The organism is Halonotius aquaticus (assembly GCF_003605575.1).
GTDB lineage: Archaea > Halobacteriota > Halobacteria > Halobacteriales > Haloferacaceae > Halonotius > Halonotius aquaticus.
This window is the reverse complement of the sequence record NZ_QKNY01000001.1, coordinates 111,747-152,376: the sequence shown is the minus strand read 5'-3', so window position 1 is coordinate 152,376 and position 40,630 is coordinate 111,747. Positions and strand designations below refer to the sequence as shown.

Below are 40,630 nucleotides of genomic sequence, written 5' to 3'. Positions count from 1 at the left end.
GGCGACCACCGATCCCGAACCGATCGAGGAGTAGCCTACTCGGTCAGCTTCCCAACTGTTTCGGCCTGTAACTCATCCCGAATCACGTGGCTGTCCTCGGCGTCGACAACGACCTCGATGATCTCACTGCCCTCGCGGTCGGCCGCAGCGGCGTAGGCCTCTCGGAACCCCTCACGGCTCTCGACACGTGAAAAGCCCAGCCCGTAGAGCTCGCCGGCGGGCTCGAAGTCCAGCCCATGCGGCGTTTTGAACTGCCGCGTAAACGGCGGCTCGAAGTTCTCGATCGGCAGCTTATGGAAGATGCCGCCGCCGTCGTTGTTGATGACCACGACCGTCGCGTCGACCTCGGCGCGCCCGACAGCCAACAGCCCATTCAGATCGTGATAGAACGCCAGATCGCCGATCACCAGCGTCACGTCGTCGGTCGTCCCGTGGGCCGCGCCAAGTGCTGTCGAGACGATCCCATCGATCCCCGACGCGCCGCGGTTGCCAAGCGCGGTGATCGATGTCGTCCCGACCGCGCCAAACCGATCGAGATCCCGCACTGGCATGCTGTTGGAGACGACGAGCGTCGCCGGATCGGGCAGCCCGGCGACCACGTCGGCGACGATCCCACCCTCGTAGAGGCGGTCGGCGGCGTCGGCAGCGACCGCCTGCTGGGCCGCCTCGGCGGTCTCCCAGCGATCCCGCCACTCGGCCGACCCCCCACCTCGAATCACCTGCGCAAGCTGCCCACAGAGCCGGTCGGGATTGGCCACCACGAGATCGCTCGCGGTGAACTCCGCCTCGCGCCACGCGCCCGCGGGATCGACGACCACCTGCCGCGCATCGACACCAGCGAGATACTTTCGCAGCGGTTTCGAGGTCGGCGACGCGCCCAGCCGCACCACGACCTCAGGATCGGGCCAGTCGTCGGTCACCGCCGTATTCACAAACCCATCGTAGCCGCCGATCACCGGTGCGACGCGGGTGTGGCCGCCAAACCGCAGCCCAGAGAGCGGATCAGCGAGAATCGGAAACCCACTCGCATGCGCAAACGCGGTCACGGCCTCGGGATCGAGCCCCGGCGGATCGGCCGGCCCAGCGACGAGCAGCCCACGATCGACCGACAGCGTCTCCGCAAGCTGTCGGAGATCACGGTCATCAAGCTGTGGCTCGCCGCTCGTTCGCCGCACGAACGGCGTCTCTTCGTCGCGGCCGAGTGCTGCCAACGGGTCGAGATCGGTTGGCACGTCGCCCTCGACCGGGGTCGGCTCCAGTGGCTTCCGAAACGGGGCGTTCAGATGCACCGGCCCAGCGGGCGTCCCCTCGGCCGTCCCGACAGCCCGACAGATATCGGTTCGCAGCGACCGCAGCGCGCGCTCCCGGGCGGCGGGCTCGGGGAGGTCTTTGTACCACCGGACAGCGTCACCGTAGAGCTTCTCCTGATCGACGGTCTGATTCGCCCCGGAGTCCCGCAGCTCCGGCGGTCGATCGGCCGTCAGCAACAGCAGCGGCACCCGTGCCTGATTCGCTTCGACAACGGCGGGATGGTAGTTGGCGGCGGCCGTCCCGGAGGTACAGATCAGCGGCGTCACCTCGCCCGTGCGGCGGGCCCGCCCCAAAGCGAAGTAGGCCGCCGACCGCTCGTCGAGCGCAGAAATCGTCGTCAACTCCTCGTGGTCGTCGACGGCGACCGTCAGCGGCGTCGAGCGGCTCCCCGGCGAGACACAGACCGTACGAACGCCGCTGCGGGCGAGTTCGGCGGCGATCGCCCGCCCCCACAGCGTGTTCCGGTTCGGTGCAGTCATGGCCGACATGTCGGGGTCGACGCTCATATGTCCGGCGTGTTCGAACGCTCACTCTGCCGGCTGCCCGCGGTCGTCGGCGGGCGTCGATGCAGCCGTATCGACGCCAACACCGCTGATCTCGAAGCGTGCCCCGCCGTCCGTGCTCTCAGTCGCGGTGATCGTCCAGCCGTGGGCGGCGACGATATCGCGAACGATCGCCAGCCCGTAGCCGGTGCCGTCGGCGTCATGGCTCACCCGTTCGTCGAAGATTGTCGCCTGTTTGTCGGCTGGGATGCCGACGCCGTCGTCGGCGACATAGAAGCCCCCATCGGTCGTCCCGACCCGGACGGTCACCCCCTCGCCGCCGTGCTCAACGGCGTTGCGAAACAGGTTCTCAAAGAGTCGCGACAACTGCTGTGAATCCGCACTGAGCGTGGCGTCGGTTGCCACGACCAACGACGCGTCACCGGTCGTCACCATCGCCCAGGCCTTGTGTGCTGCCGTGTCGAGAGCGACCGACTCACGGGCTGGCTGTTGGCCGCTTCGTGCCATGGCAAGAATGTCTTGAATCCGTGTTTCGGCGCGCTGGAGTGCGGTTTCGATCTCATCGAGCGCGTCAGCCGGGTCATCTGCCCGCCGAGCAATCTGGACGTAGCTTGTTGCCACCGTGATCGGCCCTTGGAGGTCGTGGCTGACGCGACTGGCAAATGCGTCCAGCCGGTCGGTTTTGGCCTGCAGCGCCTCGGCGGTGTCGGCCTGCTCGGTGATGTCGCTGAAATAGAGGATGCGACCGGTCGTGCCATACCCCTGTGGGACGGGTAGCTCCCGGTAATCAAACACCCGCTCGGTGTCACCAGTGGTCAGTTCGACCTGCGTTTCAGTACCATCAAACACCGGGCTGAGTGCCGGATTTACCTCGCTGAATGCCGACACGGTCATTCCGAGGTCGAGCCGAAAGGCCTCGGAAGCCGCCTCGTTGGCATCCGAGACGATCCCCTCGGAGTTGACGACGACAACCGGATCGGTCAACGCGTCGACGACCCGCCGCAACGAGTTCGGTGAGAGCCGAAACAGATCGAACCGCTTGATCGTCACCGCCACCACAAGCCCCATCAGCGACCAGCCGATCGGCGTCGGATCGAAATACGGCGGCACCAGTTCAAACACCTTCATCAGCCCGGGAACCAACGCTGCGGTGATCAACAGCAGGACAGTTCCGGCTTGCAGCCGCCGTATCGTCGTCGTCGCCCGAATCAACTCCCCGGCCGCCAAGCCAGCTGCCATCACCACCAACAGCGGGCTCCCGATCACATTGAGCGGCAGCCGAATCGAGCCGGGCTCGGCCGGCACGAGGATCTCACTCGTCTGATAGGGCGCGTCGACAGTATAGATCAGCTCCCCGGGATTGAACCACGAGAGCACGAACAGCAGCACAACCGGGATGAACAACACCAGATACCTCCGTGAGATCGGCTCCCGAAAGGTGAACTCGTAGGCAAACGCAAACGTCGCAATCGATGCCGACGGGACGGCGATGATGAACACGTTTGTGAGTGCCAACCGGAGAGCGGCGGCATCGACCAGCGCGATCAGCCCAAAGGACACTGACCACACCATGCCACACAACATGGCAAACCGAAACCAGCGGACGACGATCCCCTGTGGCTCGGTGCGAAGCCAGTAGACGATAAAACCCGGAATGATCCCGCCGGCCAGCATAATTCCCCCGGCGGTTGTGGGCGATAGTACTGCATCCATTCTCGTGTGGTTTCCATTTACTACCGATCGATGGCCGGTAAAAAGTATTGCGCGAACTAGAAATCAAATACAGTGTTTGTGACTGAATAGTCGATACCGACCTCGCAATATCCCTGCAGATACCGGTGTCGGTAGTACAATTCTACACATACCTTCGTATGACGGTATAGAATTGATAAGGTGTTATCCCGTTGATCGGATTGCGGACTGCAATGATCGGCGACCGGGCAACAGCAACCACGCGAGATGCCACGACTGACTGACACACAATGGGCACGCACATGACACAGCAGGCCGGCAGCGACACCTTGTCGACACCGGCGAAGATTCTGCTGATCGATGACGACGCACAATGGCTCTCACTCACGAGTGACTTGCTGGCGGAGACCGCATCCGACTTTGACGTCGTTACGGCGAGTAGCCTCGCGACGGGTCGCCAGCAGTTCACCGAGCGAGCCTTCGACTGTGTCGTCTGCGATTATCGGCTGGGCGATGGGACGGGCCTCGAACTCCTCACGGAGGTGCGAGACGCTCACCCTGAGCTGCCCTTTGTGCTCGTGACAAGCCGTGGCGATGAGTCCGTCGCTGCCGACGCGATCAGCCAGGGGGTGACCGACTACATCCCCAAGGAGCTGATCCGGTCGGATTTCGACGATCCCACCGAGTCGGTACTCAACACCCAACTTCGGCAGGTCATCCGGTCGTATCGCACCCAACACGCGTTACGACAGGAACGAGAGATCAAGACGGCCGCCCTCGAGCTGTTGACGACGATGTCGAACCAGCGGGAACTCTACCGCCGGTTCTGCGCGCTGTTGCAGGACAACTACGGCTACGGTGGCGTCTGGATCGGGACGGTCGGTGCAGGCGGTCGGATCGTCCCACGGGCGATCAGCGGCTGTGAGACCTACGTCCAGGCGCTAGATCTCTCCGGCGACGGCGGCGACCGGTTCGACCCGGCGATCCGCGCCTTGACCGACGACTCCGTCGCCGTTGCCACTGTCGACGACGAAACCGAGCCCTGGAGCGATGCATGGGCGGCAGCGACAACCGGCTTCGACTTCGAGGCCGGGATCGGCGTCCCCATCGGCGACGACCGTGTACAGTTCGGCGTGCTCGGTGCCTACACGGCCACCACTTCGATCGACGACGACCAGATCGATCTGCTCAGAGAGTTTGCTCGGCTGATCAGCTACACCATCCGCACCGACGAATGGACGGAGTCGCTGATCGCCGAGGAGCCGGTCACACTGGAGATCGAGATTGATGCCCCGACCGAACCGTTGCTCGCGTTTGCCAGCCACCTACCCGCTGACGCCGCGTTGACGATCCACTCGGTCGCCGAACACAAGGATGGAAAGCTGCTGTACACCGTCGAGATCACCGGCGCGGTGCCGGATGACTGTCAAGAGCACGTCACCGCCAGTGACTATCTCGAACTGTATGACACCACAGAAACGGCCGACGGCCATGAGTGTCGCTTTCTGGTCACCCCACCGACGCCGGAAAGCATCGCCCGTGACTACGGGATGCAGTTCGAGACGATCACAATCGACGATGAGCTCCGGACGATCACCGGCTATCTCTCGACGGACAGTGCCGTGCCGAACCTCCTTGCCGACCTCAGATCGACGTTCGAACACACAACCCTGACACGCGTAACCTCAGCTATGACACAACCCCGGGCAACCACTACGACGACCGCACAGCTACTTGACCCACTCACCACCCGCCAGCGAGAGATCCTCTCGCAGGCGTACTACGACGGCTACTTCGAGGAGCCACGGGCAATCAACGCGACAGAGCTTGCCGATCGCTTCGGCATCGCTCGCGCAACGTTCACCCAGCACCTTCGAACAGCCCAACGGAAGCTCTTTGGAACCATCTTCACCCAGGAGGGCCGCCGATGAGCGCGACTGTCAAACACCTCTCGGCGTTCCAACGCGACATCCTCTATGTCGTGTCGGATCTTGAGACCTCCTACGGCCTCGGCATCAAGGATGCCTTAGAGGAGTATTACGGCGAGGAAGTCAACACCGGACGGGTCTACCAGAACCTCAGCACGCTCGTCGAGAAGGGCTACCTCGAAAAATCCGCTATCGATAAGCGAACGAACTCCTACACACTGACCGAAACGGCCCTGCAGGCGATCGAGCACCGGCACAACTGGCAACAGACACGGGCCGACAGCCAACTGGTTGGGTGAGAAGCAACCACTGCGGGACAACCCCCGGCTCGATCGATGGGTGACGGTCGATCTGTGGCTTACCGCAGTTAGCTGTCGTCAGTCACGTTTTCTTCGTAGCCAGCCGCCGACGCCCATTTCGTTGCGGTCGGCACCGTCGCGGCGTCGGGCGTCTCGTGAGATGTTCGGTCGAGCAGCGTCTCGATGACGGTCACCGCCGCGGTGAGGCCATCCAGTTCGGTCTCATCGTACACGCCGGCATTGGCGCGACGAACAAAGGCTTCGAGGCTGTCCTGATCGACGCCCGGTGGCAGTTCAACAGCGTCGGTCGACGGCGTAGGTCTGTGGTCGGTCATCGGTAACATCCTCCGTGCGTGCCCGGCTCGGTACGTCACCTAGATAGTGTTTACTACGATATAAAAAATTAGTGTCAACTTCTATCTGGATAGAACGTGTACACAACCGTACTTTCAGCCGTACTGACGTATTGTCGACCCAGAAGCAATCAGGTGGCAAACACACGTCGAACCCGCCCACCGCGGCCGATGGCTCAAGCTTCCAGTTCGTCGAGAATCGGTCGGAACTTGAGTTCGACCTCATCCCATTCGGCATCAGGGTCGCTGTCGTCGACGATCCCGACACCCGCAAACAACGTCGCCCGCCGCCGAGTCGCCACCGCTGAGCGGAGCCCGACGGCGAAGGTGCCGTTGCCGGCGGCGTCAATCCAGCCGACCGGGGCGGCATACCAGCCCCGGTCGAAGGGCTCGGTTTCCCGGATCGTCTCAAGGGCGCGATCCGGCGGCAGCCCGCCGACGGCCGGCGTCGGATGCAACGCCTCGACGACATCGAGCACGTGGGTATCGTCGGCCAACTCGGCGGTGATCGGCGTATGGAGGTGTTGGACGGTTGCCAGCCGTTTGATCCCGCGTTCACCGACCGAAACCGACGCCGCAAACGGGGCCAGCTGCTCGCGGATGGTTTCGGCGACTAACTCGTGTTCGTGGACATTCTTCTCGTCGGTCAGCAGTTCGTCGGCAAGCCACTCATCCTCGGCCGGCGTCTCCCCGCGACCGGTTGTGCCCGCCAGTGCGCCGGTTTCGACGGTGCGACCCCGCAGGGAGACCAGCCGCTCGGGTGTCGCCCCGAAAAATGCCGCCGGCGGCTCGCTGTCGGGCTCAACGAGAAATCGTGTACAGTCAGGGTACTTGTCGCTCAGCCGATCGAGGATATCCGGGATCGCAAGGTCGTCGCCGAGATCGGCTTCGAGTGCCTGCGCAAGGACGACCTTCTGGAGCGTCCCGGCATCGATCCGCTCGACGGCGTTCCGGACAGCCGTCCGCCAGCCGGTCGGCGTTGTCGTTCGCCGGCGGTCGGTGATCCCCGGTCGTGGGGCGGCCGCTGCGGTCTCGGCACACGACATAAGTCGCTCGCGTTCGTCGTCGAGTTTCGCTTCGACGGCGGCTGGTGTCGCAGCTGGCCCGACAGCATTGACCGTCAGCCACGGGCCACTGTTAGTTTGTGTAACCTGCACGCGTGGGAAAACGAATCGAGCGTCCGGAAAGTCCGCCCACGGCGATTGGCGGCTGTCGCCGTCAACAGTATCGTCGGCAGCGTCGCCAGCAGTGTCATCGGCAACGTTGCCACCCCCGTCGCCGTGGAAGGCAAACCCACCGAATAGCCGTGGGCAGGCGGCTTCGGTGCCGGCGTGGACGTCACCGGTTTCAAACAGCCGCTCGGCAGCGGTGCGAATCTCCGTGAAGCGATCGGGGCCATCAGCGGTCAGCGTTGCCGCTGCGCCCCCGGCGACCACGCGCGCCTCATCGGCCGCGTTCCAGACTGTCCGGGGGGTCTCCATCGCGTCCACCAGCGTTCGAAACGACGGCACTGAGCCAGCAAGGGGAATCGACCGACTCACCAGCCTCGGCCGGTCGGCCGCACGCGGCGACTCCATACCACTGGGGAGGGGCCCGTCGCCCTTGAGGGTGACTATCCAGCCACCGTGTTTGGGGGTCATGCTGGCGGTGCCACCACCGGCCGGGACTCGGCGGCAGTTTTAAATGGGCACCCCCGCAACCACCGGGTGTTCAAATGCCGAAAGTCGAGATCAATATCCCGGAACACCTCGAAATGCAGATCACCCAGCTGATCGATGAAGGCGAGTTCATCAACCGCGAGGAAGCCATCGAGAACCTGCTGTCGACGGGGCTGAAAGCCTACAAAACCAGCGGCCCGATGGACGACGATGCCGATCTTGAGGACGACGGGATGATGGGCGATGACGGAATGATGGGCCACGACGACGAGTACGTCTTCTAACTGCCCCTAGGTCGACGCACCGTGTTCTGATCGCTCACTAGGTTCGGTTCCGTCCCACTACGTTCTTCAGCCGCACAGGCGCGTTTTCAGTACTCGCATCCTCCTCCCCACCACAGCAGCCCCTTCCCAACAACGCTTAAATCCGAACCGTCCATAGGCAGAGTATGCACAAAGACGAGCTGCTCGAATTACACGAGCAGATGGTGTTGATCATGGAGTACTTCCGGGAGCAGGAATCCGTCGACGGCACCCTGTTTGATCCCTACGACGAACTCGACGTCGAGCCGGATCACGTTCACAAATCGAAAAGCGAGCACAAACACGCGGTGTTTGTCCTTGGCAACGCCTTGGCGACAGCCATGAGCGAAGACGAGTTCTCGAATGCCGGCCGTGTCGGCAAGCGGATGAAGGAACTCGCCGACGACGCCGAGGGCAAGATCTGACGTGCGCCGACAGCCACAGCCGCGACCGACCCAACGATAACGCGGGATGACGGCCACACCGGTCTTCCTCGCCCTTGCTGGGCTTGACAACGCAGCGAGTGGCCCACTGCTGGGCCGCCTGCTGTTGGGTGTCGCGTTGGCTGTCGCGCTTGCCGGCCTTGCGGCGATGAGTCGGCCGACTGACTGGTATCGCCGTCTCACCGATCGCCTTCTGTTTGGGGTGCCGTGGGGCACGCTTGTGCTGATGGCTGTGTTGCTCGCGGTGTACGGTGGTCTGCAAGACGGGTTCGGTGCGGCCGACCCGATCGTGCTGCCGTTTCGGGCGTGGAGCTATCTTGACCCGGTGGGAATGGTGGTAGCCGGTCTTGCACACTCAAACACGAGTCATCTGATCGGCAATCTACTCGGCACGCTGCTGTTTGGCTCGGTGGCGGAAGCGCTCTGGGGGCATCACACCAACCGCCGAACCACAACCCGACTCCACGCGGCGTGGACACACCCCGTCATTCGCGCCCTGATCATCTTCCCGGCGGCGGGGGTGCTGTTGTCGATCCTCGGCGCGCTCGTCGCGTTGGGCCCGATCATCGGGTTTTCGATGATCGTCTTCGCCTTTGCGGGGTTCACGCTCGTCCAAGCACCGGTGCTCACCGTCCTGGCGAGTGTGAGTCAAGGCGTGCTGCGTCGGTTGCTTGATGCGATCCAAACACCCCAGCAGATCGCCGCCAGCGGGACGACGTACTCAACGCCGTGGTTCGCGTCGATCGCGATTCAGGGCCATGCAGTCGGCCTGCTTGTCGGCGTCCTGTTGGGACTTGGCTACCAACGGGTGACGCGCCGACAGCGGCCCTCCGCTGGGGTACTGTGGGCTGCTGTCCTGTTGTTTGCCGTTGAGCGATCCCTGTGGGCCGTCTACTGGTATCGCGGCAACAACAGCTACGTGCTCTATCGGGCGGTTGGTCTCGGGCTTGTCTTCGTGCTCGCAACGGTGGTCACCTACGCGGTCGTTGCCGACGATACCCCGCTCTTCCCTGCGGTGGCGGTCGACAACCCGACAACGTTTGTCACCGATCTCACGACGATTTCGAGCCGACAGGTCGGGTTGTTGCTGGTAGTGACTGCCAGTGCCATCCTTATCGCCCCTGCCGTCGCCACCAATGCGACGACAGCCGCCGACGGCGACCTGCCAGGCGAGCCGATCGAGGTGCGGGGGTATGAGCTCACCTACGGCGAGAACGTCACCAACGGCCAACTCAACGTTATCGACATCGAGGGGGCCGGCGAGTCGACCCGGCTCAACACCTCGGGGGTGATTGTCCGCAACACCGACCGCCACATCTGGTCGACAGCGGTCAGCAAATCCGAGTTGGCAAATCGGGGTGAGGCGGATATCCGCCTCGGCGGGCTCACCTGGGAAGAGACCGTCACCGCGAGCCGTACCGGCTGGCAGGCTGTCGGCGGCGACACCACCTATCGCGTGGCGCTCAGCCACGACAATCAGACCCGACCGCTGTACAACACTGGCGTCGTCGAGGCTGAGCCGATCGTTGCCGGTCAGCAGGTGTCACTTGATGCGACAGACACTGGTTTCCGCGTCGGCGTCGACGACGAACTCGCAGACCTCCCGGCACAGAACGAATCGGTACGGGTGGGTCGGCTTGAGCTACGCCGGCGAGCTGGTCGATTGATCGCTGTCAACAACCGCACCCAAACGGCGGTTCGGGTCGCCAACAAGGTCGGCTGATTCGAACCTCGTCTGCGGCACGTTCGCGCTGATTACGATGCTGAATCAGTTATTCCACTCGATCCGATAGACTTCGGTATCGATCTCGCTGCGCTCCTCGTCGTGATGCTCAAACTGTTTGTCGACCGCAAACGCCGCGCTGAACGCATGGGTCACCTCGCCACCGTTGTCGGCTGCAAAGGCCTCGATGAATTCCTTGCTGCCGGCGTTGTGCACTGAGTACGACACCGAGGCGACATCGGCGACTGTTGCGAGAAAGCCACGATCGGCACCCGCTTGGCCATCTTGGGCTCCAAACGGCGGGTTCATGACGACCGTGACGGGTTCGGGAATCGACAGTGGGAGCCGCGTCGCATCGGCCTGTAGCCAGTGGATCGGCGTTCGGGTGCCCACCCGGCGACGGTTCTCGATGGCCGTCGCCAGCGGCCCGCCATCGAGTTCGACGGCGATAACGCGAGCCGGCCCGCGGAGCGCCGCGCCAAGCGTGAACATGCCGGTTCCAGCCCCCAGATCGAGGACGGTGCGACCCTCGATGTCGTCGTGGAGATCGGCCAGATGGATGACGTGGGCGGCCAACGCCGGCGGTGTCGGATACTGCTCAAGGGCGGCCTGTGGATCCTCGAAGCCGGCGACGACGGCGAGTTGCCCTTCGAGTTCGCGCTTGGTCGCCATCACGACCACCTCGCTGTCGTGGCTCGCCGGTCGATGCTAGATCGTCGCCATCGACGACCGGCCCGTCTGTCGGTGTGCATAGTCGATGGTATTCGATACCGCGTGAAAAGTCTACGGCGCGCGGCGACATCGTCAGTAGGCGGCGACCCACTCGGAATCGGTGCCGCCGAGGACAGCCTCACAGCTCGGGCAGGTGATCAGACAGATGGTACGGCCGCGATGGCGTTTCTCGTCGTCGAGAATCTCGGTGAGCCACGCGCCGGATGGTTCCTCGCTGTGGTCGCACTCGGGGCAGGTCGGCATGTGAGTGGATTAGACGGAACGGTAATAATTCTATCTGTAGAATTAGATTCAACTCGAACTAGTCAGTATCATATTGCATTCCACAATGTATCTCGCTGATTAGTGGTACGAAGATGTAACAGTCGACAGCAACCAGGAACACAGCCGCCACTCAGCGGTTACTGTGTCGGTGCCGTGCTGCTGAGTCGCTCGCGGTCGTGTGGGGCCGCGAAGTCGAGATCCGGCCCGCGGGCGATGATCCCGTGTGGCGTCACGTCGGGGTGGGTTGTGTAGTAGTGTTCCTTGATGTGGTCGATATCAACTGTGTCGGCGACGCCGGGCTGCTGGTACACATCACGGAGATACGGCCAGAGGTTGTCGTACTGGTGGATGTACTGCACGTTACACATGAAGTGCGTATGGTAGACGTGATCGAAGCGAATCAGCGTCGTAAACATACAGATATCGGCCTCGGTGAGCTGGTCGCCGGCCAGGAATCGCTGGTCGGCCAGCAGCTCGTCGTAGTGATCGAGGGCGTCAAACAGCTCGTCGATGGCCGCGTCGTAGGGTTTCTGTTTGGTCGCAAAACCGGCCTTGTAGACGCCGTTGTTGATCGGCTCGTAGATGTCGGTGATGACCTCGTCGATTCGCTCGCGGTTTGCTTCCGGCGCGAGATCGATATCCCGCTCGGCGACGTCCTGGAATCCGGTCGTCAACATGCGGATAATCTCTCGGGATTCGTTGTTGACGATCGTTTCTTCCTTTGTGTCCCACAGCACCGGCACCGTCACACGGCAGGTCGCGTCGGGGTCGGCTTCGACGTAGAGTTCTCGAAGATAGTCACTGTCGTAGAGGGTGTCCTCGGTGCAACCCGCTTTTTCAGGACTGAACTGCCAGCCGTCGTCGCCGCGGTAGGGGTCGACGACCGACACATCGATCGCGTCTTCGAGCCCCATCAGCGCGCGAACGAGCAGCGTCCGGTGGGCCCACGGGCAGGCATACGAAACATAGAGGTGGTAGCGCCCGGCCTCGGCTTCGAACCGCTCGTCGGGTTCAGCATCGATGTGGTCGGGGACGTCGCTGCCGGCGATCCAGTCCCGGAACGGCGTCGTCTGTCGCTCGAAGGCCCCCTCCTCGTTGGTCGCCTGAAAAGTATCGGTTCGCCACTCGCCGTCGACAAGCATGTTCATGAGTAGTTGTACAACGAGGGCAACGGGCAAAAGCATTCGCGAGGGTGACATGAGTGTTACCGGCTCAACCACGGTGGTTTCGGGAGGTAGTCGGCAGCGGCCACGACCGCAACCGACTTGTACCACCAATAAATATCACTAAGTGGTATGTCCGAATCAACATTCAGCGGTTTCAGTAAGGCCGGCGAGGCTGAGGTAACGCGCGCAATCACCGAGGAGTTCAGCGACGAGTTCATGGATTTCACCGAAAGCGACGTGATCATCGTCGGCGGCGGCCCCTCCGGACTGATGGCCGCGAAGGAACTCGCCGAACAAGATGTGAAGGTGATGGTCGTCGAGAAGAACAACTATCTCGGCGGCGGCTTCTGGCTCGGCGGCTTCCTGATGAACACGCTGACCGTCCGCGAGCCCGCCGACGAGGTTCTCGACGAACTCGATGTCCCCCACCAAGAGAGCGAGGAAGTCGATGGGCTCCATACCGCGAAAGGCCCACACGCCTGTTCCTCACTGATCAAGGCCGCCTGTGACGCGGGCGCAAAAATCCAGAATATGACCGAGTTCACGGACATCGTCGTCCGCGAGAACCACCGCGTCGCCGGCATCGTCATGAACTGGACGCCGGTGCACGCCCTCCCCCGAGAGCTCACCTGCGTCGACCCGATCGCCGTCGAGAGCGACCTCGTCATCGACGCGACGGGCCACGAGGCCGTCGTCGTCTCCAAACTCGAAGAGCGGGGCGTCCTCGACGCGCCGGGGATCGAACACGCCAAAGAGAACAACACCGGCATGGATCAGTCGGAGGACGGCGAGTACGGCGCGCCCGGCCACGACTCCCCCGGCCACGACTCGATGTGGGTCACCGAAAGCGAGGATGTCGTCGTCGAAGAGACCGGCAAGGTTCACGACGGCGTGATCGCTACCGGCCTCGCCACGGCGACGACCCACGGCCTCCCGCGGATGGGGCCGACCTTCGGCGCGATGCTGCTGTCCGGCAAACGCGCCGCCTCGGTCGCGCTTGACGAACTCGGCAAGGACGGGGCCGCCGTCGACTTCTCGGCGTCGCCGACACCCGCCGACGACTAAGCCGCCAACACTCGCAGTTGTCGACGCTCGCAGTTCCGATCCTCACCGCAAAAAGTTCCCCTGACGTACACTCTCCTTTGCAGTTTTCTACGGTGACAGCCGACTACACCACGTCGCGGACAACACTTGCGACCGTCGGCGCGTCAGGGCCGAGCACGTAGGAGATCGGCTCGATCCCGTAGCTGCCGGTCTGATACAGTACGAATGTCTCCGTCAGGTCGGCGTCGGCGACGGCGTCGCCGATGGTCGCCGCTAACTCCTCGCTGGCCTCGGAATCAAACTCGACGGTGCTGTAGCCGGCCGCCTCGAAGTCCTCGATGAGGTCGGCGTCGTAGGCGATATTGAGACCGGCCGACACGTCAACCCCGTGGCTTCGAGTTGCCAACAATACCGAGGCGGCGTGCTCGCTGACGCCGAACTCTGGTTCCGCGGGCACGGTGGCACGGCCCTTGATGTCGAAGATGCGGCCCGGAACGCCCGCTACGTCGTCGACGGTTGTTGCTTCCGGCAGGCACTCAACGAGGTTTGAGCCGACGTTTGGGATCAGCGTTGCAAACCCACTCATGCTCGTCAGCGTGCGCAGCCCGCGGCGGACGGAGGAGCGTACCTGTTCAGTCTGTCGAATGCGGCTGTCCGGATCATGAACAGAGAAATCGATGTCGGCGTCCGCCAGTTCCGGCATGGCGTCCTCGTGCACCTCTGCCAACAGGTCGCCATCCTCAAGTTGGCGAATCAGCACCTCGATCTCGACAAGTGCCTGCACCCGGCTCATGTCGCCGGTCGCCAACCCGTCGGCGACGCGCTCGACCAGCTCGACGACGCGGTCGTCGGCCGCAATGGCCTCGTTGTGGGCAACCTCGCCGTGAGCGTATTTTGAGACAGCTGACTGGCTGATGCCCAGTCCGTCAGCGACCTCCCGTTGGGTGAGCCCGCGGTCACGGAGGGCTTCCGCCAGCAGCGACCGGATCGTCGGCAGGAACTCCTCGACGACCACCTCCTCGATGAATTTCATACTCGGTGTAGGATAGGGAACGGATATCAGTGTCGTGGTTTGTGGTTCATTCGGGATTCAAAGCTCGAATTCGGGGTCGTCCTGAATCTTTGAGGCCTTCGGCCCATCCTGATCTTGGTACTTCGAGCCGCGTTCGGCCCCATAGGGCCGCGTTGATTCGGATTTGAGTTCGGTGAAGACGAGTTGGGAGACGCGCATCCCCGGCGACAGCGCGACCGGCGCGGCCCCGAGATTCGAGAGTTCAAGCGTGATCTGCCCCCGGTACCCCGGATCCACGAAGCCTGCGGTTGCATGGACCACAACCGCAAGCCGACCCAGCGATGAGCGGCCTTCAACGGTGGCAACGAGGTCGGAGGGAATCTCGACGCGTTCTTTCGTTGTGCCAAGGACGAAATCACCCGGGTGAAGGATGAACTCCTCGCCCTCTTCGACGTAGGTTTCCCGGACGTACTCGTCGACCTCATCGGCGTGGTCGGGGTGGATACAAGGAATGTTGGTGCGCTGGAATTCAAGGAATTCCGAACCGAGCCGCATATCGATGCTCGCCGGTTGGACTTGGGTGTCGAGGTCGTCGATGGGGTCGACGACGAGGTCGCCCTCGCCTAAGCGTTCGAGGAGATCGGTATCCGAGAGGATCATGCCTCTCAGAGTGCGGGCAGTCGGCTAAAAACCAACGTAATCCGCCAGCAGGTATCGCTCGCGTCGCCGATCCACAGCCTCTTGCCGACGCCATCGCAACACGGGGTATGAAACAGGTCATCGCTGCTCGCACCGATCTCGGGATGGGACAGGGCAAACTCGCCGCCCAAGTTGCCCATGCGTCGCTGTCGGCCTACGAGGACACCGACCCGAAAACACGCAAAGCATGGAAAGGCGGCGGCCAAAAGAAGGTCGTCGTCAAGGTCGCCGGCGAGGACGCGCTGTTCGAGTTGGCCGAGGCAGCACGCGTCAAGGGGCTTCCAAACGCAATCATCCGTGATGCCGGCCATACACAACTCGACTCAGGAACCGCGACGACGGTCGCCGTCGGCCCCGGTGATGCCGAGCAGGTCGACGATATCACCGGCCATCTCTCGCTGTACTAACGGCAACGCCGAGCAGCGCGCAGCAACTGATTTTCGCTGTTGGGTCTGTTAGGTGGCAGGTGGTAGTTGGTGATTGTGTCGATGGAATCTGAAATATCAGTAAAAATCGGGATGTCAGCCCGGATGAAGACATATTAGTTCATTAAAGTTGGGTAAGGACTAAGTAATGATAAACTGTTCACAGTAATGGTGTTACCGAATGACACAGGTGATCTGGATCATCGTTGCAGCATTGGTAACGTTCACCGTGGGATATCTCGGCTACTCACGGTACCTGTCACAGTTCGTTGAACTGGACGAGGACGCGGAAACACCGGCACACAAGTATGAGGATGGACAGGAGTATGTCCCCTCAAAAAAGCCGGTGTTGCTTGGGCATCACTTCTCAAGTATCGCTGGGGGAGCTCCCATCGTTGGCCCGATTACGGCCGGCGCAGTGTGGGGCTGGGTACCCGCGCTGCTGTGGATTGCGATCGGGAACCCGTTGATGGGGGCCGTTCATGACTTCATTTCGCTGTCGGGATCGCTCCGCCACGAAGGGAAGTCGATCGGATACATTATCGGCGAATATGTCGGTGGCCGTGGCAAACAGATGTTGCTGTGGTTCGCCTTCCTGACGATCATCCTCGTGGTGGCGGTGTTTGCGCTCGTCGTTGGCATCGTGTTTAACGCGTATCCAGAGGTTTCGACAGCGTCCACCGTCTACATCGCGTTAGCACTCCTGTTTGGACTCTATCTGTACCAGTTTGATGGCCCATTTATCCCTGGCACCGTTGTCTTCGTTGCGGGTGTGTTTGCTGCCGTCCGGGTTGGGATAGAGTACCCGATCGCCCTGTTTGAGCCGACTGCCGAACGGACGGCAGAACTCAGTGTCATCGTCCTGTTGGGCGGTGCCGGTCAGTGGGTGCCTGGCGCGGCAGCACTCGGTGCCAACACGGCAGCATGGATCCCAGTTGTGATGGTGTACGCCGCCATTGCCAGCGCACTGCCGGTCTGGATGCTGCTCCAGCCCCGGGATTATCTCTCCTCATTCCTGCTGTACGCAGGTGTCGGCGGTGCGGTCATTGCGATCATCGTCGGGACGCTGCTGGGGACGGCAACCGAGCCGCTCGTGATCGACTCCTCGCTTGGGGCGTTCAACGGCTTCTGGGGCGTTGAAGGCGTGTTCTTACCGCTGTTCCCGCTGCTGTTTATCACGATCGCCTGTGGGACGATCAGCGGCTTCCACTCGCTGGTTTCCTCGGGGACGACAGCCAAGCAGCTGAACAAAGAGACCGACGCCCGACTGATCGGCTACGGCGGGATGCTCGGAGAGGGGCTGCTCGCATCGGTTGCTCTGTCAGCACTCGCCGTGTGGGGCTTCGCAGATCCCGCCGGCGGGATCGGTGCTGCACTCCCGAACTTCGCCTCCGGTGGTGGGATCATCCTCACGAGTCTCGGTATCCCTGAAACGGTTGGTGCCGTGTTTATGGCACTCGTCCTCGTTAGCTTCCTGTTGACCTCAACGGACACCGCGGTTCGACTCGGCCGCTACATGATGGAAGAGATTGTGGGGCTCCCAGCCGGTCAGACTGACACAGGGCTCAATCCGATGCAGGAAGACACTCTGCTCGACAAAATCGGCTCAATTGCCCGTGGCCGTTACACCAATCCGCTGGTACAAACCATTCCAGCCTACCTGCTCGTCGTGTCCGGCCAATGGGTGACGCTGTGGGCCCTGTTCGGTGGTGCCAACCAGCTGTTGGCCGCTCTCGCCTTGCTCACAGGAACCGTTTGGATCGCCAACTGGGATGCGACGAAGCAGCTCGCCACCACCGGTGTTCCGATGGCGTTGATGGTGACCATCACGGTGCTTGGACTGGCATGGTTGGTGTTCTACGAGAACCTGTACAGCAACCTCTATCTTCATTTCACCGGCGCGCTTGCAGAGCCACTTGCGGCAGAAGCACTTGCCTCCTCGGCGGTGCAAGCCATCCTCGGGCTGGTGTTGATTACCCTCGCGTTGTCGTTAGTGCGTATCGGCTACCAGAACATCCGCGAGGTTCGATCCGGAACCGACCGTGCCGCGATGAATCCGAGCGACGACTAGCTTCCTCTCCGCTATTTTTCGTGAAATGGCGTGATCCCTGGAGTCAGAGGTGTGGATTCGCGTCGGTCGCGGTGCTATCGCCAGAACCGCTTTGCAACCTGTGAGAGCAAGCCCTCATCCGAGTCCGGGACATGGTCCCAGAGCCGGAAGGCTGCCGCGGCATCGGCTGTCTGGCTGGCGACACAGTTCTCGGCATCAGGAGCCACAACAACGAGATTCACTTCGTAGTGACCGTAGTAGCCAAACTTCAGTAGTGTTCGATCGCGGAAGTCCGACACGTAGTCGGCGACTGCATCCGGGATGGTCTCAGCGACGACGACGAACGTGAGGTCGGTGCCGTAATGTTCCTCATTCGGTTCGATCCAGGCATCAGCAAGATCATGGCCCTCATCAACGAACGTCTGCAACGTCTCAACGGTTGGCCGATCGATCCGCTGGACAAACAGGTGCTCTTCGGTCTCATGATCGGCATAGCTCAATGCCGGATGGAAAAACTGCTTTTGGGTTTTGGCACGAAACTCTCCGTATAGTTGCCATTGCCGGCCGGCCGCCTGATAGTCCTTTTCGAGATCGTAGTTATATAACAGTCGCCCGGCAACCGACGAAAAATACTCGTCGTCCCACTCGGGGACGGCCTCACGGATCGCTGCTGGTACCTCCTCAGCCTCTCTGCTCACAGCTATGCACACAGCAAGTACATACAAAAACCCGGCGGGGAGATTTAAGTATCGTAAAGCCTACACCATCACTAATGAGTGATAAACAAACTGAAGCCTGTGGTCGGTGTTCGATGTCGACCGTTGTCGACGCCGTTGCCGACGACGAGTCGAACGCGGATCGAGACCCACTCACCGGTGATCAGATCGAGATCTCCGAGACCGCCCTCAGCCGGGTTGCTCCCGGGGCGCGGCTCGGACGGGTGACGACTCGGCTCAATGAACTCGCCCAACAGTTGACCTACAATCGGTAACGGGTGTTACCTACGCCATCGTCACCGCATAGGTGAGCGTGAATACAAGGATCGCTGCCGTTGCGACGTTGATGATCGAAAATGCCACCACGTCAAGAAACGAGAGACCGCCGATGAGCGTCCAGCCGAGCAGCGTCGACAACACAGCGTTCAGCCCAAGGAGCACACGCGGATCGCCATCGGATGTCGCGATCCCCTCGCCAAACCCACCGTCATCAGCACTCATATCACATCATTTTTCGTTTGACACTTAGTTTTTGATGCCGCCGCCCCTACAGGGGGTATGCACCTCTCTAATCGTGACGGCGTCGCCGTTGATCCGGTTCCATTTGTCGTCGTCTCCGGGCTTGCGGCCCTCATGTTGCTCTCGTTTGGGCCGTTGTACGGGCAGGCCCTTGGCGCCCCGTTGTCGGTCGCGCTATCAGCCTCGATCGGGCTGACCGCTGTGGCCGCCGCCGTCGCCTACTACCGACACATCTGGACGGCACAGCCGGCTGTTGACCGCGCGCTGTCGGTCGGGTTGCGCGCCGAACGACTCTTCCAGTTGATGGTCATCCTTGCGGTCGTGTTCGTCGGGCTTGCGATCCCGCTGACCGTCTGATCACGGCAGTCTGGGCCACTCACCGGTTGTGCAGCGATCCTACACAGCACCGGTATCATTGTATCCGTGGCTATGATCACAACCGCCATGGGACTCATTGAGTCGCTAACTGACGCGCTTTCCTCGCCGTCTCCCACCGATCGTCCGGACGATGGTTCCACTGGAGCCTACTGGTGTGATGACTGTGCCAATCGCATCCGGGATGTCGAGGTAGACGGCGAGCCGGTGTGTCCGGACTGTGGCGCGGAGATGCGGTTTGAGCGAGCCACCGGGCGCGACTGTGCCTGCTGATCAGGGTGCTCTGAGAACAGTCTCCTCGCCTTCCTCGGTCGGAAACGGGTGCGTCTCCGGGGGCACAGCTGCCGCTGCGTCAACGAATGTGTTGGTTAGCTCTGTCTCAATGGCTGTCTCGTCGTAGTCGGTGCCGATGAAAACGAGTTCTGTGCGGCGGTCGCCGTGCTCATCGTGCCACGGTAAGTCGGGGCGGTTTGATCGGTACATCTCACGGTCAACGGCTGGGAGGCTGGCGATCCACGGCCCCTGTGCGGTCGCTGTGATCGATGGCCCCGCTTGGCTGATCGTGATCCGGGTGTCGCTACCGGCTAGCCAGACGGTTCCTTTCGCTCGAATCACGCCTGTCGGCAACTCACGGAGAAATGTCGCAAACTGATCCGGGGACACCGGCTGGTGGCGACAGACGGTCGTCGACGAAACGCCGTATACTTCGTCGGGATGGGTGTGCTCGTCGTGGTTTTCGGTGTGATGATCGTGGGTATGTTCGGCTTCTTCTTCGGACAGTGCTCGCTGCCACCCTGGTAGTGAATCGATGGCGGTGGCAGCAAAGCGATCGATTCCGAGCAGTCGATCGGGCGCAACGGCCGAAAACGTGGTTTCGATCTGCGTGGCAGTGGGCTGGAGCCCCCCAACCAGCGATCGGGCTTCGGTCAACTCGTCGTCGGTACACTGATCGGCCTTATTCAACAGGACGACATTCGATAGCTCCACTTGCTCGACCAGCAGATCCGATAGTGGTCGATCGGCGTCGGTGCCTCGGCGTTCCGGCACCGTGGTGTCGCTGAACTGATCGAGAAACAGTGGGGTGTCGAGGACGGTGACAATGGCGTCAACATCGTACAGGGCGGCGACGCGTGATTCGGTCGTGAACAACTGCGCGATCGGGGCTGGCTCGGAGATGCCCGATGGCTCCACCACGAGGTGATCAAATGATCGATCCCGGGCTAGTCTGACGACTGCGGTTTCAAGATCATCCTGTAGCTCACAGCAGATACAGCCGTTCGACAGCTCCGCGACACCGTCGTCAATATCGAGTTCTGAGCCGTCGGCGACGAGTTCGGCATCAACGTTGACCGTTCCCATATCGTTGACCAACACCGCAAGCTCAGTGTCGTCGGCTGTCGACAGCAGGTGATTCACCAATGTTGTCTTCCCTGCGCCAAGACTTCCAGAAAGGAGTGTCACCGGAATCACATCGTTCATGCCGCGTCGTAGCAGGCCGATCCCGTTAACTCTCACCCAGAACTGCGTGTTCCGTGCACGGTGGTGTGTTCAAGCGGTGGTGAATCCGCATCAGATTTTAATTGTTGTTTGTCATGATAGTCGGTATGCGACTCGCTGAACAGATCGATCGATTTCGGACGACGCTGAAGCAGTGGCTTCGCGGGCTCTACCACGGGATGATCACCCATCCGGCATATGAAAAGGTCGAAAAGGAGGCCGAAGACACGGAAGACGCATTCATGCTTGCGTGTTTCCCCGATGCCTTCGGCATCCCGTCGCCAGTGTCATACTACACCGCCGAGCTGCTCCCGTATCTTGAATCTGAGTTTGAGGGGTGGGAACGGCGGCTATGGGATCGTGACTCGTATGTCGAACGGAAGGGACAGCAGTATCACTTCTGATGGAACCGTTTGTCTTCTTCGGCGGCAAAGGTGGGGTCGGCAAGACGACGGTCTCCAGCAGCTACGCGCTCAAGTGTGCCCGTGACGGCCACGACACGCTGGTGGTTTCAACCGACCCAGCACACTCGGTCGGCGACGTGTTCGATCAATCGTTCGGCGATGAGGCCACCCCGGTCGACGGCGTCAAGAATCTCTGGGCGATGCAGATCGATCCGGACGACGAGGTCACTCGCCATCTCAACGAGCTGCGACAACAGCTGTCCGAACAGGTATCAACGGCGATGGTCTCGGAGATCAACCGCCAACTAGAGATGGCTCATGGGACACCAGGAGCCTACGAGGCAGCACTGTTCGATCGGTTCGTCGAGGTGATGCGGAATGCCGAGCCGTATGACCACGTTGTCTTCGATACGTCCCCAACTGGGAGCACACTTCGGCTGCTCGGGTTGCCGGAGTTGCTGGAAGACTGGATCGACCGGCTGATGCAGAAACGGAAAGTCAGCATCGATCTGTTTGAGAAAGCAGCCGTCGGGAACAACGAGCCGCGACGCGTCATGGAGGGTGATCCGGTGTTAGCGCAGCTACAGGAGCGGAAATCTTTCTTCGAGTTTGCCGGCGAGACCCTCCGGTCAGATGCAGCGTTCTTCCTCGTCTTCAACCCTGATGAACTCTCACTCAACGAAACAGCGCGGGCGATCAGTGATCTCGAAGCAAGCGATCTGTCGGTTCGTGGCCTCATCGCCAACAAGCTGACACCCGCCCCGGATGACGATGAAACCGGCCGCGGTGCGCAGTATCTTCGCGACCGGATCGCGACAGAATCCAAGCGACTTACCCGCGTCCGTGAGGAGTTTGCTCCGGAGCTTGTTGCGACAATCGAAACCCGAACCGCCGAGGTGAAAGGTGATCTGTTGGCAGCGGTTGCCGATGAAATCGAGATCGACACCACCGTTGACCCGCCATCAGCGGTAGAGCAGTAGTACGCAGCAGCCGGCCACAGGCATCGATAGGATCCACAGGATTTGAGTTCTACCCATCAATACACTCCAACTATGCTCGATGAGGGAGCGGTGCTCGATACCTTCCCCGACAGCCCGGTGCCAACTACCGCGTTGGCTGATCTGGAGCGGCATGATGCGATCCTGACGGCCATTCCGATCACAGCCGAAGCCCACGGTGGCCGGGAGGTGTCCGAACGGGTGTTAGTCCAGACAGAAGCCGCCGCCATCGTTGCCGTCTACGCGGATGACGGCTGGACGGTCGACCACCGTGTCACCGCGGCCAACCGCGACAGTGGCGAGGTTTTCCAGGAGGCGATGCTCCGCGCGCAAGGCGACAGCAGTCTCGTCGAATCGCCGGATGACGCCGAGGCAGCGCGCTAAGTTGACTATTTGAGACACGCTTACGATGACACCGCCAACGGCTACCGACGATACGATCCCTGCCCAGAAAGATCCGTTTGTCGTTCACGATGACGGCGCGGTCGTGTACGCCAACGACACCTGTCTCTCGTTGCTTGGCAGCGAATCTCCGGATGAGGTCATCGGAGAGCAGCTACTCTCCTTCGTCTGTGAGCGCTACCACGAGACGCTCGCCGAGCAGTTTCATCGACTCACAGCCGACGACGCTGACGCGTTGGGGATGGTCGTCGAACTCAAGCCATTGCATGGATCGCCCGCCCGGATCGTCATTGTGACATCGCCCGTCGAGTGGAACGAGACGACCATGCTCCAGAGCACGCTGCTCGATATCTCCCAACAACTCGCCGCGGAGCCGCTTATCGAGCAGGCGATAGATGCTGCGCCGGTTGGGATCACAATCGCGGATGCGAGAAAGACCGACGAGCCGCTTGTCTACGTGAGCGAGGAGTTCGCCGAGTTGACCGGCTACGCTGTGGAGGAAGCCCTCGGCCAGAACTGCCGGTTTTTGCAGGGAGAGAACACCCGGGAGGAACCGGTCGCGAAGCTGCGGGCTGCCATCGATGCCGAGGAATCCGTGAGCGTCGTCCTTCGGAACTACCGGGCCGACGGCTCGATGTTTTGGAACCGTGTCACGATTACGCCGATCACTGGGACAGACGGCACGGTGACACACTTCCTCGGCTATCAAGAGGATGTCTCGGAGATGAAGCTGTACCAACGCGAAAAGAGCATCTTCGAAAAACACGCCGATGCTGCCCCGTATGCCATGTTTATCACTGATCGTGAGGGGAGCATTCAGTACGTCAATCCGGCCTTCGAGCGGACAACAGGGTACACCGCCGAGGAGGCGATCGGGCAGAATCCACGGCTGCTCAAATCCGACCAGCAGGGCGAGGGGTTCTACAAGCAGCTCTGGGAAACGATCACGGCCGGCGAGGTGTGGACAAGTGAGCTCACGAACCGGGCGAAATCCGGGGAGCTCTATCAGGTGAAACAGACGATCGTTCCGATCGAAAACGAGTACGGGGAGATCACTCATTTTGTCGCCATCGAGCGTGATATCTCCGAGACGGAGTTCGCCGAGCAGCTGTTTGACGTGATCAATCGCGTGCTCCGGCATAACCTCCGCACCTCGATCAACGTTATCGACGGCTACGCCGACATATTGGAAGACAACGTCGACACACCAACGACTGTTGCCGCGGCGGAATCGATCACCGAGCGCACGGAGGCCCTCAAGCAACTGAGCGAAAAAACGAGTCATCTCCGCGAGCTCATCGACAACCGGGATAACCGCCATGTTGTCGACCTCGCCACGGTAACCGAATACATCGATGCCTGTCAGCGCGAGTATCCGGAACTCACAGTCGATCTCAGCGTCACTGCCGACGAGAGGGTTGGGATGAAAAACGGTGCGTTGCTCAAGTTGGCGATCAAGGAAGCCATCGAGAACGCGGTTGCGCATAACGATACCGACAACCCACAGATCGACATCACGATCGACCGGCCCGATGGCGGCGATGAGATCAGTATCGAACTCGCCGACAACGGGCCCGGAATCCCAAACGAGGAGTGGGATGTCATCGTAGCCAATCAGGAAACGCCGCTTCGCCACGCGAGTGGGATCGGGTTGTGGCTGATCTACTGGGGGATCACCGCTCTCGGTGGCACAGTTGAGTTGACACAAAGCACGGCCCACGGGAGTACATTCATCTTTCGCGTCCCGGTCGTCCACGAGTAAGCCGCCACTGACGGCAGCATCGGTTCCGGGTGAGGTGTATCTCGGGCTGTGAACAGGCTAGTCGTGCCCCAACAGTCAGGTAGCCACAGAGAGATACCACACTCGTGTCGCTGCTGGTGGCCCCAATCGATCGGATCGCCTTCCTGCTTCGGGATCGCACAACCCCGGCTGGGCGGGCGACCAACGCCGCCCTCTACGCGCTGAACACCGTGTTTGTGCTGCTGTATATCGCCTCAACGTACGATCTGCCGGTGGCGTGGCTTGCGGCGATCCGCACCACCGAGGTCGGCCTCGCCGTTGTCTTTCTCGGGGAGTACGGCATCCGAATTCGGGCAGCCGACGATCCCTGGACGGAGCTGACCAACCCCTACACCGTGCTTGATCTGCTTGCAGTGGTGCCTGTCTTGGTGACCCAAGGCATCGGGATCGGCTTTCTTCGGGGGTTGCATACGCTCCGCATCTTTCGATTTCTGCGGCTGTTGATCGACGAACAGCAGCTGCTCGGCCGCCGGCTCTCGATCCGGGCCGTCCGCCGGCTGGAGCTCTCGGTGACGATCTTTCTGATCTTCTTTCTGTCGACCGGGTTCATCTACGCGGTCGAGGGCGGCGTCAACCCTGCGATCTCGAACTTTGGTGACGCCTTCTACTACACCGTCATCGCCGTCTCGACGGTCGGCTTTGGTGATATCATCCCGGTGACTGTCGCCGGCCGGTGGATCACTGTGCTGGCCGTGTTGGTCGGATTCGTCCTGATTCCGTGGCAGGCAACCCGGCTTCGCCAATCAACGGCTGACGAGGATGGTGACAACTGCCCTCGCTGTGGCACGGCTGTCGCCGACACCGATCGATACTGCCGGCGGTGTGGGCGTCGATTACAGCCCGAGACAGCATCAATGGACGATCATCATGAGACCGACAGCGACAACGGTGGTCGACGACAGTCACCGTAGCGGGTCACCACCGGTATTTTAGTTTTTTCTCGCCGCTGTACTCGTTACACACGATCATTCTGAGAAGATCGATTTTTATAACGGCAGGTAGCAATACCCTGATAGTTCATGCTGGCCCCGATTACCGTGCTCCACGTCGAAGACGACAGCCAGTTTGCGGCGTTGACACGGCGGGGGCTTGAACGCGAGGCTGCTTCGATCACCGTCGAGACCGTTGCCGACGCCAACGCAGCCTTCGATCGGATCGCGGCCGACCGGCCTGACTGTGTCGTCTCCGATTACCAGATGCCCGGCCGCAACGGGATCGAGTTCCTCACCGACCTCCGGGCGGAGTATCCCAACCTTCCGTTTATCCTGTATACGAGCAAGGGCAGCGAGGCGGTCGCCAGCGACGCCATCTCAGCCGGCGTGACTGACTACATCCAGAAGGACGCCACGACCGAACAGTACGAACTCCTTGTCCGGCGGATCGAGCAGGCGGTCGCTCGAAGACGCGCCGAACGCGACTACCGGGAGATCTTCGAAAAGGTGCCCGCCGGCTTGGTCGTCCACGATCCCGAGACCGGTGCAATCGTCGACGCCAACCGTCACTTCTGTGAGCGGCTCGGCTATGACCGCGAGGAGGTCATCGGGATGACCGTCGGTGATTTTTCCGCTGGCGAACCACCATACGAGGCCGCGACTGGTCGCAACAAGATTCAGGAGGCCGCCGATGGCGAGCCCCAACGGTTCACGTGGCGCGACCAGACCAGCGACGGCGAGACGTTCCCGGTCGAAGTCGTCCTTGAACGCACGACGATCGGCGGGCAGGAGCGCGTCCTCGCATTCGTTCGTGATCTCAGCGGCGACGAGCCGGACGTGACTGAGGCCCCCTGACCGATCGGCTGGCTTTTTGTCGTCGCCGCCGCATCTGTGAGTATGGTTTCGGCTCTCTTCGATCCTGACCGCTGGGAAGCGGTCGCCGACTTCACGTTCGACGATATCACCTACCACCGCGGCAGCGACGTGCCGGCGGTGCGGATCGCCTTCGACCGCCCCGAGGTGCGCAACGCCTTCCGGCCCGGCACAGTCGACGAACTCTACACCGCCCTTGATCACGCCCGGAAACAGGCCGACATCGGCTGTGTGTTGCTGACCGGCAACGGCCCCGCAGAGGATGGCGGCTGGGCGTTCTGCTCCGGCGGCGACCAGTCGGTGCGGGGTGGCTCTGGCTATGAGTACCGCGACGACGATGAGGCGGGTGCGGACGATGATCCAGCCGTCCAACAGGCCAAGGCGGGTCGACTCCACATCTTGGAGGTGCAGCGGCTCATCCGCACGATGCCGAAACCCGTCGTCGCGGTGGTGCCGGGCTGGGCGGTCGGCGGCGGCCATTCACTGCACGTAATCTGTGATCTCACACTCGCCAGCGACGAGCACGCCAAATTCCTCCAGACTGACCCTGATGTGGCCTCCTTTGATGGCGGCTTCGGCTCGGCGTATCTCGCCAAACAGATCGGCCAAAAGAAAGCCAGAGAGGTGTTTTTCCGTGGCAAAACCTACAGTGCCGAGGAAGCCGCCGACATGGGGATGGTCAACGAAGCGATCGCCCATGAGGAACTGGAGGACGTGGCGCTGGAGTGGGCCGCGGAGATGACAGCGAAGAGCCCAACGGCGATGCGCATGTTGAAATTTGCGTTCAACGCGACCGACGACGGGATGATGGGCCAGCAGGTCTTCGCCGGCGAGGCGACGCGGCTGGCCTACATGACCGACGAAGCGAAGGAGGGACGAGATGCGTTCTTAGAGGGTCGGGAGCCGGATTTCGATGACTTCCCGTGGCATTACTGAGGTAGTTGACACAATCGTTCGGCAGTCGGCTGAATCGAGGAAATACATTGCTGCGTCGGCATCACTCCGGATTCTGTCATCCGATTACGAACCAAGTTCGTTGAGCGGAATTCGATCGAGTTCGATGGTATCGTAATCCTGCTCAGTGGATAGCACTGATTCGTCGGTGACAATCGCAATCCCGGCATGGATCGCGTCGAACGGCGTAAACTCCTGCTCAGCGGCCAGTACGGCGGCAGTGAGTACCGCTTCTTCGTGTTCTTGCGGTCTGACAGGAACTAACTCAACGAGGTCGGCGACCACACGACCGACATCGACGGTGTAGTCGGCAGCCTCCTCATCGTATGCGAGCATAAGAAATTCGGTGTAGGCAGTGATCGACGTATGAATCCCCTCGTACTCTTCCAGTGCGTCGTGTGCGGCGTCCTGCAGCCAGTCGTCTTGTTTCGCAAGACTGAGCAGAAAGTCGGTTTCGACATACATGCTGCTACTCTGATGACTGGCGGTCGCGGTCGTTGATCTCGGCGGTTATTTCGGCCGTCGCCGTCGCAATCGCTTCTCCCTCAATATCATCGTGGTCGATGTCCGCGAACGCATCGCCGACGGCATCTCGAAGCCCTTCGATCGGGTCGTCATCGACCGGTAACAACACGACGTGGGTCGGAAGTTCGACGATCCGGTAGCGATCCCCGTAGCGATCCCGCACATCTTTTGGGAGGTAGATCCGTCCCCGCTCGTCGGCTGTTGTTCCCATGAATAGTAGTACGACCGTGTCTCACGTAATATTTTCCCGTATAATTGGGGGTGTCGACGTAGAGCTGACCACTACAAAACAGTCAATAGCTGTCGAGGACGGCCACCTGCGAAAAAGTCACGCGGCCGCTATTGCCCGACAGCAGCAGGATCGTCAACGAACGTCGTCACTAACTCCGCCACATGTTCCGGTTCCGACAGCAGGCCAAGATGACCGACATCCTCGATTTCGATGAGGCGACTCCCCTGGTGGGCGTCGGCGACGGCACGGGCTCCCTCCGCGAGATGTTGTGGGCCATGCTCACCAGTCAGCAGCAGCGTCGGGGTCTCGAAATCGAGTGGCGGCAGCTCAAAGGCTTCCACGGCCTCCAGTTCCCGAATCACCGTATCGATCCAGTCCATGTTGATCTGCTCGGGCCACCACGGCATCGCCGTCACGTCAGGGATGCCGCTGCCGGCCTCGAAGAACAGTTGCATCGCCTCGGCTTTGGTTCCCTCGTCGACCAGCGACTGAACCTGCGCGCTCAGCGGCGTCTCGGCTCCATCGCCGACTGTGACCGCCGGCTCATACAGGACGAGTCGACTGATATCCAGCGTTGGTGCGGCCGCCAGCGCGACCAACCCACCGAAGGAGTGGGCCACCACCACCGGGTCGCTGTCGACGGCGTCGACGAGAGCTTGTAGATCGGCGACCTCCCGATCAAGACTGTACTCGTCGCCGTCGCCGCTGGCCCCGCGACCGCGGCGATTTGGGACGATGACAGTGTAGTCGGCAGCGAGTTGAGAGACGATCGGCTGGAGACTTTCGCCGGTGGCGGCACTCCCATGCAGGGCGATCAGTGGTGGGCCATCACCGTAGTGTTCGAAGGCGATCTCGGTGTCGTCTGCTGTGGTGACCGTTTCCATACAAGCAAGTGGTGACTCCAGTGGCAAGGATCACTCGATCGGGGACGATATCCTCGCTCTCGATCAAAATTTTGCCAACAACGAGTCATAGAAGTCGCCGTCTTCGTCGGCAGCCAGCTTCTCGACAATGAGCTCCGGTGTTGACCGCGCGAGATGTTCCTTCACGGGCGAGCGATTTACCTCCAGTTCGCCGTCAACGAGCCCGACGGCTTCGATCCCGTCGACAGCAACGTCGATGGCGGCGGCCTCGCGGATCTCACGAGCCAGATGGGAGACGAAGACCGCGGCGGTCTCCTGTCGGTCGAGGGCTTCGAGGATGCCGGCGATGAGCTTCGCGCTCGCGCCCGGCTCGGTGATACTTTCCAACTCGTCGACGAGGACGAGCCGACCGTCCGCACCGGCGACGAGGTCGCCGAAATCCTGGAGTGTGCTCTCGAAGGCCCCGGCGTCGAGGGTACCCTGTGATTTGGCGTAGTAATGCAGCTCAGAGAATCGTGACAGCTGAACCGCCTCAGCCGGCACCGGCAGTCCCATCTGGGCGGCGATAACGATCAGCCCAACCAGATCAAGCAAGGAGGTCTTTCCGCCGGAGTTGACACCCGACAACAGTGTCACCCCCTCGACGCTGTAGTCGACCGGCTCGACAGCCTCGAAGTCAACATCAAGGATGGGTGACCGCCCGCCCTCGATGACGAACCCCGGCGTGGACGCGGCGTCCTCAGAACTATCGGTATCACCATCGTCATCAGCACCATCGTCGGCAACGTCTTCGTCAACAGCGTCGCCGACGAACTCCGGCATCGTACAGTCGAAGTCGCGGGCGAAGGCGGCGATCGCCAACTCGACATCGAGTTCGAGCGCGTTGCGAACCAACTCCTCGGCCGGTGTTTTGAGCGCTGCGAGGTCGTCGGCAAGGTCAGCTTTCAGTTTGGTCGACCGGCGGTCGCGGGCACTTGTTAGCTCGGTGTTGAGCCGCGAGACGGCGTCGTCGCGCCGGGAGACAGGAAAGGTCGGCTCGCCACCGAAGATATGCTCGGCCAGCTCGGCCTCGTGGTCGGTGAGCGCGAGGCTTTCGGTGAGGTGGTCGTGGGCTTTCTGCAGGGCGGCGTCAAAGGCGTCATCAAGCTCACGGGCCAGCAGGGAGTCGACGCGAGCCCCCTGTTCGACCAGGGAGAGGAAATCCTGCCCTTCGATGGTCACGTCGCGTTCCTTGATCGCTGCTCTGAGATGGTCGTTGGCGACGGATTCGGCCGTTCCAACGGCAGCGTCGAGATCGTCGACAGCGGTGGCCAACCGCTCCAGTTCCTCGTCGCCGACGATGGTGCCGTCCTCGTCGACCCGCGAGAGGCTCTCGGTCAGCGCGTCACAATCGAGCGGCGGCTCCAACTCGCTTGCCTCGTGGACACGAACAGCCGCCAGCAGCGTCTCGCGGTTCTCGGCAAAGAAGGCCAACAGTCGTTCGGGGACGACATCCTCCGGCGACTCCAAGGCATCCGGCTGTACCCGCACATCGCCGCTGAAATCACCGCCGGCGAAGGCCTCATCCAGGACGATCACCGTTGAATACGATCGGGCCAGCTCCTCGATGTCGTGGCCGTCGTCGACGACCTCCGCGGAGAGTTCGGGGATCGCCTCGCGGGCGGCGGCGTAGCGTTCGGCGTCAGTCGTTGCTAAACATCGTTCGCGGACGCGGAGCCCGGACGGTGTATCGAGGGGGGCAACATCGGCCAGTGCCGCCCGAAGCTCGGGTGTCGGCTCTCGTGTGAGGGCGTTGTCGACCGTGGCTCTCACCTCCTCGATGCGGGAGCCTTGGGTTGCGGGATACAGCGTTTCCAGCCGCTTTTTTGCGTAGGTGGTGACCGCACGCTCTTGGAGGAGTTCGAGAACCGAGTCGTACAACTCGCGGGCTTGGTCGGTCGCCAACAGCCCGCCGGGATCGTCGTGTCGCTGCCGGATCGCCCCGCGGGCGATGGCAGCCGCCCGCCCCTCGCTGATGCCCGGCGCGTCCATCAGCGTTAGCACGTCACCCTGCTGTAACGCGGTTTCGGGATCGTCAAGCTCGGCTAAGGCGTCGGCGGTCTTCTCGCCGACACCGGGGATCGATTCGAACGCCATTCGCCTGCGAGTCTCGGGGGCGACGACTAAAGAATACGGGTCATGCTGTCGAGCCTACGCGCGCTCACAGCCAGGGTGCACGGGCGGTGTCTTCCGGCGCGTAGTCGGTATCAGTCGCCGACTCCGGGGGCTCCTCGGCGTCCTGCTCGGGCTCATCGCCGCCGTCGGGCGAGTAGGCCAACAGCCCTGAGACGATCAACACCGCCAACGCGATCGGCGCGTCGGTATCAAGGACGCCAACCACCGGCAGCGCAAACACGCCGAGGGCGACGGCACTTCCGAAGCGGAATCGATCGAGATCAACGACGCCACGGAGCGCGGGTGCGGCGAGGGCCACCGCGAGTGCGAAGCCGACGCCGATGGCGGCGGTGATCGCTGCCCGCGCCAGCAGCTCGCCGTCGACAACGAGTTCGACGGTCAGCGCTGACGGGCGAATGCTGGCCAACAGCCCAAGCAGGATGATCACACCCGGCGACGGAAGGTAGTCGCTCACCTTCGCGCTGACCGTTCTGGCGGCGATCGCCAAGATGACGACGCCCGCAAACCGCTGGAAGACCGCCAGCTCAAGGGCACTCTCGATGGTTGGGGCGATCACCGCCTGGAGCGCGGCCAACGGGATCAGCCCCGCACCGATCAGCAGCACCGACCGCACCATCGATCCCCGGCTCTCGTCTAACTCCGCGAGGATGACCGCGACGGTTGCCGACCCACCGAAGACTAACAGACCGGTCTCAAGCATCCCGACCGTCGTCTCAAGGGTGCCGGCCAGCAGCAAGGCGACGAACAGCCCATCAAGTAGCGGCAGTGCCATCACCGTCGCCAACAGCACCGTCGCACCGCCGACGCGCTGCTCGATGGTGAGGGCAACCGGGTGTTCCGAGACACTCATCGCGGATTAGGGGCCGTCACCATCGGCCGAACGGTGTTCCCGTCGTAATCGGTCGTTGCGCCGACCGCCGACAGCGAACGTGACTCCCAGTATCGCCGAAAACAGCGTCCACGTCTTTGTCGGATTTGTTCCAGCAGGTGAGCCGCGCTGCTGTGCAACCCGAAGCGACGTGGAATTCAGCTGGGAGTACATACACCGAGAGATAGGGCCGGATCGCTGTTAAACGTTCCGTGGGACACACCGCCATAGCCACGGATCAACATCGTGACACAGCCAGTGTGGATCGACAGCTGCCCCGGTACGTGGGCGATGGGTGTGGCGAGGCCACACGGAGCGAGCGACTCGCAACGTTTTTACACCGGCCACGGCGACGGTTTATATGGAATCAGACCGTCCCTTCTCGCAGAAGCTTGAGGTACCGGAGGCGTTGACGTTCGACGATGTGTTGCTCCGTCCCAAGGAGAGCCGTGTCGAACCCGACGACGCCGATGTGTCGACACGCGTCTCGAAGAACGTCGAGCTCAACATCCCAGTTCTTTCGGCAGCGATGGACACCGTCACCGAAAGCGACACCGCCATCGGGATGGCCCGTGAGGGCGGCCTCGGCGTGCTCCACCGCAATATGGAGATCGAGGAGACCGTCGCCGAGATCGAGCGTGTCAAACGCGCCGACGAGCTCGTGATCGACCGCGAAAACGTTGTCACCGCCAACCCCGACCAGACCATCGCTGAGGTCGATCAGATGATGGGTCGGGAGGGCGTCTCCGGCGCGCCGGTCGTTGACGACGACGACACCGTCCTCGGCATCATCTCCGGCACCGACATCCGACCGTTCCTTGAGGTCGGCGAGACCGACCATGTCCGAGAGGCGATGACTGATGAGGTCATCACCGCCGAGGAGGATATCAACGCTCGTGATGCCCTTGAGCTGATGTACGAGTACAAGATCGAGCGCGTCCCCATCGTCGATGACAACGAGACCCTCGTTGGGCTCGTAACGATGCAGGGGCTCCTCCAACGGCGTGAAAACCAAAACGCCGCCCGCGACGAGGACGGCCGCCTTCGCTGTGGCGTCGCCGTCGGTCCCTTCGAAACCGATCGTGCAACCGCGGCCGACGACGCCGGCGCGGACGTACTGTTTATCGACTGCGCCCACGCCCACAATCTCAACGTCATCGAGGCCGCCCGCGAGATCAAACAGGAGGTCGACGCCGACGTGGTCGTCGGCAACGTCGGCACCAGCGAGGCCGCCGCGGAGGTCGTCGACTTCGCCGACGGGATCAAGGTCGGCATCGGCCCGGGATCGATCTGTACGACCCGCGTTGTCACCGGGGCGGGGATGCCACAGATCACCGCCGTCGCCGAGGTCGCCGACGTGGCCGCGTCCGAAGACGTGCCGGTCATCGCCGACGGCGGGATCCGCTACTCCGGCGACGCGATCAAGGCCATCGCGGCGGGCGCGGACGCGGTGATGCTCGGCTCGTACTTCGCCGGCACCGAGGAAGCCCCCGGCCGCGTGATTACGATGAACGGCAAGAAGTACAAGCAGTACCGCGGGATGGGCAGCGTCGGCGCGATGAAATCCGGCGGTGGCGACCGCTATCTCAAAGACGACGAGGACGGCGAGGAGTTCGTCCCAGAGGGTGTCGAGGCCGCAACGCCGTACAAGGGCACGCTCGCCTCTGAACTCCACCAGCTTGTTGGCGGGATGCGTTCGGGGATGGGCTACGTCGGCGCGGAGACGATCCCCGGCTTCAAGGAGCGATCCGAGTTCATTCGGGTCTCTTCAGCCGGTCAAACCGAGGGCCACCCCCACGATGTGATGATTACTGACGAGGCCCCGAACTACAGCCCCGACGAGTAAGCGAGAGGGTCGGTGTGGAACGCGCCAGCCCGGTGATTCATTAGCTGGTGACTGGTTCGTTTGTCTATGACCACCGACTCGCAGAGACAGCGATTCCTTGAATATCGACAGCGAGGAAAATACCAGCATGCCAAGCTTGGAGTCAGATGAACGACGACAGCGACGCCGAAGCCGGTGAACTCACACTTGCGTTTTCGGTGTCGGCAATCGAGCGGCTTGACTCACCGAATGCCGTGTTTGCGGATGCGCACGCGTGGAGTGAGTCGATCGGAATCATCGACGACGACACCGAACGAATCACGCAGATTGTCGACGAGCATGAGCTTCGGGATGATTTCGACATGCACGACCGCGACAAGTGGTTTGCGCTCGAAGAGATCTGTGAGACGACAACGACGCCACGTCACGTCTATGTTGGCGCGAGCGACGACGATATGCGGGTGGCAACGATGTTTTGCTGGGAGTACGTTCGTGTCTCCGAAGCCGCCGAGCAAGCCGGGTGGACGCTCTCCCCGCCTGAATCTGACCACGGGATTATGTACCGGCTGCTGGCTCGGATCAAAACTATCGTCGATTAGTGCTGTTTGCGTTCCTACTGGAACCCACGGCCAACGTCGTCGTCCTCGATAAGCTCATCCAATTCCGCGTTCAGCAGTTCTTCTGCCTCGGTAAAGGTCTCCGAGAGAGTCTCCAAGCGATCAGGACGCTCACTGAGTTCGTACTCCATGGGGCCAAACGCCGGACTGTCAACGGCGTCCATGACATCCTGGAAGAACGCCTCCGATGAGGTGTCGGCGTCGGCGTGGTGTTGTAGCGTCGATTCAAGCTGTGCGGCTATCGCCTTGGCGTCGGATTCGTCTTCGGGTGGCTGTTGCATCGCAAACCGACCAGGGTCGTCGCCGCGCCGCGGCAGCAGTGGGTCGATCTCATCGTCGATCTTGCGGGCGATTTGGGTACCGACACCGCGGAGTTCGGTTGGATTTTTTGCGTACGTCTTGAGGTGGAACACCCCGCTATCGGGGTGGCCGAGATAGAAGTCCTCGCCGACGCCGGTGGCTCGCTGGCCGGCGATCGCTCGCCACCCCTCCGGGTCGTGGGTGCTGTCGACGACCGTCGAGAGGATTTCCTGCCAATCGCGGATCTGCATAGCTGCGTGTAGGGCGGCCCCCAGAAAGATAGTTGTGGACGCTATTGTCCAAGTGGTTTCATCTCACAGTGGGTCGCCAGCGCGTCTTCAAGCTGGTCGTACGGCGGGAACGCCGGCCACTCGTCGGCAACCCAGGCATACTGTACTGTCTGGTCGGTGTCAATGAGGAAAACCGCCGGGCGCGGCTCCGCGATGCCGGTCATCCCATCGAGGTCGTTGACGATGTCGTACTGTTCGGCAACCTCGTTGCTCGGATCGCTGAACAGCGGGGCGTCGATCCCGCGTTCCTCGATGAACGTCGTGTGTTCATACGGCGTCGAGATCGAGAGCCCGGCGATCGAGAGTTGGTAGGTGCCCTCGAAATCGCGATCCCGAAGCTCGTTCCAGATGTAGGTCGCCGGGAACGCGCCATCCATCGGATAACAGACGAGCAACAGCGGGTCGTCATCGAGCAATGACGACAGCGACACATCTTCCCAGTATTCATCGGTTACCAGCGGACGCGTGAAATCAGGTGCCGTCTCGCCGGTGGTTGGATGGTCAGTGTCCGGTAGCTCAATGATATCGAAATCAAGCTCCATTAGTCGGCCCCTCCGTACGTTTTGTCGAGATACTCGACGATGTTGCCGCTCTCCGACATGGTGACGCCGGTGTTTTCATCAACGATCGCGGGGACGGTACGCGCGCCGCTGATTCGCTTAACGGCGTTGCGATCGGAGTGCATCGGTTCGACAAACCGGGAGGTATAGGGGAGGTCGTACGCCGAGAGCTTGCGGACGACCCGTTCACAGAACGGACAGGCCTGGAGCCGATACAGCGTGATCGGTGTCGTATCGTCGGTATCGCTCATTATCGTTTATACGGCTGAGTGTGGGGTAAAGATGTCGCTGTCTGTCGGGGACTCTCAACAGTGCGGGTCGTTGTCAGTGGTGGCGATGGCTGTTGTGGCGATGACTGTCGTGACGGTGAGAGGGTTGCCTGAGACTTTGTTTATTTCTCGCGTCCGGTGATAGCAACTCGGCACGGATAGAGCCACCAAAAATACTAATAGTTATTAACAATCTCCGTATCAGTTGTTATATGAGCGTTGTCAGTGTTTCGATGCCCGAAGAGTTGCTCGAACGAATCGACGAGTTTGCCGACGATCACGGCTACACCGGCCGCAGCGAGGTTGTCCGCGAGGCTAGCCGCACACTGTTGGGAGAGTTCGAGGACAAACGCCTCGAAGGCCGCGAACTGATGGGTGTCGTTACCGTCCTATTTGATTACGAGACAACCAGTGTCGAGGAAAAAATGATGCATCTTCGACACGAACACGAGGGGATCGTTACCTCAAACTTCCACAGCCACGTTGGCGGCCACCACTGTATGGAACTGTTCGTGCTTGAGGGCTCCTTAGAGGAGATCTCGACGTTTGTCGGCAAGATTCGAGCGACGAAAGACACGCTCACAGTCGATTACTCCGTGCTGCCGGTCGATGAGTTCGGCCCGCTGGCCGATATGAGCTGAATCCCCACCCACTCGGTTCGATCAACCGACGACGAACCAAGCGACAACAACAACGAAACTGCCCGCAAGCGTGCTGGCGACAGCATGTGTTCGAAGTTGATCAAGGAGGTGATGAGAGTTTTCTTCCAGCGAGAGCACCTGATCGATCTCGCTGCCGGTCTCACATTTCGGGAGGAAATCCATGGCGACGTGGAGAAAGATCCCGGCGGCGAAGCCGAAGACAAGCGCGTTGATGATCGGCTGTTCGGGGATCGGCAATACGGCAGTCGGGATCGCCGTGAGCCCGACGCCCGCTGCTGGGAGCAGGAGCACCGCTACCGGTCGGCCATCCCGCCGGAGTCGACGGGCCGCGGCGTACCCCGCCGGGCCTTTGTGTGAGACGATAGCGAGGCCGAGCAACAGGCCAAGTGACGGCATCGAGCCATAGACGATCCCGATGATCGCTCCTGCTGACAGCGCGTGCACCGAGATCTGGGCGGCGGTGATATCCATTGAGAGATCAAGATGTGTCAGCCGGTGGCCGATCGTGTGGGCACTGTAGCCGAGAATCACGCCGAATGCGAGTCCAATCCCGCCGAACTGTGGCGTCCCAACCGATCCCGCGAGCCCGATAGCCTGTGGCACCAGAAACATCGCCGCGCTCATGATCATCGCGCCGCTGGCCAGCCCGTATCCCCAGACAAGGCCGAAGGGGTCAGTTTCGTTCGCCCGACCGCCAAGCCACGCGCCGCCGACCATCGCACCGCAGGCAACCCAGCCGATGACGACAACTTTCAACACGGAGTCGTCGATCCCGCCGATCTCATACCGAATCCCGCCGATCGCGGCTGCCGAGAGCACGAGCAGCGCGCCGAGAGACCACAGCCCGAGCCGGGAGCGACCCAGCTCCGAGTTATTAACATTTGACGCTGAGTTAGTATTCACTGCTATTGGAGAGACTGTAATTACGAATAAATCCATCGGAACGTGAAAACAGGCGTTTTGCGACAGGTGACCCCAACAGGAAGCAGTTACGGATCAAGCACCGTGACATCGCTGTTGCCAGCGGCTGAACAACATGCCGGCGAGTCGTACTCACTCGATGAGTCGTCGTCATCGCTGTCGGGTTCGGGGTCGCTACTTCCATCGTTGTCAGCCGAATTGTCGTCACCGCGGTTTTCGGCTTCCGGGCCGACCTGCTTTCGGATCCACTCAGAGATCCCGTCGATAACCTTCGGTTTCTTTGTCATACAGCAGGGTTTGAGATGTTCAGATAAATCAATTGGGTTGCACTATCTTCTCACACACTGAATGAACAGCTAATCCCCGGTACCCGGTGCCCTCCCGGCGAACACGACACTTGACAACAGATACTCCTCGCTGCGGAGTCGGAGCTGCTCTCTGAGCGCGCGGTACTGTATCCCGTTGTGGGGGCGGCTGCCGATGTCAAGCTCTGTGGCGAGCAGTTGGAGATTTTGGATGACGGCACCGGCTTCGAGGGCGGCGAGGAGATACCCCATCTCGCCGTACCGGTCGGCTGATCGGCCCGGGAGTGCCGTGATCACGATGGCCGCAGCAACCGTGTCAGCAGACGTGATCCACGTCCACTGTTCCTGCAGCCAGTCACTGTAATCGCCCGCAGCGAGTTGATCGAGCGCGCCGTCTCTGCCGTTGTAATGATAGATGCCAGCGTCGATGTTGGGGGAGTCAAGCACGATCGGATACAGCTCTAACGGGTAACATGCTCCCCCGGAGGCGACGGGACGGCGCGGCTCGCCATCGACCTCGCGGATCTCTCCGTAGGCATACGTCAGCAGCGTCGCCAACTCGGTGTCGGTGATCGGCCGTCGCTCGGGTTCCCTGTAGGATGCCCGCCGCCGGATGGCCCCCGGTACCGCCGCAGAGTCTGGGTCGGCCAGTGGCACCTGTGGTGCCCGCTGGTACTGTTTGTCCGCTGGCGTCGACGGCGCTTCCGGGGATGACTCGGGTTCAAGCGCCGACTCCGAAACAAACGATGAGAGATTTTTGTGGTAGAGCTCGTAGAGATACTCGAAGGCCGCGTTGTCGGGTGAGGGGAATTCAGTCATCGTTATGGGAAGGGGTGTGGCACTGTGTTGAGCGCAGCTTCCGTGATGGGCGTGTCTCGGTACCCCATTTCGACCGGGACGCGGGTGAGCCGATCGCCGCCGAAATATCGGAGGCGCTCGACGAGATACAGTGGCTGGAGTCGCGGCACGATAATCCGCTGCACAGTAACACCCATCGAGTCGATATCTCGGGTTGTGACATCGACAGCGTAGGCATCGTAGCCAGCCGTAGTGACTGCTTCGACGAGATCGGTTTGGTCGTCAACGGCAAATGCATCAAACGTGGTTGTTCGGTCGCTTTCGATCCAGAAATCCAGCTCAGCGAGACGGTCATGGGCGGCCCACAACAGCGCGCGATCCGCGAATGAGTCGATTTCGCTGGGGTCGATCTCTTCAGCTGAGCGGGTGGTCGACGACAACCGGTGAATTGTCGACAATCGTGTCTGAAGCACCTCCGATAGCGCGCTCTCGATCACTGTTGTCGCCGTCGAGCCAGCGGCGGCGGCGACGGTCACGGTCGGTCGCCGCGTCCGATCGATAAGCACCGCGATGACAATCGGCACCCCGAAATCGGTTGTTGCATCCAACAGCGTCAGCTCAAGTCCATGTGCCGTAATGCGATCAACCAATCGGTAGACTCGCGGCGGGAGCGTCTCAGGATCGATCACGGGCAACGCGGTCGCCGTGAGATAGTACGTCATGAACGCGTCGCGTTCGAGACACTCCGCGAGGCCGTTGTGGATCGCCATCTCCCGATCGGAGCCGGCTGCAAGCCCCGTCGAGATCGGATTTCGGATGAACGGGTCTGCGGTCGGCGGGTACGACAGATAGACCAATTGCGCCGGGATCTGGGTAGTCGCCTTCGACCCGAGGTCGACACCGCCAACCCATGAGAGGTCATCATCGGTGCCACAGAGGTCGGTGTCGTCGGCCATTGCAGCCCGCTGGGTAGGTGAGAAGTTGACGACCGCAGTTGGATCAAGCGCGGGCACTGTGAGGTCATCGTAGGACGCTGTTCGGAATGAATCGTCACGGTACACACAGCCACAGTATCGCTCAATTGCCTCGCCGTAGGTGGCAACAAAGGCGGCGTCCTCGCTGAACGCAGCACCACCTTCGTCGTGAGGCATTGGGTTGCCGTCGGTAAATGGGGTGAAATCCTCTCGCTCAACGACGTAGCTCTCGATGGCTGGCTCGCCCGGCGGTACCGGAACCTGCCGAACGCCAGTAATGATGCCTGTCGTTGGGCTTTCGATCTGTTGAAGCCGTTCACGGTCGCTTTGGGCGTCATCAGTCGGGGAGCTTTCAGCAGCCGTGACAGTGATTCCGTCGCGATCAGTCATGGGAACCGCTCCTGTCGAGACGACGCATTGTCGCAGATCTTACACTGGGGGCTGGCGAAAACGCGTGGTGTCTCTCTGCGTCCCTGATAGTGGTCGTATACGACGAATTGGTCGTCCAGATAGCGGGGGAGCTGTGCAACCAGAGCACGGAACAGAAGTTCGGTGACGGTGTCGGTGTACGCTTGCATGTATGGAGGAGTGCCGGTGACCGTCTCATCGAACAGTTGGCCGCCAGCCTTGTTTGCATCCACGCGCGTATACACACAGTTCAGACAGGCGCGGGCATCTGCCGTGAGCACTGGCCCAAGCCGCCAACCTGTTGCGGTGAGCCGCGTTTTGATGAGTGTTGCCGACGAGGTGGCCCACGCCTCGTTGGCTGCCCTCCACGAGTCGCCCCGTTCGATCTGTTCGCTTAGGAAGATTACGTCTGGATCGTCAAGATGGCTCTGCGGATCAGTAGCAGACCGCTCGCTGACGGACACCCCCGCAGCACGCAACCGGTCACAGACCCCCGAAACAGGGTCGTACTCGCCGAACACCGCGACCGAGCGTGCTGCCAATCGATCCGGGAGCGTCTGCTGGGTCGGCTGTGACATCGCCGACAAGACTGGCTCAAGATATCGCTCCCAACCCGCCTCTGCGAGTCCGGCCGGAATCGCCTGTGCGTCGTAGGCTATATCAGCCCCATACAGGAGGTCGATCTGCTCAGGGTCGCTATCGGGAACCTGTGCGATAAGGTCGCTGGCCGGTGTGGTACCGTCCATCGTTGCCAGCAGCGTACATATCGCTTCAAGCCCGCCTCCCTGTAGCGTCTTGGTCGCATGGGGGGTGCGAATCACCGCCTCGCCATCGTGACGGCCGTAGCTTGTTGGACTGTACGCCGCCGGGTATGTCTCCATTATCGCGTGATGATGCTGTGAGTGTATAATGCCCGGGGTGAGGGTGTCAGTCGTCGTCAGCGTCCAATGTACAATAACGCGT

At 61.4% G+C, this 40,630-nt stretch carries 46 protein-coding genes; 21 read left to right on the top strand and 25 right to left on the bottom strand.

Going from position 1 to position 40,630, the window contains the following annotated elements:
* Positions 1 to 35 precede the first annotated feature (35 nt).
* A complete protein-coding gene (gene menD, locus DM826_RS00815; RefSeq protein WP_120100281.1) occupies positions 36 to 1,790 on the bottom strand; it encodes a 2-succinyl-5-enolpyruvyl-6-hydroxy-3-cyclohexene-1-carboxylic-acid synthase in 1,755 nt (584 codons plus the stop codon).
* A gap of 48 nt (positions 1,791 to 1,838) precedes the next feature.
* On the bottom strand, positions 1,839 to 3,527 hold the full coding sequence (locus tag DM826_RS00810; RefSeq protein ID WP_120100255.1) for a sensor histidine kinase: 1,689 nt from the start codon (positions 3,525 to 3,527) through the stop codon (positions 1,839 to 1,841).
* Positions 3,528 to 3,796: 269 nt separating this feature from the next.
* Here DM826_RS00810 and DM826_RS00805 point away from each other — a divergent pair, with 269 nt between their 5' ends.
* Complete coding sequence (locus DM826_RS00805) at positions 3,797 to 5,437, top strand: helix-turn-helix domain-containing protein (RefSeq protein WP_120100253.1); 1,641 nt, start codon at positions 3,797 to 3,799, stop codon at positions 5,435 to 5,437.
* Positions 5,434 to 5,733, top strand: a complete 300-nt coding sequence (locus DM826_RS00800; protein ID WP_120100251.1) for a helix-turn-helix transcriptional regulator — start codon at positions 5,434 to 5,436, stop codon at positions 5,731 to 5,733. The genes DM826_RS00805 and DM826_RS00800 overlap by 4 nt, the downstream gene beginning before the upstream one ends.
* 68 nt (positions 5,734 to 5,801) lie before the next feature.
* Here DM826_RS00800 and DM826_RS00795 read toward each other — a convergent pair whose 3' ends face one another.
* Complete coding sequence (locus DM826_RS00795) at positions 5,802 to 6,068, bottom strand: hypothetical protein (protein ID WP_120100249.1); 267 nt, start codon at positions 6,066 to 6,068, stop codon at positions 5,802 to 5,804.
* 194 nt (positions 6,069 to 6,262) lie between these two features.
* A complete protein-coding gene (locus DM826_RS00790; RefSeq protein ID WP_120100246.1) occupies positions 6,263 to 7,663 on the bottom strand; it encodes an isochorismate synthase in 1,401 nt (466 codons plus the stop codon).
* Positions 7,664 to 7,800: 137 nt separating this feature from the next.
* On the opposite strand from DM826_RS00790, the gene DM826_RS00785 reads away from it, so the two are divergent.
* The 3 genes from DM826_RS00785 (at position 7,801) to DM826_RS00775 (ending at position 10,212) form a co-directional block, all read left to right on the top strand.
* The gene (locus DM826_RS00785) at positions 7,801 to 8,028 is read left to right on the top strand and encodes a DUF7120 family protein (protein WP_021039956.1); all 228 of its coding nucleotides are present in this window, start codon (positions 7,801 to 7,803) and stop codon (positions 8,026 to 8,028) included.
* Positions 8,029 to 8,192: 164 nt separating this feature from the next.
* Entirely contained in the window at positions 8,193 to 8,471 is a 279-nt protein-coding gene (locus tag DM826_RS00780; RefSeq protein ID WP_120100244.1) for a UPF0058 family protein, read from the top strand.
* 46 nt (positions 8,472 to 8,517) lie between these two features.
* Positions 8,518 to 10,212 carry a rhomboid family intramembrane serine protease gene (locus DM826_RS00775; RefSeq protein ID WP_120100241.1) on the top strand — a complete coding sequence of 565 codons (1,695 nt, stop codon included), beginning with the start codon at positions 8,518 to 8,520 and terminating at the stop codon, positions 10,210 to 10,212.
* A 45-nt stretch (positions 10,213 to 10,257) separates the two neighbouring features.
* Here the strand turns inward: DM826_RS00775 and DM826_RS00770 are convergent, their stop codons facing one another.
* The 3 genes from DM826_RS00770 to DM826_RS00765 all read right to left on the bottom strand — a co-directional run bounded on the left by DM826_RS00770 (position 10,258) and on the right by DM826_RS00765 (position 12,356).
* On the bottom strand, positions 10,258 to 10,884 hold the full coding sequence (locus DM826_RS00770; RefSeq protein ID WP_120100239.1) for an METTL5 family protein: 627 nt from the start codon (positions 10,882 to 10,884) through the stop codon (positions 10,258 to 10,260).
* 132 nt (positions 10,885 to 11,016) lie between these two features.
* Positions 11,017 to 11,187 (bottom strand): hypothetical protein, encoded by a 171-nt coding sequence (locus DM826_RS12905; RefSeq protein ID WP_165853214.1) that lies wholly within the window; start codon positions 11,185 to 11,187, stop codon positions 11,017 to 11,019.
* A 158-nt stretch (positions 11,188 to 11,345) separates the two neighbouring features.
* Positions 11,346 to 12,356, bottom strand: coding sequence for a glutathione S-transferase family protein (locus DM826_RS00765; RefSeq protein WP_120100236.1), 1,011 nt, complete (start codon positions 12,354 to 12,356; stop codon positions 11,346 to 11,348).
* Between the two features lie 147 nt (positions 12,357 to 12,503).
* Here DM826_RS00765 and DM826_RS00760 point away from each other — a divergent pair, with 147 nt between their 5' ends.
* Complete coding sequence (locus tag DM826_RS00760; protein ID WP_120100233.1) at positions 12,504 to 13,439, top strand: sulfide-dependent adenosine diphosphate thiazole synthase; 936 nt, start codon at positions 12,504 to 12,506, stop codon at positions 13,437 to 13,439.
* A 103-nt stretch (positions 13,440 to 13,542) separates the two neighbouring features.
* Here DM826_RS00760 and DM826_RS00755 read toward each other — a convergent pair whose 3' ends face one another.
* Positions 13,543 to 14,451 carry a thiamine-phosphate synthase family protein gene (locus DM826_RS00755; RefSeq protein ID WP_120100231.1) on the bottom strand — a complete coding sequence of 303 codons (909 nt, stop codon included), beginning with the start codon at positions 14,449 to 14,451 and terminating at the stop codon, positions 13,543 to 13,545.
* A 57-nt stretch (positions 14,452 to 14,508) separates the two neighbouring features.
* Positions 14,509 to 15,090 (bottom strand): dCTP deaminase, encoded by a 582-nt coding sequence (gene dcd, locus DM826_RS00750; protein ID WP_120100228.1) that lies wholly within the window; start codon positions 15,088 to 15,090, stop codon positions 14,509 to 14,511.
* A gap of 107 nt (positions 15,091 to 15,197) precedes the next feature.
* Between dcd and pth2 the strand changes: the two genes are divergently transcribed.
* Together pth2 and DM826_RS00740 are read left to right on the top strand one after the other, a co-directional pair.
* Positions 15,198 to 15,536, top strand: coding sequence for a peptidyl-tRNA hydrolase Pth2 (gene pth2 / locus DM826_RS00745; RefSeq protein ID WP_120100226.1), 339 nt, complete (start codon positions 15,198 to 15,200; stop codon positions 15,534 to 15,536).
* Between the two features lie 199 nt (positions 15,537 to 15,735).
* On the top strand, positions 15,736 to 17,625 hold the full coding sequence (locus DM826_RS00740) for a carbon starvation CstA family protein (protein WP_120100224.1): 1,890 nt from the start codon (positions 15,736 to 15,738) through the stop codon (positions 17,623 to 17,625).
* A 74-nt stretch (positions 17,626 to 17,699) separates the two neighbouring features.
* Here DM826_RS00740 and DM826_RS00735 read toward each other — a convergent pair whose 3' ends face one another.
* Entirely contained in the window at positions 17,700 to 18,308 is a 609-nt protein-coding gene (locus DM826_RS00735) for a hypothetical protein (RefSeq protein ID WP_120100277.1), read from the bottom strand.
* 68 nt (positions 18,309 to 18,376) lie between these two features.
* Between DM826_RS00735 and DM826_RS00730 the strand changes: the two genes are divergently transcribed.
* Complete coding sequence (locus DM826_RS00730) at positions 18,377 to 18,595, top strand: hypothetical protein (RefSeq protein WP_120100222.1); 219 nt, start codon at positions 18,377 to 18,379, stop codon at positions 18,593 to 18,595.
* A 10-nt stretch (positions 18,596 to 18,605) separates the two neighbouring features.
* Here DM826_RS00730 and DM826_RS00725 read toward each other — a convergent pair whose 3' ends face one another.
* A complete protein-coding gene (locus tag DM826_RS00725) occupies positions 18,606 to 18,821 on the bottom strand; it encodes a hypothetical protein (protein ID WP_120100220.1) in 216 nt (71 codons plus the stop codon).
* A gap of 57 nt (positions 18,822 to 18,878) precedes the next feature.
* Here DM826_RS00725 and DM826_RS00720 point away from each other — a divergent pair, with 57 nt between their 5' ends.
* Together DM826_RS00720 and DM826_RS00715 are read left to right on the top strand one after the other, a co-directional pair.
* Positions 18,879 to 19,196, top strand: coding sequence for a hypothetical protein (locus DM826_RS00720; protein ID WP_120100218.1), 318 nt, complete (start codon positions 18,879 to 18,881; stop codon positions 19,194 to 19,196).
* An 87-nt stretch (positions 19,197 to 19,283) separates the two neighbouring features.
* Entirely contained in the window at positions 19,284 to 19,487 is a 204-nt protein-coding gene (locus DM826_RS00715; protein ID WP_120100275.1) for a hypothetical protein, read from the top strand.
* Here DM826_RS00715 and DM826_RS00710 read toward each other — a convergent pair whose 3' ends face one another.
* Positions 19,488 to 20,693, bottom strand: coding sequence for a CobW family GTP-binding protein (locus DM826_RS00710; protein ID WP_120100215.1), 1,206 nt, complete (start codon positions 20,691 to 20,693; stop codon positions 19,488 to 19,490). It lies immediately after the preceding gene.
* Positions 20,694 to 20,818: 125 nt separating this feature from the next.
* Here DM826_RS00710 and DM826_RS00705 point away from each other — a divergent pair, with 125 nt between their 5' ends.
* From DM826_RS00705 to DM826_RS00675, 7 genes are all read left to right on the top strand, one after another.
* Entirely contained in the window at positions 20,819 to 21,115 is a 297-nt protein-coding gene (locus DM826_RS00705) for a hypothetical protein (RefSeq protein ID WP_120100213.1), read from the top strand.
* A complete protein-coding gene (locus tag DM826_RS00700) occupies positions 21,115 to 22,095 on the top strand; it encodes an ArsA family ATPase (protein WP_120100210.1) in 981 nt (326 codons plus the stop codon). Before DM826_RS00705 ends, DM826_RS00700 begins: the two co-directional genes overlap by 1 nt.
* 72 nt (positions 22,096 to 22,167) lie before the next feature.
* Positions 22,168 to 22,497 (top strand): hypothetical protein, encoded by a 330-nt coding sequence (locus tag DM826_RS00695; protein WP_120100208.1) that lies wholly within the window; start codon positions 22,168 to 22,170, stop codon positions 22,495 to 22,497.
* Positions 22,498 to 22,522: 25 nt separating this feature from the next.
* Complete coding sequence (locus DM826_RS00690) at positions 22,523 to 24,277, top strand: PAS domain-containing protein (protein WP_165853213.1); 1,755 nt, start codon at positions 22,523 to 22,525, stop codon at positions 24,275 to 24,277.
* Positions 24,278 to 24,393: 116 nt separating this feature from the next.
* On the top strand, positions 24,394 to 25,227 hold the full coding sequence (locus DM826_RS00685) for an ion transporter (protein ID WP_233735633.1): 834 nt from the start codon (positions 24,394 to 24,396) through the stop codon (positions 25,225 to 25,227).
* A gap of 108 nt (positions 25,228 to 25,335) precedes the next feature.
* Complete coding sequence (locus DM826_RS00680) at positions 25,336 to 26,103, top strand: response regulator (protein WP_120100204.1); 768 nt, start codon at positions 25,336 to 25,338, stop codon at positions 26,101 to 26,103.
* Positions 26,104 to 26,145: 42 nt separating this feature from the next.
* Complete coding sequence (locus tag DM826_RS00675; protein WP_120100202.1) at positions 26,146 to 27,057, top strand: 1,4-dihydroxy-2-naphthoyl-CoA synthase; 912 nt, start codon at positions 26,146 to 26,148, stop codon at positions 27,055 to 27,057.
* Between the two features lie 84 nt (positions 27,058 to 27,141).
* Here DM826_RS00675 and DM826_RS00670 read toward each other — a convergent pair whose 3' ends face one another.
* The 5 genes from DM826_RS00670 to DM826_RS00650 form a co-directional block, all read right to left on the bottom strand.
* Complete coding sequence (locus tag DM826_RS00670; RefSeq protein WP_120100200.1) at positions 27,142 to 27,540, bottom strand: PIN domain-containing protein; 399 nt, start codon at positions 27,538 to 27,540, stop codon at positions 27,142 to 27,144.
* A gap of 4 nt (positions 27,541 to 27,544) precedes the next feature.
* Entirely contained in the window at positions 27,545 to 27,811 is a 267-nt protein-coding gene (locus tag DM826_RS13185) for an AbrB/MazE/SpoVT family DNA-binding domain-containing protein (RefSeq protein ID WP_120100197.1), read from the bottom strand.
* Positions 27,812 to 27,939: 128 nt separating this feature from the next.
* The gene (locus tag DM826_RS00660) at positions 27,940 to 28,716 is read right to left on the bottom strand and encodes an alpha/beta fold hydrolase (RefSeq protein ID WP_120100195.1); all 777 of its coding nucleotides are present in this window, start codon (positions 28,714 to 28,716) and stop codon (positions 27,940 to 27,942) included.
* 63 nt (positions 28,717 to 28,779) lie between these two features.
* Complete coding sequence (locus tag DM826_RS00655) at positions 28,780 to 30,831, bottom strand: helix-hairpin-helix domain-containing protein (protein ID WP_120100193.1); 2,052 nt, start codon at positions 30,829 to 30,831, stop codon at positions 28,780 to 28,782.
* 64 nt (positions 30,832 to 30,895) lie between these two features.
* Entirely contained in the window at positions 30,896 to 31,720 is an 825-nt protein-coding gene (locus DM826_RS00650; protein WP_120100191.1) for a DUF5794 domain-containing protein, read from the bottom strand.
* A 379-nt stretch (positions 31,721 to 32,099) separates the two neighbouring features.
* On the opposite strand from DM826_RS00650, the gene guaB reads away from it, so the two are divergent.
* A complete protein-coding gene (gene guaB / locus DM826_RS00645; protein WP_120100189.1) occupies positions 32,100 to 33,584 on the top strand; it encodes an IMP dehydrogenase in 1,485 nt (494 codons plus the stop codon).
* A 146-nt stretch (positions 33,585 to 33,730) separates the two neighbouring features.
* Positions 33,731 to 34,162, top strand: coding sequence for a DUF7124 domain-containing protein (locus tag DM826_RS00640; protein WP_120100187.1), 432 nt, complete (start codon positions 33,731 to 33,733; stop codon positions 34,160 to 34,162).
* Between the two features lie 14 nt (positions 34,163 to 34,176).
* Here DM826_RS00640 and DM826_RS00635 read toward each other — a convergent pair whose 3' ends face one another.
* From DM826_RS00635 to DM826_RS00625, 3 genes are read right to left on the bottom strand one after another with little or no spacing between them, the layout of a single operon-like run.
* Complete coding sequence (locus tag DM826_RS00635; RefSeq protein WP_120100185.1) at positions 34,177 to 34,731, bottom strand: hypothetical protein; 555 nt, start codon at positions 34,729 to 34,731, stop codon at positions 34,177 to 34,179.
* Positions 34,732 to 34,772: 41 nt separating this feature from the next.
* Positions 34,773 to 35,312 carry a redoxin domain-containing protein gene (locus DM826_RS00630; RefSeq protein ID WP_120100183.1) on the bottom strand — a complete coding sequence of 180 codons (540 nt, stop codon included), beginning with the start codon at positions 35,310 to 35,312 and terminating at the stop codon, positions 34,773 to 34,775.
* The gene (locus tag DM826_RS00625; protein WP_120083703.1) at positions 35,312 to 35,581 is read right to left on the bottom strand and encodes a glutathione S-transferase N-terminal domain-containing protein; all 270 of its coding nucleotides are present in this window, start codon (positions 35,579 to 35,581) and stop codon (positions 35,312 to 35,314) included. The genes DM826_RS00630 and DM826_RS00625 overlap by 1 nt, the downstream gene beginning before the upstream one ends.
* Before the next feature lie 230 nt (positions 35,582 to 35,811).
* Here DM826_RS00625 and DM826_RS00620 point away from each other — a divergent pair, with 230 nt between their 5' ends.
* A complete protein-coding gene (locus tag DM826_RS00620; RefSeq protein ID WP_120100181.1) occupies positions 35,812 to 36,240 on the top strand; it encodes a CopG family ribbon-helix-helix protein in 429 nt (142 codons plus the stop codon).
* Positions 36,241 to 36,261: 21 nt separating this feature from the next.
* On the opposite strand, the gene DM826_RS00615 is transcribed toward DM826_RS00620, so the two are convergent.
* The 5 genes from DM826_RS00615 to DM826_RS00595 form a co-directional block, all read right to left on the bottom strand.
* Complete coding sequence (locus tag DM826_RS00615; protein WP_120100179.1) at positions 36,262 to 37,164, bottom strand: ZIP family metal transporter; 903 nt, start codon at positions 37,162 to 37,164, stop codon at positions 36,262 to 36,264.
* A gap of 86 nt (positions 37,165 to 37,250) precedes the next feature.
* Positions 37,251 to 37,469, bottom strand: coding sequence for a hypothetical protein (locus DM826_RS00610; RefSeq protein ID WP_120100177.1), 219 nt, complete (start codon positions 37,467 to 37,469; stop codon positions 37,251 to 37,253).
* Positions 37,470 to 37,538: 69 nt separating this feature from the next.
* Positions 37,539 to 38,306 carry a SagB/ThcOx family dehydrogenase gene (locus tag DM826_RS00605; RefSeq protein WP_120100175.1) on the bottom strand — a complete coding sequence of 256 codons (768 nt, stop codon included), beginning with the start codon at positions 38,304 to 38,306 and terminating at the stop codon, positions 37,539 to 37,541.
* Between the two features lie 2 nt (positions 38,307 to 38,308).
* Positions 38,309 to 39,649, bottom strand: coding sequence for a YcaO-like family protein (locus DM826_RS00600; protein ID WP_120100173.1), 1,341 nt, complete (start codon positions 39,647 to 39,649; stop codon positions 38,309 to 38,311).
* Positions 39,646 to 40,548, bottom strand: coding sequence for a hypothetical protein (locus DM826_RS00595; RefSeq protein ID WP_120100170.1), 903 nt, complete (start codon positions 40,546 to 40,548; stop codon positions 39,646 to 39,648). The genes DM826_RS00600 and DM826_RS00595 overlap by 4 nt, the downstream gene beginning before the upstream one ends.
* Positions 40,549 to 40,630: the final 82 nt, after the last annotated feature.

Bases quoted from the DNA above. Each gene is read 5' to 3' on its own strand.
- DM826_RS00775 (WP_120100241.1), top strand. From the start codon at position 8,518: ATGACGGCCACACCGGTCTTCCTCGCCCTTGCTGGGCTTGACAACGCA.
- DM826_RS00680 (WP_120100204.1), top strand. From the start codon at position 25,336: ATGCTGGCCCCGATTACCGTGCTCCACGTCGAAGACGACAGCCAGTTT.
- DM826_RS00695 (WP_120100208.1), top strand. From the start codon at position 22,168: ATGCTCGATGAGGGAGCGGTGCTCGATACCTTCCCCGACAGCCCGGTG.
- DM826_RS00605 (WP_120100175.1), bottom strand. From the start codon at position 38,306: ATGACTGAATTCCCCTCACCCGACAACGCGGCCTTCGAGTATCTCTAC.
- DM826_RS00730 (WP_120100222.1), top strand. From the start codon at position 18,377: ATGAGTGATAAACAAACTGAAGCCTGTGGTCGGTGTTCGATGTCGACC.
- DM826_RS00760 (WP_120100233.1), top strand. From the start codon at position 12,504: ATGTCCGAATCAACATTCAGCGGTTTCAGTAAGGCCGGCGAGGCTGAG.
- DM826_RS00630 (WP_120100183.1), bottom strand. From the start codon at position 35,312: ATGGAGCTTGATTTCGATATCATTGAGCTACCGGACACTGACCATCCA.
- guaB (WP_120100189.1), top strand. From the start codon at position 32,100: ATGGAATCAGACCGTCCCTTCTCGCAGAAGCTTGAGGTACCGGAGGCG.
- DM826_RS00640 (WP_120100187.1), top strand. From the start codon at position 33,731: ATGAACGACGACAGCGACGCCGAAGCCGGTGAACTCACACTTGCGTTT.
- DM826_RS00620 (WP_120100181.1), top strand. From the start codon at position 35,812: ATGAGCGTTGTCAGTGTTTCGATGCCCGAAGAGTTGCTCGAACGAATC.
- DM826_RS00690 (WP_165853213.1), top strand. From the start codon at position 22,523: ATGACACCGCCAACGGCTACCGACGATACGATCCCTGCCCAGAAAGAT.
- DM826_RS00700 (WP_120100210.1), top strand. From the start codon at position 21,115: ATGGAACCGTTTGTCTTCTTCGGCGGCAAAGGTGGGGTCGGCAAGACG.
- DM826_RS00675 (WP_120100202.1), top strand. From the start codon at position 26,146: ATGGTTTCGGCTCTCTTCGATCCTGACCGCTGGGAAGCGGTCGCCGAC.
- DM826_RS00755 (WP_120100231.1), bottom strand. From the start codon at position 14,451: ATGAAATTCATCGAGGAGGTGGTCGTCGAGGAGTTCCTGCCGACGATC.
- dcd (WP_120100228.1), bottom strand. From the start codon at position 15,090: ATGATCCTCTCGGATACCGATCTCCTCGAACGCTTAGGCGAGGGCGAC.
- DM826_RS13185 (WP_120100197.1), bottom strand. From the start codon at position 27,811: ATGGGAACAACAGCCGACGAGCGGGGACGGATCTACCTCCCAAAAGAT.
- DM826_RS00800 (WP_120100251.1), top strand. From the start codon at position 5,434: ATGAGCGCGACTGTCAAACACCTCTCGGCGTTCCAACGCGACATCCTC.
- DM826_RS00765 (WP_120100236.1), bottom strand. From the start codon at position 12,356: ATGAACATGCTTGTCGACGGCGAGTGGCGAACCGATACTTTTCAGGCG.
- menD (WP_120100281.1), bottom strand. From the start codon at position 1,790: ATGACTGCACCGAACCGGAACACGCTGTGGGGGCGGGCGATCGCCGCC.
- DM826_RS00715 (WP_120100275.1), top strand. From the start codon at position 19,284: ATGGGACTCATTGAGTCGCTAACTGACGCGCTTTCCTCGCCGTCTCCC.
- DM826_RS00600 (WP_120100173.1), bottom strand. From the start codon at position 39,649: ATGACTGATCGCGACGGAATCACTGTCACGGCTGCTGAAAGCTCCCCG.
- DM826_RS00610 (WP_120100177.1), bottom strand. From the start codon at position 37,469: ATGACAAAGAAACCGAAGGTTATCGACGGGATCTCTGAGTGGATCCGA.
- DM826_RS00790 (WP_120100246.1), bottom strand. From the start codon at position 7,663: ATGGAGTCGCCGCGTGCGGCCGACCGGCCGAGGCTGGTGAGTCGGTCG.
- DM826_RS00720 (WP_120100218.1), top strand. From the start codon at position 18,879: ATGCACCTCTCTAATCGTGACGGCGTCGCCGTTGATCCGGTTCCATTT.
- DM826_RS00725 (WP_120100220.1), bottom strand. From the start codon at position 18,821: ATGAGTGCTGATGACGGTGGGTTTGGCGAGGGGATCGCGACATCCGAT.
- DM826_RS00795 (WP_120100249.1), bottom strand. From the start codon at position 6,068: ATGACCGACCACAGACCTACGCCGTCGACCGACGCTGTTGAACTGCCA.
- DM826_RS00625 (WP_120083703.1), bottom strand. From the start codon at position 35,581: ATGAGCGATACCGACGATACGACACCGATCACGCTGTATCGGCTCCAG.
- DM826_RS00770 (WP_120100239.1), bottom strand. From the start codon at position 10,884: ATGGCGACCAAGCGCGAACTCGAAGGGCAACTCGCCGTCGTCGCCGGC.
- DM826_RS00650 (WP_120100191.1), bottom strand. From the start codon at position 31,720: ATGAGTGTCTCGGAACACCCGGTTGCCCTCACCATCGAGCAGCGCGTC.
- DM826_RS00810 (WP_120100255.1), bottom strand. From the start codon at position 3,527: ATGGATGCAGTACTATCGCCCACAACCGCCGGGGGAATTATGCTGGCC.
- pth2 (WP_120100226.1), top strand. From the start codon at position 15,198: ATGAAACAGGTCATCGCTGCTCGCACCGATCTCGGGATGGGACAGGGC.
- DM826_RS00785 (WP_021039956.1), top strand. From the start codon at position 7,801: ATGCCGAAAGTCGAGATCAATATCCCGGAACACCTCGAAATGCAGATC.
- DM826_RS12905 (WP_165853214.1), bottom strand. From the start codon at position 11,187: ATGCCGACCTGCCCCGAGTGCGACCACAGCGAGGAACCATCCGGCGCG.
- DM826_RS00595 (WP_120100170.1), bottom strand. From the start codon at position 40,548: ATGGAGACATACCCGGCGGCGTACAGTCCAACAAGCTACGGCCGTCAC.
- DM826_RS00660 (WP_120100195.1), bottom strand. From the start codon at position 28,716: ATGGAAACGGTCACCACAGCAGACGACACCGAGATCGCCTTCGAACAC.
- DM826_RS00655 (WP_120100193.1), bottom strand. From the start codon at position 30,831: ATGGCGTTCGAATCGATCCCCGGTGTCGGCGAGAAGACCGCCGACGCC.
- DM826_RS00705 (WP_120100213.1), top strand. From the start codon at position 20,819: ATGCGACTCGCTGAACAGATCGATCGATTTCGGACGACGCTGAAGCAG.
- DM826_RS00710 (WP_120100215.1), bottom strand. From the start codon at position 20,693: ATGAACGATGTGATTCCGGTGACACTCCTTTCTGGAAGTCTTGGCGCA.
- DM826_RS00740 (WP_120100224.1), top strand. From the start codon at position 15,736: ATGACACAGGTGATCTGGATCATCGTTGCAGCATTGGTAACGTTCACC.
- DM826_RS00670 (WP_120100200.1), bottom strand. From the start codon at position 27,540: ATGTATGTCGAAACCGACTTTCTGCTCAGTCTTGCGAAACAAGACGAC.
- DM826_RS00635 (WP_120100185.1), bottom strand. From the start codon at position 34,731: ATGCAGATCCGCGATTGGCAGGAAATCCTCTCGACGGTCGTCGACAGC.
- DM826_RS00780 (WP_120100244.1), top strand. From the start codon at position 8,193: ATGCACAAAGACGAGCTGCTCGAATTACACGAGCAGATGGTGTTGATC.
- DM826_RS00805 (WP_120100253.1), top strand. From the start codon at position 3,797: ATGGGCACGCACATGACACAGCAGGCCGGCAGCGACACCTTGTCGACA.